We start from the raw sequence: 57671 nt of genomic DNA on the forward strand, positions 1-57671 counted from the left end.
TTCCAACCAATATACAGGTTGTTTATTAGTGCTAATTCGCAGAGATTCCAACCAAACGATGATTAGTTTCAGCTATGTAATAATTGTTATCTAGGGTTGAATTCCAACCCTAGAATGCAAATAGCCCAAGTTAATTATCCAATGATTACGTCATTACTGCCCTCAAACACTCAGCTAGTCATAATTATTTATTTAAGGCGGCAAGACTTACTGAAGCAATCTGTTTATAGTCAGATGGTTAAGCAAGGTACCTTCAGTGGTACTATAAACGAAGATAGTCACTACAATTTTGACCTTTACAAGCAGTGTACAAAGTGGAAAGCACTGACAAATGATATTAGGGTCAGAGTGGTTGAGCGTTCGCAGTTAATTGAAGGCGATTTACTTAAGGATTTTGTTCACACTATTGGATTAAAGTGGAATGAAAAGTTTGAACCGCTAGTAAATCAAATTAATGAATCGTATTGCTCTGATACAATGGAATTTAAACGATTGTTGAATGCAAAAAAGTTACCACCAACAATTAATAAAAAAATAGCTGCAACTTTATCTCAGTATGACAAAGAAAGAAGTGATAATGAGCGCGAAAAAGCGGTCTTTTTTGATTTTAGTGAGGCGAGTAGTTTTTTAGATGGGTTTAACGAGGGGAACAGTGGTATAGCTCGAGAGTTTTTGGGGAGAGAGGATGGGCTGCTTTTTACTGAGATGCCATCTGAAGAGCAACTAAAAAATATTCCTAAATTGTCAGAAAAACAAATATTAAACTTTTCAGCGTATTTGATAAAAAATCTAGTGAGTTAATTTTAAACCTTCTAAGTTAAGTTTCGTTCTTTCAATTCCAACAGCCGATATTATTTTGTCTTATATTATCGGCTACAAGTGGCCAGAACGCTCCACTACTTTAAATTCTATTTCTCAAATGGTGATTTTAGCGGTTAACTCATTTGTTAGGTTTTTAAATTGTTTAAGTCGCTTTTTAACGGGAGTACGTTCCTCTTACTTATTGGTTGCAGGCATCTAATTTTGGAGATCTACTTGCACCATGACTATTTAGCACGCTTAAGGGTAAAGAAACATAACTGGTAAGAGTTGCGCCTGATCCAGATAAGGAACTTCTTAAAAAGCCAACTTATATTGCGGTAGGCTCAATTATATTCCGTGTCCAGAATAATTGAATTGTATGAGGGGCTGGCTCATTTGGAACGGAGCAGGCACTACAAATAAGTAAAAAGGCTAAATATCACGCAGTCATGGGACCTTTGACGAGAAGCTTAGTCATGAACCAAGGTGGGGAATGTCCAGCAATTTATAGAGATCCAGCTATGCTTTCCCCTTAAGCGTATAACCCATCGGTAAAAGTTAAGTGTGAAATTGGCTTAATTCCAGCATTCCTAAAGGATAAGAGTTTAAATTTTTTCATTACTTTTTATTGGTTGATAAAGTTCGACATGCACAACCATACAATTTTCGGGTATTTACACACAATTTAAATACTAAGTTGCATATAAATGTTGCATATTTATGGCAGTTATATGACATTTCGGTATACTAGCCCGTTTTTAAAATAAGTGTAAATTTCATCCCCAATGATAAGCAGATTGAAAAAAGGACTTTCCAGGCGTATTCGATTAGGTCGAGATAAGTTCAAAGCTCAAAAAAATTCAAAATTAATGTCTTTTTCGGATCTCTATTCCGTTAAACAGAGCAAAGATGCCTTATTGCTAAAAAGTGGCCTTCCAGGCTTTGTTTATGGTCCATTTAGAAATGTTGCGGCCCATAGGTTTCATGTAGAGATGCCAGTTAAAGCTGTTCGACTATCATTAATTGCGGAGTATAACGAAGTTCTAAACTTTAACCATATAGCTATTTGGGCCAGGGATGACAACAATAAGCTGTATAAAGTTACTAGCGATTATGAATGCCAAATGAGTAGTGTCTCTAAGGTGCTCCCCGATCCAACTCAGGCAATGTTAGGGGATGGTGCTAATTCGGTTTCTGTTCATTCAAAACGAGAGATTAAACCGTGGTGGATAGTTAAATTCGATAAAGTTCATCATGTGGCTTTCATTGAGTTTTACAATCGTAAAGACAAGTGGGGTGTTCGGTCTAAAAGTATGCTGCTCTCTTGTCTAAATGAAAAAGATAAAATAGTTTTTCAGGCAGGTAATGTCATTAAGAAAGGCGCTAAGCAGGCGTTTTACGATTGGGGATTGCCATTACTGGAAAAATGTACGGATTTTCTTAATTCGAAAGGTTTAAAAAATCAAGCAACTGAAATCGAGCAAAAGTTTGTTGAATATTTAACGGATAACACTATTGACGCCGAGAAGCGCGCGTCATTGTTAACTTGTTTACAAAAGTGTCAAACCTTAATCGAAAGTGACACGCCTGATTTACCTAACGAACTTGATAAAGCGTTAGTTGTCACTGTACCTGCAGATGCGAAGTACCTTAGGGTAATAGGATACCGACGCAAGCTAATGCGTCCTGTAACCCTAAAAGTTAGACTTGACGGTAGCACTTCCACTTTATTAGAAGAACATGATCCTGATTTTATGGAAGCGCATTTTCAAAATAATAAGTGTATTTGGACGCTTCAGCATCCACACATATTTAATATTCCTGTTGAATCGAAAGGGGATATTAAAAAAGTAGAACTATGGTGTGATGATTTTTATAGTGGAGACGCATTTGTTCAGCGTCAAATTCAAGTATCTGCGGATAATAAAACCTGGCAAACCATTGAATCTACGTTTGAACGTTTTGCAGCAAGACTTGCATTACTAACGGCTCAAGAGTGGCTGTTAGGTGAAACTTGGGACCATGTGTTTGTTGAACAATTAGGGCATTTTTTGGCAACTTATCGTATGAGTCAGGCTCGTACAGTGAAGCCTCTTTTAAGAGCCAATAGAGATTTGTTGCCGTCGTTTTACGAGGGCGTTGAGCGGGGGGGAAACAGCGCTAGTTTTTTGCCACCGGTAATTTACACTCGTCATGGATTAACTATACCTTTTGAACACATCGATTCTGCGTTTTTGGCGGATAGGATGAAACGCTTCACGAACTTCTTAGATGAAAATCTCAACCTACAAGCTTTTCCGTGCTACGGAACTTTGCTAGGTATTCATCGAGATGGAGACTTTCTTCCCCATGATGATGATATTGATTTGGCAGTTATAGTTGATTTACCCGCCGATACTGATTATCTAGATGCTACTAAGCAATGGGCAGAAACCTTGCGACAGTTGGGAGTGCCATGTCGCCCACCCACACCGACTAGTTTAAACTTGCATTGTTATTTCGAAGACTTCGATATGGATTTGTTTATGATTTATCGAATCCCTGACAAGCCAAATCTTGTATGGACACACATGGAAGGTTACCAAACTCGGGAAGTGAAACGCAGTTTATTGGAGCCCATTTCTACATTGGAGTTTTGTGGTCATGAATTTTACGCACCAGCTAAGATAGAAGCGTTTCTTGAGGATCGCTATGGCAAAGGGTGGGTAACTCCGGATCCTACATTTGAGTTGTAGATCCGTAATTTAAAGCAGGAAACATATGTTTTTTAGAAAAAAAGCAACGTCATCTGATACGCCAGTTGAGGATGAACAAAAGATTCTCAACGAGGTGAGTAGTTATTTAGCTAACAATCCGCTTAGAGAATTTAAAGGGGTTAAGAGCAACGATCCACTTGTTATTGAGACCAGCAACAAAGCGCGTTTCATTCGCTTAAGCTTGCAGGTTGAGTCTTCATTTCACCTAGATGCAATAGAAATCTTTAATCAAGCTGGCCGCAACGTAGCACCAAATAAAAATACAATTATTAGTTCTACTTACAATGATGAAGAAAAATATAATGGCCAAGGTGCTATAAATGGCAAAAAGAATGGTGGCGCTGGATTTCATACCAAACGTGAACACAATCCTTGGTTAGTAATAGACTTAGGTTCAATCCGCAATTTAGCTAAAATCGTTGTCTATAACAGGGAAGGAGAATTTTTTACTCGAGCTTTGAGCTTGAAAGTGGAAACGTCAAGAGATCTAAGACATTGGCACTTAGTTCATGATAACTGGGGTTTTATAAAAACCTATAAAGACGGTAGTTTGTCAGAATTTGAGCAAGCACTACTCCATGCCGGAATATTGAACCCAGGCCCTCCGGCAGCGTATTTGAAAAAACTAAAAAACCTAGAACAAGATGAAAAAGCCTTATCTTTTCATAGACTAATTAATCAGTTAGTAAAAAGTAAAGGGGTTGCTTTTGGACCTCATGGTTTTATGAAGACCTTTGATTTAAAAACGGATGCGGAAAAAAACAAAGTTTTTCGCGAGCTTTCAATACTACTAAAGTGGTTAAATGAAGAGTTTGGCGTACCGGCTTTTGTGTCTTCTGGGACGCTTTTAGGTTTAGTGCGTGATGGCAAATTAATTGGTCACGATGATGATGTCGATATTTGTTATATTAGTAAAGAACAGGGCGAGCAGGCTATACTTGAAGAAAGAAAAAGGCTTGTTGCATTTTTAACGGAAAAAGGTTGCAGACTTTCCCCTTCTGGTATTGCACATTATTGGTGTACCACGCCAGGCGGATTAAACTTAGATATCTTTACAGGGTTCACCGAAGAAGGTAAGTGCAGCATGAATCCAATAGGAAGAAAAGAAGTTCCTATTGACGCCGTATTGCCTTTGAGTAAACAAGGTATTAACGGCAATATTTTGTATTTTCCACAGAACCCTGAACCCTTATTAGTGTTAAACTACGGTGATAACTGGCGTAACCCAGATCCACTTTGGACGTTTAATTGGGGCAAAGCGAAACAAGATTTTGCGTTTCTTTATTTTTAATTGATTAGAGAATTAATGAGAACAGTAATAACTTTTGGTACTTTTGATGTGTTTCATGTTGGGCACATTAATCTTCTTCAACGCGCTTCTATGCATGGAGATTGTTTAATCGTTGGTGTGTCTACAGATAAACTTAACTTTTCGAAGAAAGGAAGAAATCCTGTATATAACCAAAACGATAGAATGAAGATTATAAACAGTCTTCGCTATGTAAACCTGTGTTTTCCCGAAGAGTCTCTTGAGAAGAAAGCGGAATATATTCAGTATTATAAAGCCGATGTTTTGGTGATGGGGGATGACTGGGAAGGAAAGTTCGATCATTTGAAAGACATTTGTGAAGTGGTCTATTTACCTAGGACGCCTTCCATATCCACCACCGAAATCATTGAAGTTATTAGTTCAAGCGCTGAATAGCCATTGGTTTTTTGAGTCAGTTATCATTAATGAATAAGACAATACTTATCCATATTGGCCCGCCCAAAAGCGGCACTTCGGCTGTGCAAAAAGCTCTCAGTAATAATCGCGATCTATTATTACAACATGGGGTAGATTATCCAGAGCATGAAATTGGCCCTAATGGCATAAGTTCTGGAAACCTAACGTCTATTCTTGATTTGGACCAAGATGGTAAATGGACCGTTAGTCAAAGTAAGGTTTCTGACCTTTTAGAGCGATTTAAATTGTCGGAAGCTCACACCCTTTTACTTAGTTCCGAGTATTTTTTTTATTTAACTAATGAAATTGCAGAGCTTATTCCAAATGCGAAATTAATTGCTTATATTCGCTGCCCTTTGGAAACCTTTGAATCGTCGTATAATCAGTCTGTCAAAAGGCATATGCGCACAACACCAGTAGAATTTGGCAAAAACCTTCATCTGACTACCTTAAACTTGTTGACAGAAGCCGTTGAAAAACTTGGAAGAAAGCGATTTATATTACGTGCTTATTTGTCTAGCCATGACTACGATTTGATTGAGGATTTTTGCTCAGCTGTTAATCTGCCCTCTCTAAAATCGTCGAAAAGCAATACCAATAGTTCATATACATTTGATGCGTTGGAGTTCAAGAGGTGGCTTAATCAATTCAACTTAGAAGAAATTGATGGGGCAATCGACCAAGCTTTACAAGCCTACGATGGAGGGGATAAGCAATTTTCTCTTTTACCTGAATCGCTATTTAACCGTTATCAAAAACAATCTCTGGATAATACAAGAGACTTTGTTCATCAATACAAGGTCGTAAATGGTAAAGCGCTTATTTCTTTTTTAAAAAATCGCCAATCTAAGCCATATCATGAACAAAATATAAGTCGGTGCAATGTTAAAGAAATATGTCAGTATTTTATTGAGCATCACCCCCAGGTGTTTGATGACATTTGTGAACGACTAAAGCACCATTCAAGTTCAGATATTCAACATGTTGAAATTATTACACTTTTACTTGAACAGCAGAAATTAAAATCGTCGTTTTTAAGACGGTTAGTTTCATTATTTGGCTAAATAGTCAGGCTGTCTGATGTCTGTTAGTAATTTAAATGTCATATTTTTGTAATTTAAAGTTCATCTAATCTACTTACTCTCTCAACTATTCTCAAAATAACAGTTGTCTGAGTATGAAACATAAAAAAGTGGCCTTTATTGGACGTCCCGGCTTTATTGAAAATAGTTTTAATAAACCAGTAGAAAGTCTATTTAAAGAAGTGGGGTTAAATACCGGCAATCTGGCATTTTGGTATGCAATGAGTCAACATATCGCTGATCCTAAAGATTATTTCGGATGGTCTTTCGACCCCAAAAAAGTTAAGAATGACTATGATGTGCTGGTTTTTCCTGCTGCAAATCAACTCAATCCTGATTGGGATATGGGGGGGTTAGCTGATTTAATTGATAAAGCCGATACGCCTCTATTAATTTGTGGTTTAGGGGCTCAAGCTTCTGATATGAGCAAAAAGTTAAGTTTTAATGCTGGAACCAAGCGCTTTTTAAAAGTGATATCTGAACGCGCGGTTAAAATAGGCGTAAGAGGCGATTACACCGCTCAGGTGTTAAACGAAAACAATGTTACTAATGTTGAAGTATTAGGCTGTCCGTCAAATTTCACTAACCCTTCGAAAACACTGGGGCAGGATATAACACAAAAGTTTTCAACAATGACTGATGTTGAAAAATTAGTGCTTAATATAGATATTACCCAAAAACTTGCTGAAAAAGTTCGTGTCATGTTTAATTGGACAATGGGGCGCAATACTGAAATTGTTAACCAAGCGCCCCTCGATCTTTTGAAACTTTCCCACAGAGACACTAAACATATCGATACGCAATTGACGAGACGAGTACATAACCTTTTAGCACCCTCAGTTTCGCTTTCCTACTTCAAAAAAATAGTGAGTAATCAGTTTGTATCCTACTTTGATGTAAATGAATGGATGTATCAGCTGCATCAATTTGATCTATCGATTGGAACTAGGCTTCACGGAAATATGCTTGCGTTACAAGCCGGCACGCCTAGTGTATTTATGCCTCACGATTCTAGGACGCAAGAATTAGCAGATATCATGGCTTTGCCTACCTATTCACTTGACAAAGTCACGCGTGCGACTACTTTAGAAACGGTTATTGAGAATGTAAATTTTGATGGTGCTTTGTATGACAAATCTAGACATAAGCTAAGTTTAAAATATAAAAAACTGATCAATGATACTGGTCTAAATGCAAGTGAAGGACTTAAAGCCTTAAGTAAAGGAAAAGAAAAATCATGGCTCGGCTAATTCACGTGAATTTAAATTAACCTATAATCGTTCTCTACTTTTTTTCCCTCCCATTACAAGCTAAAATGCCGCATCTCGCGGTTTCGCCTCTGTATCAAGTATTTTGCTATAGATTAAAAGCTCTGAGCATAACTCTCTTTTCCAAATGTTTTATGCTTGAATGAGTCATTATCAGGATGTTGAATTGATAAAAAACGTTTACATACATGTTGGTCCCCCTAAAACGGGTACTTCAGCAGTTCAAAAGTGGCTGAATAGTAATCAAGATTTTTTAAAAGAAAACGGAATTTTTTACCCTTCTCACAATGTTGATTCCAATGGCGTTAGCTCCGGAAACGTCAGGTCTATCTATGACGTTAACGCAAATAAACAATTAAGTTTAAACACCGATAACCTTTCTAAATTGTTGGATGGATTCTACAAAAGTGATTTTACAACTTTGCTTTTATCATCAGAATTCTTTTTCAGAAGAATGGAGGAGCTTAAACGGGCGATTCCAGATGCGAACTTTATTGCATACATAAGAAACCCCATGGAAATTAAGGAGTCGACGTATAACCAATCTGTTAAACGACACTTTCAAATTCAAACAATAAATGTCGATAGAAGCAAACGCCTGCCTTACATGGATAGGTTTGTTGAATTTATTACACAGTTTAAAGCTGATGATTTATATTTGCGGGTATATGGTGATAAATATTTCAAAAATGGCAACATTGTTTCAGATTTGCTTTCAGTGTTAGGGGTAGATGTGAGAGCTACATTACCCATGGTGAATAGTTCTTATCAGTTTGAAGCATTGGAATTTAAAAGATGGTTTAACCAGTTTGAACTGCACGATTATCAAGTGTTAGTAGACCGAGCACTGCAGGGCTATACAGGGGGAACAAGCCATTACTCCCTTATTCCATCCACAAAATATGTTGAAGATAGTATTTATTACTCCTCCATTATTGAAGGTTTCGCGCGAGATTTAAATGCAAGCTGTCTTCAAGTATTAGTTGCAGACATGAAATCACCCGACCCCAAACCGTTTTTTGAGCAAGGATTAAATGAAACTGATTTCTTATCGGTTTGCGACTATTTACAAAATATATTGAAGGTCGATTATTATTTACTGACAAAAAAAATAGAAAGTTCGAAAGTGTCAGAAGATAAAAATTATCGCTTATTGTTTGTGAACTCATGTGCATCAAAATACAAATATATGCATAGATTTTATCAATTTCGCTTTCGAATTAAAAAAGCAATAAATTCGTTAAAAAGTAAGATCAAATAAAGTCTATCACTCATTGAAGACTTTAAATTAGAAGAAGAATGTAATTGAATATTAAGCATCGAAAACAGCTAATGCGCGTAATTAAGTTTTTTGTAGGTTTATTTCCTGCTGAAATTAGAAAGACTATGCGAAAAAATATCTGGTTGTTTAATCTTTACAGTAATAACCTGCAAAAATCAGGCTTATTTTATGGTTTTCCTTCTCCTCAAAAGTTACAAAAACTATATGTTAAAACCATTAAAAAGCAAAACACTGAAATTGCCAAAAGGCTGAAAAAATATAGTGATTATGCACAAGTAAATTGTCTGCTTTTATTAACCGGGCAGTTTAACTATGACAAAGCGTCTATTGAGGCGTTGATGATTAGCCCAAGTATTCGTAAGGTATATGTGTCAGGGAGTTCCAAGGCGGTTGAACAGTGTCTAAATGGGGTGAATTTGCCTTCGGATAAAGATATTTGCGACCTTAGACAAAAAGTTGACGAAGAGGCAGCAGTACCTCTTTTTATCATATCGGGCGGAGATTTTCTGCACTCTCAAGCTATCCCACTCATGCAAAGCTACCTTGCTGACTTATCTGAGAATAAGATTCTCTATTGTGATGTAGATCATTTTGATAGTTCAAAAGATAGACACTCCGCAGAACTTTATCCTGACTGGAATCCTGATTTGCAGTTAGCCACAGGGTACGTGAATACGGGGGTAATGCTGGTAGGTGAAAATATCATCGATAACTTCTGCCAATTCGTTAACGAAAACACTTCTTCTTCATTATTGGCGATTTGGTTAGTTGATGTTTATCTGAAAAGCTCCTCAGTACCTATCCTTCACATTCCATTTAGTTTAGTGCATAAGAGTTTAAAAAATTCCTCTAATTGGGAACGGGAGTTATTAAGTTTAAATTACTCCAAATTTACATCTAACAATCGGGAAAATAGCGGGGTTGCTCAGGTTAAATGGGACACTCCAGGTGAGCCATTGGTTTCTCTTATCGTGCCGACTAAAAATGCCAAGGAATTGGTAAAAAACTGTATTGAATCAATTATTTCAAAAACAAATTATTGTAACTACGAGATATTATTAGTAGATAATAATTCTGACGATGCGGATGCATTGGCTTATTTTGAACACTTAGATCAAAATGAGGCAAAAGTACGAGTGCTAAAATATCCTTTTGATTTTAACTATTCGGCGATTAATAATTTTGCAGTAGAACACGCCAATGGCAGTGTGGTTGGGTTAGTCAATAATGATATAGAGGTTATTACTTCCGACTGGCTTGATTTTATGGTTGGTCATGTTTTACGAGAAGATATCGGTTGCGTGGGGGCTAAATTGCTCTATCCAGATAATCGTATTCAGCACGCTGGTGTTGTGATGGGATACGGGGGCGGTGCAGGTCATGCTCACAAATATTTTCCTCGTTATCATCCAGGTTATTTAAATCGCTTAATTGCTTCCCACAATTTCAGCGCAGTGACAGCAGCTTGTTTATTAGTTAAAAAGTCAGACTACTTGGCTGTAAATGGACTAAATGAAACAGATCTAACTGTCGCCTTCAATGATGTTGATTTTTGTTTGCGAATTTTATCCTTAGGCCGGCGAAACCTCTATTGTGCAGAAGCCGAGCTTTATCATCACGAATCAATATCTCGAGGACTTGATGATACTGCTCAAAAAAGAGCTAGATTTGAAAGTGAACTAGTTTATCTACAAGATACTTGGAAAGCATACATTGAGCATGATCCTGCCTACAACCCAAACTTAACGCTCAAACGTGAAAATTTTTCACTTAAAGAATAGGTGAAAAAGGTAAATTGAAAAAAACGATAAAGTCAGCAATTGAAATCGCTCCTTCTGCAAGGATATGTGTGTTAGAAAATGCGCAGGTAGTTCCCATGGCGCCCGGCAGTAATCCTGGTAGGGTGATTGGCGGTGTTCTGCATCCAAATAAACCAGATTTTACAGGACAATATAGAGGAAAGACTGTTTTTCAAAATAGCCAAGAGCTTGATCATGTTACAAATGATACTTTGCTTGAATCTATTGATATTGGAAACCGCAAAAATGCTGGGCAATATCTCTATTTAGGTCCAGTGTTCAATAATTTTGGGCACTTTTTGGCGGAGTGCATTCATCGAGCGTGGGGCTATGAATATGTGACACAAGGGCTTGGTGAGTCGGTTAAAAAACTCATTTTGCTTCCCCAAACACCCAATAAGTTTCCATGGGTGCGGCAATTCAAATATAAATTGCCTTCTATTTTTTTACAAACCCTAAGCTATTTGGGGATCCCAGAGAAAAAAATAAAATACCTATTCACCCCGTCGACGTTTAGTCAATTAATCGTACCTGAGCAGGCCAGCTTTTTTCGTTCTAAAACTTCGGTTGGCTGTGCTTATCTGGCGTTTCTTAAACGTTGTGAGCGTCGAAACAATATACAAGGGACAAGAGAAGGGGTTAAAAAAATTTATGTCAGTAGAATCCACTTTAAGTTTCGTGGTTCTTATGCGGGGGAAAGTTACTTAGAAAACTATTTTGAAAAACAAGGTTATCAAATATTTTATCCCCAAGAGCATCCATTACTTGAGCAGCTTGAAATATATAAAAGCGCAACAGAGATTGTATTTGCTGAAGGTGGAGGATTGCATATTTTGGAGTTATTAAGTGAGCTTAAAGCAAAGATCTATGTTCTTGGCCGTCGCCCTATGTGTGCAGGAGTATATACTTCTATCTTGCAGCCTCGTGTAAAATCATTCTCATTTTTTACCCAAGTAACCACATTACCCTCATTGTTTTTTCCGAAAAAAAGCAGTCGTGCAGCCCACGGTTCAGCAATTAGTATGTTAGACCCTGAACCCTTGGTTGAGTTTTTCTCATCGGAGCTGGCCCTTGATACGTCATTATTTAACGTAGAAGAGTTTATCGATATTGCTATCAAAGATATTGAACTGTATCGGGATCATTATCAGAGTTTGCAGTCAGAAAATGAACAAACAAAGCAGGATGCAATGCGGTCGTTTAATAAACAATTAAAAAAACTATTTGCGGAATAGCGTATTTTTATTGCCTGATTGTTTATTTGTACATCGCTTGGCACAAACACTGATGAAATGACTATTTTTTTTGGTATACTGCGCGGTCACGATATATCCGTAAATTTATGCCACATTAAACAGGTTGTAACCTCATTTGAATAATCAATTTACCCCAGTAACCCGAATCAATTTGGTTGACCCGGTTGATTCTATAGTCGGCATGGGTGTTTACATTGAAGATCAGCTGGATTGGGTGGTGCAATCGGTGGAGTCCGTTCTTTCTCAAAGTTACCAGCACTTTCAGCTAGTCTTGGTGTTAGACGGTGAGGTTAAAGAAGATGTGTTCAACTACCTTTCAAAATTGAGTGTCGAACGCAATAATGTGCAACTGATGAAGTCTGCAGCTAACGTGGGCTTGAGTGCCTGCATGAATTACGTTATTGACTGGACCATTGAAAACCTGCCTTCGGTAAAGTTCTTTTTTAGAATGGATGCCGATGACATATCCCTTTCTCGTCGCTTTGAGAAACAAATTAATTTTCTAAAAACACATAAAAATACACAGGTGTTAGGAACCTCTCTGGTTGAGATAAACGAGCATGGTAAAAAGGTAGGAAAGCGTAAACTGCCTAAAAACCATGGTGATATATTTCGTATTTTACCCAAGCGTTGCGCCATTAATCATCCTACTGTGGTGGTTAGAATGGATGTGTTTAAAGCTGGCCACCGATACAGTGAAGATCTGCAAAACACCCAAGATTACTTTCTGTGGATAGAGTTATGTGCTGCAGGATACAAATTTGCTAATCTTGTGGAGCCTTTGCTGGAATTTCGGCGAGTAAATGATTTTTATAAGCGCCGTGGTTTGAGTAAGTCGATTAATGAGTTTAAAGCCCGTTTTTATGCCATGAAAGTATTAAAGCGCTACAGTTTAGGCAATATAGTTTACGCTTGTGCGGTACTCTTTTTACGGCTCATGCCTTCCAAAATTGTAAAATTAGCGTATAAAATAGACCGTTATCTTTTGAATAAGCGGGTTAGACACGAGTGATAGGCGCGACAGTCATTTTATATAAACCGGATATGGGGATCACCCAAGATCTTCTTGAAACGGTTTTAAAACAAGTTGATGTGGTTTCCATTGTGGATAATTCCCCGGTTGCCACCGAGTTACTTTTCGATAAAACCAATCTGCATTATCATCACTTTCCTAATAATATTGGTATTGCTGCAGCCCATAATGTGGGCCTGCGAGATCTGCGTGCCGCTGGCTGTGAGTATGGCATGTTGCTGGACCAAGACAGCACTATAGATGAAGACTTCGCTTTTAGACTGTCTTCGTTGCTGGTGGCATCTAAGGTGGAAAAGCGACCTGTTGTTGCCATTGGCCCACGTATTATTTGTTCATTTTCTGAAAAAACCGTTAAACCCAGGGTGCAGCGGGAAGTTTTGGTGTATGACGAGATTGTCTGTGTGACCCAAATTATATCCTCGGGCATGATGATTGATTTGTCTCAATTGGAAGCCATTGGTTATAAAGATGAAAGCTTGTTTATTGATGGGGTCGATCACGAGTGGTGCTGGCGGGCGAAACAACAGAACTTAATGGTGGCGATTGCCGACAAAGTTGAGATGATCCACCGCCTGGGCGACTCCCGCAGCAAATTTGCTGGGATTACTTATAAAGTAGGCAGCCCCGTAAGATTATATTATCAGTTTCGCAATATTTTGCTGTTATCACGCAGAGGCTATGTGCCTAAATATTGGAAAACTCGCAATTTATGTGTGTTACCCATTCGTTTTTTTGCCAATAGTTTATTACAAGATCGTAAATTAGAACGCCTGAAATTTATGTTGTGCGGTTTATGGGACGGAATTTGTAAAAAAGATGGCGCATTTTCCGACAACTGGTAATACCTTCTGAGTAAAGTTCTTTACTCGCTATTTTCTACCTATATTTTTTAATTTTGAAGTTATACACTAACTGCCGTTTGTAATATGAATCACAACATTCGTAGTTTAAAATATTTGCACGATAATTGCTGACAGAAATACAGCTAATTGATTAAAGGAACTAAAGATAATGAAGGTAACCGTATTTGGTATTGGTTATGTGGGGTTAGTACAAGCAGCTGTATTAGCTGAAGTTGGGCATCAAGTTGTTTGTGTTGATGTTGACCAAAGCAAAGTCGACAACCTTGAGAAAGGAATTATTCCTATTTATGAACCCGGTTTAACACCTTTAGTTAAATCTAATTTTGATGCCGGTAGGGTGAAATTCACCACCGATGCAGAGGCGGGAGTGAAGCACGGCGATGTGATTTTTATTGCTGTAGGTACGCCGCCTGATGAAGATGGTTCTGCCGATCTTAAATACGTGCTAGCTGTGGCTAAAACCATATCTGAAGCGATGGATCAGCATAAAATTGTGATCAACAAATCTACGGTTCCGGTGGGAACTGCGGATAAAGTCAGGGCTAAAATCGCTGAGGTACAAGAGTCACTTGGTAAATCAATTACCTTCGATGTGGTTTCTAACCCTGAGTTTTTAAAAGAAGGCGCTGCCGTTAATGATTGCATGCGACCTGACCGTATTATTATCGGTACTGACAGTGTTGGTGCAGAGAAAAAGCTAAGAGAGCTTTATGCACCATTTAACCGCAACCATGACAAAATTATTGTTATGGATATCCGCAGTGCTGAATTAACTAAATATGCAGCGAACTGTATGTTGGCAACTAAAATCAGTTTTATGAATGAAATGGCGAATTTAGCCGAAGTTTTCGGTGCTGACATTGAAAATGTAAGACTAGGTATTGGTTCTGACCCACGAATTGGTTACCAGTTTATTTATCCTGGTTGTGGTTATGGCGGCTCTTGTTTCCCCAAAGATGTGCAAGCGCTCGCTCGTAGTGCAACTGAGGCGGGTTACACAGCTAAAATTCTTGAGTCTGTGGAAGCCGTAAACTACAAACAGAAAGAAAAGCTGTTCGAGTATATCTCTGGGCATTTCAATAATGACTTGAAAGGCAAGACTGCGGCTATTTGGGGATTGTCATTTAAACCTAATACAGATGACATGCGCGAAGCATCCAGCCGCGTTTTAATGGAGCATTTATGGGAAGCTGGCGCTAGGGTACAGGCCTACGACCCTGAGGCCATGGAAGAGACTCAGCGTATTTACGGTGTACGAGACGATCTGAGCCTAACTGGCACCAAAGAAGCGGCCCTTAAAGGTGCTGACTTCTTAGTTATCTGCACCGAGTGGCAGGCATTTAGAGCACCTGATTTTGAATTATTAAAACAGTCGCTAACTGAGCCATTATTATTCGATGGACGAAATTTATTTGAACCTAAGCTAATGCAGGAATACGGATTGCATTACTATGCTATAGGTCGTGGATTATCAATAAAGGAACGTTAATATGAGTCAGGTTAAAAAAGCAGTCATTCCAGTTGCAGGACTGGGGACAAGAATGTTACCCGCAACAAAAGCTATTCCAAAGGAAATGCTGCCAGTTGTAGACAAACCACTGATTCAGTATGTGGTAGCGGAGTGTGTCGCCGCGGGTTTGAAAGAAATTATATTGGTGACCCATGCAAGTAAGAACAGCATTGAGAACCATTTTGATACTAGTTTTGAGTTAGAAGCAACACTCGAGAAACGGGTTAAGCGCCAATTGTTAGAAGCGGTACAAGCTATCTGTCCTAAAGACGTGACTATTATGCACGTACGCCAAGGTGTAGCTAAAGGTTTGGGCCACGCTATCTTGTGTGCTCGTCCAATGATCGGTGATAACCCTTTTGCAGTGGTTCTGCCAGATGTCATCATTGATGATGCTGCTTGTAACCCTAAAAAGGACAACTTAGCCGACATGGTCGCTACCTTCAATACCAGCCAGGTCAGTCAAATTATGGTTGAAGCTGTACCTGAAGAGTTGGTACATAAATACGGCGTGGTTGATTTAGAAGGTAAAGACTTAGGTGAAGGTGAGTCAGCTAAGATCCACAGAATGGTAGAAAAGCCACCACTGGAAGAAGCGCCATCTAACTTAGCCGTAGTGGGTCGTTACGTTTTATCTGAAAGTATTTGGGATGAGTTAGAAAAAACTCAGCCTGGTGCGGGTGATGAAATTCAATTAACCGATGCCATAGACACAATGATGGAAAAAGAGCAGGTTGATGCGTATTACATGACGGGTAAGAGCCATGATTGCGGCAGTAAACTTGGTTATATGAAAGCCAACATTGAGTACGGTTTACGCCATGAAGAAATCAAAGATGAGTTTCTTGAGTTCTTAAAAGAAACCATTAAGTAGGTGTTAAAACAGCATGAAAGTGGCGCCAATCGGCGCCATTTTTTTATTTTACAGAAACCGAAGTTTTCAGTTTTTCTAACATGCGATCACCAATCCCTTTCACATTGGTAATATCTTCCACACGCTTAAAACTGCCATTGGCTTTTCGATAGGCCACAATATCTTGCGCTTTTTTTGCACCAATACCAGGTAAGGCTTCTAAATCGTTGGCGGTAGCCGTATTCAGATTGATAGGTGTTGCTTGCGCCTGCAATTGGGTTTTCGCAGTGTCCATTTTTTGATTTAAACTTTTAGCATGAAGGGTGAGTGGGCTGCCTGCCAGAAAAACTGCGCAAGCAATAACTAAAGTGGGTAAGAACTTTTTCATATTGAATCTCCGTGTTCATTTTTAATCCGTTAGTGCGTCATTTGCACGATTTAAAATTAGTCCGGCTTTGTTTATATGTAAAGTCTAGTTTTTGGGTGTGCCACATAGTTAGAGGGGGAAAGCGTATCGAGGAGAGTATTTAAATAATCACTTTTCTAAGCAATTAAAAAAGGCCCTTGAAAAGGACCTTAGTTAAACTCTACTGTTTAGTAGAATATTCAGGGTAGCTTTACGCAGGGTTATTTTTTACGGCGAAGCGCTAATAAACCCATACCTAGTAATAGAATGCCTGCTGGCTCAGGTACGCTAGCCGCTTCTACTGAAGCAAGTGATAAAGCTTGAACGTCGCCAGAGCTGACTTCGGTTAGCCTAATTGAGTTGTTACCACTACAACAGTTTTCAGCCCAAAACAATTCGATTGTGTGGCTACCAATTGCGATGTCGTTCAAATCAACAGAAAATACATCTGAGTTACCCCAATTATATTTCCACCAAAGGTTGTCAGTGCGTTCAGATACTAACGTTCCATCTAAGTAAAGCTCGGCTCCATAACCGGCGTCTAGGCCTGCTTCAAGTGTCCAACTTCCTTCATAGCCCATATTAAATTCAACAGTTAATAAGTTCACGCTATCTTGAGCTGTATTGAAGTTATCAGTAGAGCTAATGCTATTCACTGAAGATGAAGGCAATAAATCGAATGCGGCTTGCAGATCACTGCTATCAAAACTACCAGCAATGTCGCGAGATTCTAGGGTGATGACAGTTGCGTTAACTGATGCGGAAATTACAAAGCTTGCCAATAAGGCAGATTTTAAAAGATTTATCATGACTGCTTCCTATGATACTAAAAATTATTTAAAAACATGATTAAGCACAACTTGTGCCAATATTTAAATTGTTGATTTTAATTGATTTATTTGTGTTTTTGCGAGTGGTCGGATTAGTTGTGTAAAATATTTTGACAGTTCAAAATGAAAAAAGCCGTTACATTATTCAATGCAACGGCTTGTGTAGAGAGCTTCTAAATCTTTTGTTTAAAGTCTATCTAAAACCGCTTGAGTGAAGTCAGTTGTGCCGTGCTCACCACCTAAATCACGTGTGGTGCGATCACCTGATTCGATAACGTCTTTAAGGGCATTACGAATTTTTTCGGCTTTATCACCCATTTGTAAATATTCAAGCATTTGTACTGACGCTAAAATAACTGACGTTGGGTTGGCTAGGTTTTTACCTGCGATATCTGGTGCAGATCCATGAACCGCTTCAAAAATAGCGCAGTCTGAGCCAATGTTAGCCCCAGGAGCCATGCCTAAACCACCGACTAATCCAGCACAAAGATCGGAAAGAATATCGCCAAACAAGTTGGTTGTTACCATTACATCAAATTGATGAGGATTCATCACCAATTGCATGCAGGCGTTATCCACGATCATTTCTGTTGATTCGATGTCGGGATATTTGTCGGCTATTTCTCTGGCCACTTTCAAAAATAAACCTGAAGTCGATTTTAAGATATTGGCTTTGTGAACGGCGGTTACTTTTTTACGACCTTCGCGACGGGCTAATTCGTATGCGAAAGTAATAATGCGCTCAGCGCCTTCACGGGTAATAATACTTTTCGCTTCTGCTTCTGTACCATCATCAGAAACCACTTGTCCTAGGCCCGAGTACATGCCTTCAGTGTTTTCTCTGACGGTAATGATGTCGATGTCTTCATAACGTGCTTTCGTTCCTTTAAAGGACAATACTGGGCGCACGTTTGCGTACATTTGGAACTTTTTACGCAAGCTAACGTTAATGGAGGTAAAGCCCTCACCTACTGGGGTAGTTAGTGGGCCTTTTAACGCGACTTTATTTTTTTCAATAAGATCTAGAGTCTCTTGAGGTAATAACTCACCGTGGTTTTCCAACGCCATCAAACCTGCATCGGCGAAGTCATACTCAAAGTCGCAGCCAACTTTTTCTAATATTTGGAGGGCCGAATCGACGATATCAGGTCCGATACCATCTCCTTTGATAACGGTAATGCGTTGTTGTGTCATGATCTATTCCTATTTTACACTTTCGAGGGCTGGGGAGTTAGCCGGCGTACAGACTGAATTTAAGGGGCAGATTTATACCATTTTTAGCGCTGATTTTCCATGTATTACGACGATTTCCGCAGTTTTGTTGCTGAATTTACGGATATTAGGGGAGTGCACAGTAACTATGGCTGAGTTGCAGTGAATTGGCTAACAATTCACTAACGTTTTGTTCATTTAATTTAAAAAAGCTTAGGCACTGAGAATAATAATTTTGAGAGGGGTTATTGGCTATCTGTTCACTGAAATAAATTCTTCTGGCTAATAATAAACTCAAGCCAAGGGTCATGATCATGGTTTTAAGTATGGGTTTTTTGGGTAGTTCATCCGATAGCAAACCATTTGCAACAATCGCTTCGGCATACAAAGCAGGTTGTTGCCACGCTTGGCATAACTTTAAACAATGACTGCGCAGTGTCTCTGCATTGCGAAAATCGAACAGACACCGAATATCCTGCTGACGTTCAACACTGAGGCTCCATTTTGTGCGGGTTTTAAGGGCAGGCTGGGTAAATAAACCACTACATGCAAAGCACAATAACGTGGAGGCTTCCTCAGGAGATAGGTGTTTATTCTGAGAACTGAGGTTAGCCGCAATTTGACTGGCTAAGCGTATGAACTGGGTGAAATTTTGCTGCAATGGAAAGTGACTTTGATTCAACCTTAGCAATAGTGCCTGTTGTATCAGCATGGAGTTTGCTTTCACATACCCATGCATCATTAAGCCATGTTTAACTTGTTGAATGGGCAGTTTATTTCTATTTGAAATTGTCGCGGTTTGTTTTAAATAATCGGCAAAAGCCGGTTCTGAATTGATTTGCAGTGCCAACCTGTCGATATCTACAGCACCGCTATTTAAGTGCTTTTGTACTTCGAGTAGCAGGGCTGGTGGCTTGTCTAATGGGAAATTTGTTTCTATTGGATCAAAACAATCGCTCTTTTCCAGTTGCCAGTTGATATCCCACCATCGTTGAATTTGATTAAAACCTGATAGAGTTTGTGTAGCGGACACCCGTTGGATGTTGTCAGTAAAAACGCGTTTTAGTTGCTGCACGTCATTGCTATTGGGATTAATTATCGCTACCAGCACCTTGTCTTCGCAAATACTGAGTATTATGGCCGGATCTTGTTTGTCTAGTTTCACTAGGCTACCGGGGCTAAGTAACGATGAGTATTCTAATAAGCCATCTAGATTGAATGCATAATTTTCCGGCACGGTTTGTATCAGTTGTCGCAGCGCCGCGGAAAAATGCACAGGCTTTTTCGATTGGCAAGGCGTTACGCGGGAAGCAAGTTGATGGGCTAATAAGATGATTTGCTGGTTTTTGGTTAAGGTTAGTGGCCAGGAACGGCTAGTCTCAAATTTAGAGAATAACCATTTATATGCATGATAGCCGTCCATCCACGTTTGTAAGTGTGCTTTATTCAGAATTTGTAACAGCCGAACGCTTTTACGGTGGTGTGAAGGGCGTTTATTTTCCTCGAAGAACTTTTCCAGATCTTCTTGGCGTTCGCAATACAGAGCTAATAAGCAGCTTAATAACTGTTGGCAGCATAAGTCATTGATGCGTGCTCGATTGCAAATGAGGGCGCAATAGACCAAGCCATTGAATACAAAGTTGTTTAAAAAGCCACTTCTGGATTTATACAATAAGGGTTGGGATACAAAAATGTCAGGGGCGAGTTTAAATGCCCCTAGAAAATGTTCAGATACTTTAACGATCCGTTTGATTTGTTCAGGGCCAACAGGGTTCTGCCGCACTTCATCCAGTACGGTGGAAACCTGCCCAAAGCTTTTTATTAAGCCTTGAGTTGGCATGCTACAGGTAACTCTGGCGAATGTGGGTGCAACACTAGCGCTTTAAATAACTTTGATATGTGCCTTCACCCCAAGCAATTAACTTATCATTTTGAAATAGCAGTGGGGTGCACTCATCTTGTGTGGTGATACCGTCTGATTGATTCCAGGTCGTGCGGTAAAACATCACTTGCAACTGCGCATCGCCTACCTGTTTGGCTTCGCTTATATCTGGTGGACCTAACAATTCAACAATACTTGAACGAAGATCGCCAATCTTGATTTTAGTTAACTGAACTTTATTATACTCCTGACGATCTTCCCATCCCATGCTGGTGGTATCGTCAGGGTTAAATATTATCAGCACTACAACTAGAGATACGTAGATAAATACGCCAATTCCGATACGCTGTATTACTTTAGTATTCATAATTATATCTCATGTTTAATTAACCCCATGGTAATCAAATCACTGGGATGAATAAAGGCCACTAAACGCGAAAAGCGTATCGCTTGCCTTAGGTGATTACCTGATAGCATGGGCTATAGTCGCTACCCGGCAGTTTCATACGTTGTTGTTTAACAAAGGATTCCAATAACGTATCAAGCATACTCATTAATTTCGGATCGCCATTGATTTTAAAAGGTCCGTGCTTTCGTATTTGGGTAATGCCTTCGGATTTTACGTTGCCAGCAACAATCCCAGAAAAAGCTTTGCGCAATGCTGCGGCTAATTCTGCCTTGGGCTGGGAAAAATGCAAATTCAGCTCTTGCATGCTTTGATGAGTAGGCTCAAAAGGCTGCTGAAATTCAGGTTCAATTTTTAACAGCCAATTGAACAGGTAGGAGTCGCCGGTATTTCGCCTATGGGTGCGCACATCAAGTTGTTTACTCTTTATTTTTTGCGCAACTTTAACTGCATCATCCACTACAATTTCATACAAAGCTTGGGCTTCTGGCCCTAGGGTTTCGCCTACAAATTTGTCGATGGATTCAAAATAGTCTTTGCTGTGGGCAGGGCCCGTTAAAATAATAGGCACTATTTGCTCGCGATTATCTTCATTTAGCATCACGCCCAGTAAATATAAAAGCTCTTCAGCTGTTCCTACGCCGCCTGGGAAAATAACAATAGCATGGGCAATTCGCACAAAGGCTTCTAAGCGTTTTTCAATATCGGGCATAATCACCAGCTCATTGACTATGGCGTTAGGTGGCTCTGCGGCAATGATCGAAGGCTCGGTCATGCCTAAATAGCGGCCGTTTTTATAGCGCTGTTTAGCATGTCCAATTGCGGCTCCTTTCATGGGGCCCTTCATCGCCCCAGGGCCACAGCCGGTACAAATGTTCATTTCCCGAAGGCCAAGTTGGTAGCCCACTTCTTTGGTGTATTTATATTCCACTTCTCCGATGGAGTGACCGCCCCAGCAAACAACCATATTTGGATCGCTGCCCACTTTAATCACTTCAGCATGACGCAACATATCAAACACGATATCAGTTAAATCTTTTGAATCAATGAGATGAGCTTCACTAAATCGATATTTTACACCCATATGTAAGATATCTCGGAGAACGGCAAACAAATGCTCGTGGACACCTTTGATAAGTTGACCATCAACAAATGCCACTGCGGGGGGATTGACCAACTCTATTTTAACGCCGCGCTCACGTCTAATTAGATTCACTTCAAAGTCTTCATAGGGAGTGAAGAGTTGTTCGAAATCATCCTCTTCCACTCCTGAATTCAATACGGCTAAGCAGCAGTTCCTGAATAATTTATACAGGTCACTATTCACTGATTGTTTTAGCCTATCTACTTCGAACTGTGACAATTGACTCAGGGGGCCAACTGGATTTAATTGAATTGAAAGCATAGATTATCCTATTTCCGACCTTACTGGCGAGCCTGTCTTGGCATGTTATATGGCGTTTCGAAATCGCTTCTGAAGGGGTTGATATCAAGACCTCCTCGACGAGTGTATCGCGCATAAACGGTTAGCTCAGATGGTTTGCAGAAGTGCTTTATATCGCGAAAAATTCGCTCTACACATTGTTCATGAAATTCATTGTGCATGCGAAAAGAAATGAGGTAGCGCAGCAGTGATTCTCGGTCTATTTGAGTACCAGAATAACGGATCATAATACTTCCCCAATCAGGCTGATTTGTGATCAGGCAATTGGATTTAAGTAAGTTACTGCTAAGTGTTTCACTAACTTGGTTAGCGTGGGTTTTTAATGCTGAGGCATCGAGTTGATAGTCACTAAATTCGATATCTTGATCATCGATATTTTGCCCCAGCATGTCTTCAATTTTTTGACTGGCAAAATCCTTGGGTAATATCACTTTTACTGCCACAGGTTTGCCGGCGCAGTGTGATAAATCTGTTTCTAGGGTCGTCGTTAAGGATTCAACAGATTCGATTTTAGATTGATTGAAGCTGTTTAAATAGAGTTTGAAGCTTTTTGATTCAATTAAATTGGGGGAGTCAAACGGAACTACACATTGCATTATGGCAACCTGGGGCTTTCCCCGTGAGTTGAGCCATGACAGTTCATAAGCGTTCCAGATATCTTCGCCGGTAAACGGCAATTTATCGGTTAGCCCTATGGCTTCTCGACTTAAGCTGCGTGGAACCGCCTGCAAGAGTTCTGGAGAATAGGTTTGTACATATTCAACTGCTTTACCGAGTGTCAGTTTTTCTAGAGCCGAAGATGAAGTACTTATCTCATCGGTTTTATTTGTCATTTAATCTTCTCGTTATACAATGCTTAAGCAGTGTATATACCTTGTGTGTTGATTTATCTTTTTATCTTAGGCGTTTTTGCCATTTTCACATTCATTTCGCATATTAATGCAATTAATTGGTATTCACTTAGGTTGTTTCAAGTCATCTTAATTAAAATTAAAGGAAGTGTAGTCTGTGAGCATTGATTCGGCACTACAAAATTTTGTTTCTGAATATGTCGATTGTCATCAACGCAATCAACACCCATTGGTTATTCAATTCGATGAAAATTGGCCATCAAAATGTTATCAGCAACGTGGTGAACAAGATGAATGGGTGCCTTGGTTACCGGTTAAACAAACAAGTGACCAGCATTTCGAACACTTTGAAAACGCCCTTGAAATTAAAATGGATGAACAACTTAAGCAGTACTATACCTGCTTTTGGAGTGATAATCTAAATGCGAAAACCCCAAGGGGAAACCTGCAATTATTGATGCCTTGGAACGATGACGATTTTGAGCGGTTACAACAAAATTTAGTTGCCCATGTGTTGATGAAAAGGCGCTTAGGACAAGACGACACCTTGTTCTTCGGCATTACCGACGAAGATGATTTTATTGTTAGCGTACACAATCAGACAGGACGGGTAATGTTGGAACAGATAGGCCTAGAGCCCCAAGAAACCTTGGCCGATTCATTAACCGAATTTATCCAGCAACTCACCCCCCGCCTGTAGCATGGCCTTTAGGCCATGGGGGGCCATGGGGCCGGGTTTTCTCGGGGCGGCTCGGGGCTAAAGCACCCGACTACAGGTGTTTTGTAGCATGGCCTTTAGGCCATGGGGGGCCATGGGGCCGAGGGGCTGGTTTTTCTTGTGTGCCTCGGGGCTAAAGCCACCGACTACAGGTGTTCTGTAGCATGGTCTTTAGGCCATGGAAGCCCATGGGGCTGGTTTTTCTCGTGTGCCTCGGGGCTAAAGCCACCGACTACAGGTGTTCTGTAGCATGGCCTTTAGGCCATGGGGCCATGGGGCCGAGGGGCCGGGTTTTCTCGTGTGCCTCGGGGCTAAAGCCACCGATTACAGGTGTTCTGTAGCATGGTCTTTAGGCCATGGAAGCCCATGGGGCTGGTTTTTCTTGTGTGCCTCGGGGCTAAAGCCACCGACTACAGGTGTTTTTGTAGCATGGTCTTCAGGCCATGGGGCCGAGGGGCCGGGTTTTCTCGGTTTCTTCTCGGGCTCTTCTCGGGGCTAAAGCCACCGACTACAGGTGAGGGGAATTATTTTTTCAGCGTGCGGGTTAAATGTAACACTTGCTGTTCCAATGACTCGATGCGTTTTTCTAATTGTTTTACGTGCTGTGTTAAATCAGTGGGTTGTTGCACTGGTGCTTCGTCCTCAACTATCTCTGAGAACTGTTCTGGTTCGTTTTGCCAGCGTCTTAATACCTCAATCACCTCCCGCAGGGGTAATGGCCGATTAGATGCTTTTTTAATTAATGCGACACTTGGTACTTTCCCGTTAGATTGTATATTTTTACATAGGGAAGCAATGTACTGGAACTGATTTGACATGATGAAAAACGCTAATAATTAGTTAATGTGACTATTTTAGCGGTATTGAGAATCACATGCATTTATATATCTACTTATAAAACAACAAGTTATATTTTGGCCTTAATTTTGTATTGTGGAATGCAATTCAATAATACAAATGGAACTACAGGGAAACTAAAATGAAAAAAATACTTGTTGCTGCAGCATTAGCCTTACCTCTAACCTTATCCGGATGTGTGATATCTGTTGGTGGAGAAGGAGACTACTCGTATCAATCTGATTGGGAACAAAAAGAACGTAAAAACAGGAAGGCAATTGCTAGGTTAGAGTCAAATACCGCCATCGAAGATATTAGAAGCCGTCTAGGTACGCCTGATTTCAGTGAGTTGTATCAAGAAAATAACGATGAAATCAATGTGTTGTTTTACCGCACGCAGCGTCGCGAAGGAGATGGGGTTACCACCAAAGACGAATGTACCCCTCTAGTTTTTAAAAATGGCAATTTGATTGGGTGGGGAGATTCTGCGTACAGCAATATATAAGTTGTACCATTCTAAACGTCATGTAAGCGAATTTACGCTAGCCAGGCTGCTTGCTTGGCTAGCGAGGTATATTAGCGCAGTCGATTATCAAGTTGGTCTATTAATTCTGTCCATTCCGCATCTTCAAAAAAGGACTGACGTATAAAGGTCGATTGCGTTTGGGTCCAGAAGCTGGCTTCTTCAAGTTTAACCGATTTATCTAACCCTTTATGTTCACTAATAAAACGCTCAATTGCCTCATCATCATTGGCTAAACCTAATTGCATAAACAAATCTTTCATCTCTAGATTTTCAGTTAACATCTAATGTCTCCTTTATGAAACTCTATTCTTTAACATCTTGGCATTTCAGTTCAATTGATACTCAATACAACAATTGCTGTTATCTTTGCTCGCCTAGCTACTTTTCTTGTGCTGCGAATACTTTTAGATTGCACTCTTTAAGTCTTGGGGGGAATAGGCTATAAATCAACCTGTTCAGCACAAAATAGTACAAATTGTTTGACCTTGTGTTTAATGAGTTGTTAACAAATGGTTAATAATTATGTAAAGTGAAAATTCCTAACTGAAGAGAGTCGAACTATGTCAAATACTGCACAAGACATAACCCCGTTAAATAATATCAAAGCTGTTTACCTTGCTGCTGAAGATCTCAAGATCGCTGCTTCGATTTTATACCAAGCTTATCATGATGATCCGCTGTTTTTAGATATTTTCGACTCTGAGAAAGAGGGGTATGAATCCCGGTTGCGCGGTGCTATCCGAGAAGAACTAAATGCGTTTTGGAGCGCTAAGCAACCTATGATTGGGCTGTTTGAAGATGACCGTTTATTGGCGGTGGCCTGCTTAATCAAACCTGATAGTGCTTTCAACCCAGACCGCTTCTGGCACTGGCGCTTGAAGATGTTACTTACCGCTGGGTACATAGGTACTAAGCAAATGATTGAAAAGGAACAGCGTGTTAGGGAGCGTATTCCCCACGAAAAATATCATATGCTGTCGTTTATTGGCGTGCATCCAGATCATCAACATCGAGGTCTTGGTCATTTACTCATGAGCGCTATAGATAGTATTGTCCTTGAAGAGCAAAAAAGTGAAGGTGTGGGTGTATACGTGACCTTGCCTAAATGTTTATCGTTTTTCACCGATGGCAAATATGAACACATAGAGGAACTCAAAGTGTCTCGTATCAATGGTCAAATAATGTTTAAACCCCGCTCAGAGCAATAGGGGCTCATCTCACAGGAGAAGAAAAGCTAAATTAATACTTTTCTTCTCTGCTTCTATTCTTCGTTCCTATCCTCTTACGCTCATTCTATTTTACTTTAATGCTAGGCTTCTAATTTCACTTTTTAAGCAAAGAACATCATTGAAATCGACAAAATATTGAAATTGACCTGAATAGTTTAAATAGACTCAAACTAGCGCGTAAGAAAAGGGCTGTTTAATTTGTACGATATTTCTTACATGGCTGTAGGTTTTAAGCGGAATAAACCCCTAGAGTAAGGCTTACTGTTTTATTAAGTTACTGAATTTATTAAATTAAAATTTTTAATTTAGACTTTAGTCTGATGGCTTACAAAAAAAATGTTTTTTGGGTACTAGTAGAAACTTTTAATTCCTCTATCTTATACCTCGTCACAGGGAAATACGACGGGTCAGGAAGACTTAGGGAAAGCCAAAAGGACACTTTCATTGGATGAAAGTAAATGTTCAAGGTGAACATTAAGTAACGGAAGACAAACACAGGGATAGTTAGGGAAGCTTGAGGACAATCTTAAGGATGAGAAATACTGTCAATATGGATGTACAGTTATTTTAGGATCAATGGAAAGGGACTCACTCAGGGAGAGTGACTCACTTAGGGATGAGCGAGAATAGAAGGAAAGGGGCGTATATGGATGTTGACCGGGATGGTTTAATAGCGAAGGATAGCTGAGAGGGATTCTCAAAATTCTCTGGGGTGTGTCTAATTTATTTTAGACACACCCTTTTTCTTTTCCGCTCTAATAAGTCGTTTTAATCAGTGCCGCTTGTTATTCCATTTAAGTAAGCCTTGTTTCAAATCCTCAATAATAATAGGTTTACTAAGATAACCATCCATTCCAGCGTTAAAACACTTCTCTTTATCCCCTTTCATGGCGTTTGCGGTTAATGCAATAATTGGGATGTTAGGATTAAACTTATCACCTTTGTGTGCGCGAATGATTCTAGTGGCTTCATACCCATCCATAACAGGCATTTGGCAGTCCATCAGTACAATATCAAAAGGAGTCGACGCGCGGCTTAACTGTTCAATGGCTTCTAAACCGTTATTTGCTACTTCAGTAAGACAATTTAATTTATTAAGCATTTCATTTGCAACCACTTGGTTAATTTGATTATCTTCAACTAGCAATATACGTGGCCGCCCAACTATCCTATTACTTGCATTGTGACGGGTGATAAGCTCGTGCTGTGAGCGCTCTAATGGTTGGTTTTTTTGGTTCGCTATTTGGCAGATTGCGGAAAATAGGTCGTCATTCTTAACGGGCTTATGGAAAAACGCATCAAAGCCGATACTTTTAAATTTCTGAGCATCCCCTCGTTTTGCAGCGGATGTCATTAAAATCATATTTAACTGAGCAAATCTTTCGTCACTTTTAATCGCTTTTCCTAATTCAGTACCACTTATCCCAGGCATATCAGCATCAATAATGGCAATATCGATATTCTGCTTAATATCACAATGCTTGCGCAGTAATTTTAATGCTTCTGGTGAATTCTTTGCCTGGATCACAGTGATATTTTCAGAAGACAGTATAGAAGATAATACTTCTCGATTAGTTTGGTTATCATCAACAACTAATACCCTCAGATCCGCCAAATTGGTGTTAGATAAATCGTAAATCTGCTGATCGTGGTTATTTTTTGCTGGCTCAAATTCAAGAGTAAACCAAAATTCGGAACCTTTTTGCCACTCGCTATTAACCCCTATTTCTCCAGATAACAACTCAACAAGTTCTTTCGCGATAGACAACCCCAAACCTGTACCACCGAATTTACGAGTGGTTGACGCATCAATTTGACTGAATTTAAGAAATAACTGTTTCTGTTTTTCTTGTGAAATACCAATTCCTGAGTCGACTACACAAAAAATAAGGCTATTTTCACTAGCCAAATTTACTTTAATGACGATTTCGCCTTTTTGGGTAAATTTGATGGCATTACTGGTAAGGTTTGCCAGTATTTGCCTTGTTCTGCCGGGATCTCCTTTGATCCACCGCGGAACCTTAGGGTGCATAGAAAAAATGAGTTCTAGTTTCTTTTCTTGGGCTCGCAGTGAGAAGCTTTCAACAAATTTGTTTAGCATTTCGTGCAAATCATACTCTATATTTTCGATTTCTAATTTGCCCGCTTCAATCTTGGAAAAATCTAGAATATCGTTAATCAAGGTAAGTAAAATGTGACCACTGTTTTGTGCAAGCTCTGCATATTTGTGCTGTTGCTCAGTCAAAGGGGTATTTAGCAAAAGGTCGTTCATTCCAATAATGCCGTTTATGGGGGTGCGAATTTCGTGACTCATATTTGCTAAGAAATCACTTTTCGCCTGACTGGCGACTTTGGCATTTTCTTCGGCCTCTTTTAACTCTGTTATGTCTTGGAATGCACCACGTAGAATCATTTCCCCATGTTGGTTAAGTTCTCTAAAGCCAAATGATTTCACCCATATTTTATTGTTTTTGGCAGTGATAAAGGGCAGTTGAAAATCGAATGGGACATTATTATTAATCGCTTCGTCTAACGCATCTTTTACTTTTTGTCGATGTTCAGGAAGGTAGAAATTAATCGCATTTTCAAGTTCGATTTCACTGCCAATGGGGAGCTCATGAATACGGTAAACTTCTTCAGACCAATATACATCATTGGTGTTTATATTAACTTCCCAGGCACCCAACTTCGCGACTCTTCCTGTGGCTTTTAATAAGGATGCACTACGTTCTTTTTCACCTTCAATATACTTGAGCTTCGAAATGTCTCGACCAATTAACAAAAAGCCTTCTACTTCCTTTTGAGAATCCATTACGGCGGTTACCGCCAGTTGAATTGGGATTTTTTTCCCACTGCGGCTAACAAATTGAGTTTCATATTCGTCTGCTATGCCTTGTCTGGCAGAGTAAGTAATTGATTCTATACCTGAAGGAATTGTCTTGCCGACTTTGTTGCTCAGCTGTTTTGCGTGTTCAATCAAAGATTCTGGGGCAAAAAATAGTTCCGGCCTTACTTGGCCAACTACCTCATTACGATCATATTCCAGCGTTCTTTGTGCAAAACTATTATAGGTAATGATGTGACCCGATAGATTAGTAGACATAACGATTAGGTTAGCGCTATTTAGAATAGCTTCTTGCAGATTACTATAATTTAAAAGTTCCAGCTCTTGTTGTTTAGGTTTCGAAATATCAGTGGCAACAATAACAATTCGTTCAATTTTATCATTTTCTTTTAGGGGTTTTATATTTGCACGTAGCCAAACAGGTTGCCCTTGCTTATTATAATTTATCAACTCATAGCTATAGCTTTTACCTTCTGCAATGGCCTGCTTAATTTTCTGTACTGTCGCAGCGTCGGTCTTAGGGCCAAATACAAAATCCCGTAGTGATTGCCCAAAAACTTCAGCAGACGTGTAGCCACTTAGTTTTATAAATGCTGGGTTGACCCATTCAATTGCCATGTCGGGTGAGCAAACGACTATTGCATTTTCGGCTTCCTGCACAATTGACGCTAAAAATTCGTTTTCCGCTTTACTGTCTAACAATTTTTGTTGGGTTTCATACTGTTCGGTTAAATCTATATTAATGCCAGTATGTTTAAGTACATGATTGCCCGATGTATCAATTACTTGCCCAAAAGCTTGAATGTATTTTTCTTTCCCCGACGAGGTTTTGATTCTAAATTCCGCTTGGTATTTGCTATTTAGGGAATCAGCTTGTTGAAATTCATTAAACGCCATTTCCCGGTCTTCGGGATGGATAAATGAGAACCAGTCTTGAAGATCTGTTGCATAGTGATCAGCATCAATGTCGTACAAGCGGCACATCTGTTCGTCCCAGATGACTTTCTTTGACGAAAAGTCATATTGCCACACACCAATACCTGACTGTTTAGCGACTTCATACCTTGCCAATAAATTATATACTACGGTTTGTGCCGATACGAGTTTTTTAGCTGGGCTAAGTGTTATCACCAATCCTTCAAATTGGTCCTTAGGTAATAGGTCAATGACTGCTGTAACATAGTGGATGGCGAAAGTAGGCGTTGAAATAGCAATTGGCTCTTCGTTATTCAACTTAGTGTGTTTTTCAGGTGTTTGAGAGCTTAGCAGTTGTTCAAAAAAGGCGACAAAGATGGACTTACTAAAGCTTAAAGTGAAAAGATCACAAACCTGTTTTCCATTTATGGAAGATGCATCTACATCAAATAATTGCCCAGCAGCCAAGTTTGCGTTTGCGATTTTACCTTTTAAATCACACACTATCATTGCTATGGAACTTTGCTCAAATAAACAGTGAGCAATAGCTTGGTTCCAATTATTTTGCTTTGCCACTTTCTAAGATCCTAATAATAAAGTTCTCCATCAATTTAATTATAGATTAATTACTCATTTTTACGGTCAATTTTTTAACTTTCGTCAAGCCTTTAAAACTATAATGAAACACAATTTCAGCTCAAACTATATCGTTATTTAGTGCTGCTAATTGATTGAAAAAGCAAAACTAGGATAAATCGAAAGACAGTAAGCATATTGGCGTAAACGGTGTCCTAAAAAAACATAAAGTTTACAGTCAGTCCTAATTTATTTAAAAAATACGCTGCTCGCAGTAATTAAGTGCAGTTGAATACCGCTGAATATATAAAAGATCTAAAGGCTAGCTCAAATCGATGGGCATTCTCTTCGTTCTAATCTTATTTTTAACCTTTATTTTGAGATTGAAATCTAGAGGCTGAAATCGTGACACTTTGTCATCTGCATGCGTTAGTTATTAGACTTGGTTGTGTTAGCCACTTACTTTTCACAGTGACAGTATTGGTAACTGCGCCATTTGTTAATTACAATAGCGAAAATTTCAAACGAGAGGTTATCGCTTGTCAAACGCTCGGGTTAAAGCCCCACCATTTAAAATGTCTTTTCTATTACCTCAATATTGGCCGGTTTGGTTGAGTATTGGACTACTTTATAGCATTTCATGGTTACCCTACCGGTTGCAGGTAATTATCGGCAAAGGAATTAGTTTTTTATTAAAAGTCTTAGGTAAAAAGCGTGTTGCAGTGGCAAAACGTAATCTTGAGTTGTGTTTCCCAGAAAAAACGGAAGCACAGCGAGAAGCCATGTTAGCCAAAAATATCGAGTATGCCGGAATGGCGGTTCTTGAATCTAGTATGGGCTGGTGGTGGCCGGACTGGCGAGTAAGACGTCATTCAGAAATAGAAGGTTATGAGCATGTCCAGGCCATTTTAGATAAAGGCAAAGGGGTGTTTGGTTTGGCGATTCATAATATGAATTTGGAACTTGGTTGTCGAATCGCAGGTCTAAAAAATCCATCAGTGGCGTTTTATCGCAAACATAATAATGCGTTAATGGAATACATGCAGTATCACGGCAGGGCACGTTCTAACAAATACATGATCCATAAACGTAATGCTAAAGGGTTAATTAAAGCATTAAATCAAAAAGAAGTGTGCTTCTATTTACCCGATCAGGATTATGGCCGTCAGTTTAGTGAGTTCGTTCCTTTTTTTGCCGTAAAGGAAGTGGCATCAACCAAAGGAACCATGTTATTTGCGAAAAATTCCAATAGTGAAATGGTCTTTATTGTTTCCATACGCACAAAAGATGGTTATAAGGTTAAGTTTGTCCCAGGCCTTAATCATTTCCCGTCTGGGGACGATAAACAAGATATAGCGAGAATAAATCAGAGAGTGGAAGAGTTAGTCAATTTAGCACCAGAGCAATACCTTTGGATGCATAAACGTTTTAAAACGCGTCCTAATGAGGATGATCCTTCACTCTATGATTAGCGATTTAATTGAGAAATGAGGCTCTTAAAATGAGCAAAAAAACATCTAACTTTTTGTTTTGGGCTAGACACATTGGCTTAGCGATAGCGTTAATTATTATCGCTGCCATCGTGCTTAACTTACAACGTTTCAATATGTCTAGTCCCAAACCTGAAGGAAAGTCTGAACAAAAAAGTGTGTCCCAAGGCATGACGGATTTTTATGCGGCCTATAGAATGTCTTCCTCAAAACCGTTTGAAGATGACATCGGTGACTTTGTTTTGCCGGTTAATCCTCCTAAAGAGCCCTTAGAGCAACGTTTGCGAAAGATGGTAAGTATTCAGAGTAATATTAATTCTAGGTGGGTAGGGGAGCATAAATATCGGAGTTTCCGCGCGGGCAGTACTCTGCGAGAAGCCATCACTAATTATGCGCAATCTGAGGGGATGCAAGTATTATGGGAGCTGGATAAAGATTTTATTATCAAAAGTCAGTTTCAATTAGACGATACCATTACCGGCTCGATGGCCGAAATTGCCAGCGCCGTGAATGGCAGTTTTGAAAAGGAGGTTAAAGCCTATATTTGCCCTAAACAGCGCTCAATGATTGTTACTCAAGAAACCAATGATTATGTTCTAAAGAATTGTTATTTGCTTGAATAACAATGTTATCAACAAGCATTTAAGCTAAATCTGCAGATTTAACTGGGTTGCTCAAATGTGGTTTCCCAAATTGCTTTTACATTCTTTTGATGCTCTGAATATTGGCTTTTATCGACCAGGTTATCTTTTTCTAATAGGGTTAATCGATGTGAGCGGTTACGATAATCAAGGTAAGCTTCTGTTAATTGCGTTTTATCATCAGCACTAATGTAATTGGCTGAGCATAACTGTTGCAGTAATCTAACGTTATCTGACCAATCTACCATTTTAGGACAATGTTGGGCATTCTTGAGTACCCAAAACTGCACTAAAAACTCTATGTCAGCCATTGCTCCGGCATCTTGTTTTACGTCCAGCCAGTTTTCGTTGCCCTTGTTTAAATGCTCTCGCATTTTGTGTCGCATGCTAGTCACATCTTGTTGCAGAGTTTCGATATCTCGAGGTTTGCATAATACGTCCCGTCTGATTGCTTCAATATGCTGGGTGAGCTCTGGACTGCCAATCACGACTCTTGCGCGAACTAATGCTTGATGTTCCCAGGTCCACGCTTCTTGCAATTGATACTGTTCAAACCCATTTACGTGGCATACTAACAAACCTGCATTACCGGAAGGACGCAAGCGCATATCTATTTCATACAATTGGCCTGATGGGGTCTTGGTCATAAACAAATGCATAATGCGTTGGGCTAGTTTGGTATAAAACTGGTTAGCTTCGATTGATTTTTTGCCATTAGTGGTAATTTGTGAATCACATTGGTGGACAAATACTAAATCTAAATCTGACCCATAACCTAGCTCTATTCCGCCTAACTTGCCGTATCCGATGACGGCAAACTTTTTATTTTGGTCCGAACTCCCGTCAGGAATGCCGTACTTTTGTTTCATTTGCTCCCACGCCATATTCACCACTTCATTGATAATTGCCTCAGCCAAAAAGGTAAGGTGATCACTGACCTTCATTATTGGCAATACACCAGTGACATCTGCTGCTGCAATTTTTAGCTGCTGAATTTGTTTGAATTGACGAAGGGTTTCCATCTGTAGCTCTAGATCATCGGGTTCCACTCGCAACAATGATTGGCGCAGTTCATCTGGGTAATCTTTTAGCTCTGTGGGATGATAAAGCAGCACAGGGTTAAGTAATTCATCTAATAGAATTGGGTATTTGGCTATTTGCTCCGCTATCCATGGGCTAGCATGACACAATCTCACTAGTTGTTGTTGCGCACCTTGATTCTCTACGAGTAACTGTAGATAGGTTGTTCGTCTTAACACGGTCAACAGAATGTGGGCAATTCTATCTAGTAAAACGGATAGTTCGCTACCATCTAAATTGCTCTCATCTAAACAGATAATACTTGCTAATAATTGCGGCACTAATGTGTTCAGCGCAACGATTGCCTTAGGCGAGGGGTGTTTTTTCTCTACCGAACTTTTCAATTCTAGGATGTGATGAGCAAGTGATTCTGATGTCTCTTTCGACGCCACTTGAGTAAATAAATCGGAAATTTCTTGTGGTGTTAAATCCAACTTCCAAGCATCTACAAACGCACTCGTTTGTGTCATATCTTGTGCTTCATTTTCATTAGAATTGTCGCCAATTAGCATTTGAAATTGTTGATTAATCCAACTGCTATGCTCATTCAACTGTTGCTGCAATTGGCAATAATCGTCACAATTCATTACCGCACTTAAGCGCGCTTGATCTAACAGCGTATCTGGCAGTACTTGGGTTTGTTTATCAGCAAATTGCTGCAAACAATGCTCTACTTTGCGTAAAAACAAGTAGCTTTTCTTCAACTGCAAATACTCTTCTTCGGGCAGCAGATCTAGCTCAGTTAATTGGGCAAGAGTGTATAGGATGCTAGGAAATTGCAATCGTGGTTCCCGGCCGCCTTTTATGAGTTGGAAACTTTGGGCAATAAACTCTACTTCACGGATCCCGCCTGAACCTAGTTTAATATTATTGGTTAAACCTCGACGTCTGACTTCTTGATTGATCAATGATTTCATTTCTCTGAGGGAATCGATGGCGCTGTAGTCTAAGTAACGTCGGTAAATAAATGGTTTGAGTATGTTATGTAGTTCCTCAGCGTATTCAGATTGATCATTTAGAATACGCGCTTTGACCATGGCATAGCGTTCCCATTCTCGGCCCTGCTCTTGATAATAATCTTCAAACGCGGCCATGTGCATAACCAGTGGACCACTTTCACCCAACGGGCGTAATCGCATATCCACACGAAATACTTGTCCTTGCTGGTTGGTATGATGAAGGGCGTGAATAATGCGTTGTGCTAGACGATTAAAAAACTGTTGGTGCTCTAAGGTTTTTTTACCGTTCTCAATTTCCCCTTTGCTTGGATAGCAAAAAATCAGATCGATATCAGACGAAAAGTTGAGTTCTTTGCCACCAAGTTTACCCATCCCCAGTATTAATAGAGGTTGGGGGCCGAACTCACCCATTGGCGTGCCATAACGGGCGCAAAAATGCTCGTACAACCAAAAATACGTGCCCTTTATGAGGACATCCGCTAATTCAGAGGTTACCGTCAAAGAGTGTTCTATAGATTGCAGGTTTAATAAATCCAGCGCTGCGATTGCCACCATGTGCTGTTTGCGAAATATACGTAAACGATCCAGTAACTCGGCCTCAGTTGACACCTTTTCAAGTTGAGCCGTTAATTCTTTCTGGTAATCAATATTTTGCCTTGGATTCGTTAGGGTTTCGATCAACGGGGGAAGTTTTAACGGATCAGATAACAAGGTGTCTCGGATGAAGTCACTTAAACCAAGGAGTCGTTTTATTTGTGTTTGAATGGGTTCCGGCTGTTCCTCGATAGACGATATTTCGCATAATTGCTGCCAATATTTATCGGCGGTGCTAGTGAGTAATGGGAAAGATGTATTCATAATGATTGCAGCCAATTTTGAGTCGTCTTGATAATTCTTAATTGCCAATGCTATATCATGTGTCGGTACAATCAATAGGTTAAGTTAATTCGTTGCTAATTCTGAACTTTTAATTTGTTTTTGACGTTTAACTGTTAATATTGCTTTTCGACACCCTGCAGTTTGGAATAATTGTTTATGCAAGATTTGGTTAATTTGGTGCCATTATTACCTGAAACTTGGTTTTATCTTGGAATTGATATTTGCATTGCCATTTGTCTGTTATATGCCTTGAGGCTGATGTCTGGAAAAATGGCTTCAGTGAGCACAACAGAGGAGCTCGGCTCTCAGGATAATATTGCATTTGGGATCAGTGTTGCTGGACGAATGTTAGCACTGTGTCTTGTATTATCAGCCGCGGCAGCCAGTTCTGATACCAATGGTTTTGAAGAAGCAGCAATGAGTATGTTGTTGTATGGCTTAGTTGGTATTTTATTGATTAAAGTTGGCCGCATTTTAAACGACAAAATTATCCTTAATCGTATTAACAAAGAAGCGATGATTAAAGATCGCAATACCAGTGTTGCTATTGTCGATGCTGCGAGTTCGGTGTCTACCGCTTTGATAGTCAGCAACGTTATGTTGTGGGTAATTGGTACTGATCTAAATGCATTGTTCGCCGTTATATCGGGGTTTATCGTTACCCAAGCCATATTATTGTTGCGCACGCGGATCTATGAACGACGCTTTTTAGCTCTAAGCCAAAGCAATACTTTTCAACAAACCATTGCGAAAGGCCAATTGGCTGTTGCGGTTCAACATTCCGGTAATTTACTCGCCACAGCAATAGTGGTGTCTGCAAGTAGCAGCCTATTAATTTACACCCCACAAGGTTATGTTAGCAATTTGACTGGTTGGCTAATTGTGGGCATGGGCTTAACCCTGATGTTGTTGGTTTTAGTTATTGTGGCCAAAAAAATCATATTAGCCGGATTAAACCTAGCGCAAGAAGTCGAACAGCAACACAATGTGGGTGTAGCCAGTATTGAAATGGTGCTTAGTGTTGGTCTGGCGTTAATCGTTAGCGGATTATTTACTTAAATAATTCGTCTTTAGGTTAGTTTTCTGACGAGGCGCTTTTTGAGATCCTCTCTTCTACTGTTGATTGCAGATTCTGAAGCTGGATTGGTGACACTTTGATTGGATTAGAGGGAAGATTTACCTCGCCGTTGATGATTTTCAATTTAGCCGTCTTGCTTTGTTTTTTGAACCAGTATTCGGTTTTTAAAGCATTAGAATGCCCCTCCATGTGGGCTGCAAATTTGAGTTTTAAAGGGCCTTTTCCCCTTAGCGCTTTCGCACAACGCTTTGAGTTGCTCGCATGTTCATGGAAGCGCCGAGCTAAATCCGTGCAAATTCCACAATAGGTCATTCCTAAACGGTTTTCGACCACGTAAATAAACCATTTTGTATCAGCCATGCAATCCTTATTTATTTTTCAGTGTACAAGTGTACGCTCAATGGGTAGACTTAACTCCCCAAAAGTTTTTGTGCGGAAATTAATGTGAAACCCGTTCCACTAGTCAATACATCCCATCAGGCTTATTCTGTGAAAGAAGAAGTGATGAATGTCGTGAGTCACGGTATTGGCTTAATTTTCGCTATAGTTGGCTTAGTATATCTTGTCTTGAGAAGTGAGACAGCAACATCTGTCACCGCATCTGCGGTTTATGGTGCAAGTTTAACCATTATGTTTTTGTCTTCCACAATTTATCACTGGGTAAGGGGAAGCCAAGCTAAACAATTTTTCAAACTTTTAGACCATAGTGCAATTTATTTATTGATAGCGGGTACTTACACGCCTATTTTGGCTATTAGTATTGGCGGATGGATAGGCTGGATATCCACAGGGGTTATCTGGTCAATTGCAATTTTTGGGGTGGTGTTTAAGTGTTTTGTACGCCACCGTTTTCCTAAAGTGTCGGTGATTACCTATTTGGTGATGGGCTGGTTATCGATTATTTTAATTTACCCTTTATACCAAAACCTAGCCACTTACGGTCTACTGTTACTTTTGTCGGGAGGGCTGTTTTTTAGTATTGGCGTGATTTTTTATGTTAAAAAACATTTAGCATTTACCCATGCGATTTGGCATCTTTTTGTTATTGCTGGCTGCGCATGCCATTATTTCGCGATTTACTATTTTGTTATTTAGAGTAAAGCAATTCCCTGCAACTTCAGTATAATTCAGGTAATTCATTTTAAGTACGGAATAGGTTTATGCTGTTACCTGATTTTTCACAATGTCGCATCTTAGTCGTGGGCGATGTTATGCTTGACCGATATTGGAATGGTCCTACAGGCCGCATTTCTCCAGAAGCACCAGTGCCAGTCGTGGCAATTCGTGATATCGAAGATAGACCTGGAGGGGCGGCAAATGTCGCGATGAATGTGGCCGCCTTGGGCGCTAAAGTGACATTATTGGGCATGACAGGGCAGGATGAGTCTGCACAAATTCTACAGCGCAGCCTAAACTCATTAGGGGTTTTGTGTGATTTCTGTCAAATATCTGAATTTGATACCATCACTAAACTTAGGGTGTTAAGTCGTAATCAACAATTAATTCGCTTAGATTTTGAAAAAAGTTTTGCGCAAGTAGATAAAACATCATTGCAAGAGCGTTTTACACAACACCTTGAGAATGCCGATCTGGTTATATTATCCGATTATGCGAAAGGTGCATTGAGTGAGGTAAAAACCTTAATCGCCCTGGCTAAACAGCATAACGTTCCCGTGGTTGTCGATCCTAAAGGTGAAGATTTCGAAAAGTATTCTGGCGCTACTTTGCTGACACCCAACATGGGGGAGTTCGAAGCTATAGTGGGGCAGTGCGATGATGAAAGTATACTGGTGGAGAAGGCTCAGAAGCTGATTTCCAACTTGAATTTGGATGCATTTTTACTGACACGCTCGGAAAATGGCATGACGCTGCTGCAGTCTGATCAGGATGAAACCCATTTCCCCGCCAAAGCAAAAGAAGTGTATGACGTCACAGGGGCTGGCGACACCGTTATTTCCACTTTGTCTGTGGCCATTGCTGCTGGTTGCAGTTTTTCCGAGGCAAGTTTCCTTGCTAATACCGCCGCTAGCATTGTAGTTGGTAAGCTAGGAACTTCAACCGTAAGCAGTTCAGAGTTGCGACAAGCTGTGGAGAAGGTAGAGCATTATGGCCGCGGTGTTATGACTCAACAACAGCTGTCTATTGCCGTTCAAAGCGCAAAGCGCAGTGGTGACAAAATCGTCATGACCAATGGTTGTTTTGATATTCTCCATGCAGGTCACGTTTCCTATTTAGAAAATGCTGCACAACTCGGTGATAAGCTAATAGTGGCGGTTAATTCCGATAATTCCGTTCGCGAATTGAAAGGCCCTGGTAGACCTGTGAACAATGTTAATCGGCGCATGTCAGTTCTAGCTGGCTTAGCGTCGGTTTATTGGGTAGTGGAATTTAATGAAGATACCCCTGAGCGATTGATCACCGAGTTATTACCCGATGTGCTAGTCAAAGGAGGGGACTATAAAGTTTCTGAAATTGCTGGTGGCAAGCAAGTCATTGCAAATGGTGGGGAAGTGAAAGTGCTTAATTTTGAAGATGGTGTTTCCACAACTAGTATTATAAACACCATTGTACAATCCACGGATACTTAGTTAAGTATCCGTAAATTGGGTGTGTTTAATCTAGGTTTGAAATAACCCTCGTTAATTTATTTGGCTTGGAATAAATGCACATCCCTTTGTGGGAAAGGAATTGTGATATTGTTCTCATCAAACGCGTATTTCACTTTTTCATGCAATCCAAAATGTACAGGCCAATAGTCTTCACTTTTAACCCAACAACGGGTCAATATATTGATAGAGCTATCGGCATGTGCAGATACATAAATTTCCATTTCTGGATCAGTTAAAATACGTTCATCCGCGCTTATTACCTCTTTTAGTATCTGTTTTACTTTGCCAATATCATCATCGTAACTGATCCCAAAAGTGACATCTACACGACGAGTTTCTTCACAAAATAAGTTAGTTACACAACCGTTAGACAGCAATGAATTAGGAATAACTACTCTTCTATTGTCCAACGTCAGCACAATAGTATTAAAAATCTGTATCTCTTTGACGGTCCCCAAAAAACCCTGTGCTTCAATCACATCTCCAGATTTAAACGGTTTAAACAATAAGATCAGCACCCCGCCAGCAAAATTGGCTAAACTGCCTTGTAGTGCTAGACCTATGGCTAATCCAGCTGCACCGAGCATGGCGATTAATGATGCTGTCTCTACCCCTATCATTGATGCAAATACGATTATTAACATTAATTTAAGCGTGACACTTATTATACTATGTAAAAACTTATTTAATGTTTCATCAACTTTAGCGCCAGCTAGCGCTTTATCTATTCCTTTTAAAATGATGCCAATGACCCAAAAACCGACAACTAAAACCACCAAGGCTAATAACAGCTTTGGTCCGTAGGTCATCGATAACTCTATTCCTGTCTCAGTGATCATATCGATCGTATCTGAGCCATTTTGTATAGTTTCGTCCATTTTCTGTACCGTTTCGTGTTTTATTGAAACAAAAGTATTGCAAAGTTTAGACAAAAAAGCATAAATTTTATTCTATGGATTGTAATATTAAAGTCTTCAAAGACTAAACGTTGTCATTTTGTATAAAAAATTTGCGACTTGCAGCGCTCCCCGCTAAGCTACGCAACTCAAAAAATAATCAGTTTCTCAGGTGATTTTGCGCTATGTATGAAAATTATTATGGACTCACGTCGAAGCCTTTCCAACTGACACCTGATCCTAGCTTCTTTTTCGCCAGTAAATGGCACAAAAGAGCTATGTCTTATCTTCAGTATGGTTTGTCTCAGGCAGAAGGATTTATTGTCATTACAGGGGATATTGGTACTGGTAAAACAACCATAGCCAATAGCCTTCTCGATAACATCGAAGATGATATAGTTGCCGCGCAAATTGTTACGCCAAAGCTGTCACCAGATGAATTAGTCAAAATGGTTGCTAGTAAATTTGAAGTTGGCACCCTTAACAAAACCAAAGCCGATATTCTTAAAGACTTGGAAAAATACCTGTTTGATTTACATAAGTCAGGTAAACGGGCGTTATTAATTGTAGATGAGGCGCAGAATTTACCCTTAGAAACCATTGAAGAATTGCGCATGCTGTCCAATTTTCAACAACAGGGAAAACCTCTTCTGCAGAGCTTTTTATTAGGTCAAGAAGAGTTACAGCCAATATTAAGGGCGCCTAATATGGAGCAGTTTCGACAGCGTATTGTGGCGTCGTGTCACCTAGCGCCGTTAAACGAACCTGAGTGCCGAGAGTACATCGAGTACCGATTGAAACATGCAGGGTTAGAAAACAACGAGTTGTTTGCCGATGGTGCATTTGACAAGATATTCAAGTTCACCAATGGTGTTCCTCGCAGAGTTAACACCCTAATGGATAGAATTCTACTGTATGGATTTTTAGAAGAATTAACCCTGTTAGATGAAACCGCAGTAGACACAGTTACAGCCGAAGTGGCAGATGAAATGTTTCGCCCAGAGGAAGGCACGGGAGCCACACAGCCCCCATTACCCGCAGCAGGGCAACCTCAACCTAAGGTTAACGTTAGTGAAGCCCAGACCGATGGCGGGGCTGAGGTGATGTCAGAATTGACACCTGATGGCAGAGTCAAAGATGTGCAATATTACAAAACCATGCTAAATGAGTTGACTGATGCGTTAGACGACGCCATCAGCCACAAAATAAAGTTGACTCGATATATAGATAATTTATTAAAGAAAAAATACAAAACCTATGTTCGCTTAAAATCTGATGATTAAAAACTAGACCTTGATTTGTTACTAATTTATTGAATTAATTAGTGATTTAGGTAAAAATACTGCAACATTGTAAAAAATATCAGAACAATTGGTTGAAAATTGAACTAATTGTGTGTATAGATATCTAATCGGTGAAGAGTATATATTTTACCTATGTTCAAGGGGGCGTTATGCGACCGTTAAAAAGTTCAGGTAGTAGCGGAGCTAGATTTCACGAACAATTCAGAAATAGAAGAAAGGCTTATTTTCATGGGAAATATAATAAAGAAATATTTACCCTGATCATTGCTATATCTATTTTAAGCTGGATTTTAAATAGTGCGAAGGTTATTTAAAGCCTGTTAATATTGAAAGTGTGAGTTAACTCAACACTATATGGTTGACCGTTTTTTAATAATCAATGTTCACTGTTCACTGTTCAAAGGTTATTCGTTTCAGGCATAAAAGCTACTGCTTAAAATTAGCTCCTACCTTAGGTAACACTCTAACTATAGAGGGTTGACTTACTTCCCGTTTCCTCTTCAAAAACGCACTAATTCAAACGAGTTTGATTACCTTATTAAAATAATGTGTAAACCAGTTCTAAGGATAGGCGATTAGAATCATAATCTCTGTTTTCTACAGGGGAGGCGCGAGTGGTGTGCTGGAAGCCTACCGTTGCGTTAAGGTCACGATTTAACTTTCTTGTATAATTTACTGTGACTGTATACACATCATCATTATCAGCACTTAATCTATCATCATCTACAGTATTATCATAAGTCGTGTATATTATTGAACCACTGAGCGTCGTTTTTCGATTCATTTGTAGACTTGAGTCTAGGGAAATTGTTTGTGTTTTTTGTTCTCTCGAGCCATCAATGTATTCAGTATTTGTACTTCTGTAAGTTAAACTACTCTGAACTTTTCGATAGCTGTATCCAATATTTGTAGATAGACTTTTTCTGATGATGTCTGATTCTGTAATGTCTGGAATAATGAAATTAAAGTTAGAAAATTCTTCACCAGGTTGAAGGACGTAATCTATAGTTGCAGGTTGGAAACATTCAGTAATTTGTGAAGCCCCAATCGGACATACAAAAGAGCCCGTTACGGTATCTCCTGCGATCAAGCGAGTGTAGTTAGTTATATTTTCTTCGTAAGTAACTTGTGTTTGAAATTTTCTTATTTTATGAGTGAGGTTTAAGTTTCCACTTTCACCATAAAAACGTCTCCCGTATTCCCCATCTAACGATGTGCGAGACGTAAAACGCCAATTAAATTTTAAACCCAAAAAATTCTCGGATTCATCTTCGTTTTCAGTAGAACGATTGTAAGTTAGGTCTATAAAACGTTGGGATGATTGATACCACGAAAGTCCAGCACCGTAGCTACTATAGTTAAAATTACTACTAACGTCAGACCCGTCGCTTTCACTACTTAACTCATTTTTTTCGTGTTGCCCAGTAAAAACTAGACTAAATTCATTAATCAAACCAATGCGAAAGTCACCGCTGTATAATTCTGATCTAGAGTCATTGAAGCCAGAGCCTAGGGTTTCATTATAGGTACCAGATAAATTCCAGTTTACGCGTTTAACCTCATCACCAGAATATATTTGCGACGTTATTGATGTATTGCTCGTGTCTAAATCACTATCTAAAAAAACCTGTCGATCACTTTTAACCTTAGAGTAATTACCCTCTAAGCCCATTCGTACCCAGTCTCCTTGCGACAAGCTAAAATTAAAGCCTGCAGAATTGCTTTGTGTCTTTGAAAGTTCCTGACTTCCATACAGCTCATCATTTACTAACGCGTTCCCTGCAATGGTGTTTCGGTAAGACTGGGAACCTCTTGCGGTAAACGACAGCACATTATCTATTGCTGTGAGTCTGCCGTTATAGTTAAAGCTAGTGAAATTGTAGTTTTGATCGAGGTTTAAATCGGTCGATGCACTGCTTGCATTGTTGCTGACCTGTAAATACCGAACCGTTGCCGCCCCTTGTATTTTGTTGGCTTCATACGTTGCCCCCAAAGAAGGTTCAAAGGTGAATATGTCAGAATCCCGCTTGCTAAATGCTTCGGAGTTAGATGAGTGCCTCACGTAAGAAGTTGTGACGTCAGAATTAAATTTTAGTTCGGCATTAGCTAATGACGAAAGTATCAACGTCCCAGAGGCAAAAACATAAACTAGTCTCAAAATTCTTCCCTACTACTTTTTATCGTCACTACCATAGTAATAACCGTAATACCCAGCGCTATCGCTATTATTCTGCTTAGATTTGTTCAGTACAAACCCTTTAGCCATGTCTGGATTAAGGTGCTCAACGGCTTGAGATAATCTATTCAACGAAGTTTTGCCTTCTTGAACTACCACCACAGCTTGACCTGCCAGATTAGCCAAAATAGCGGTCTCATTAATGCCTAACAGAGGAGGGCTATCGATAATAACTACTCTATCTGGATAACGATTCGCAAATTCGCTCACAGACTCTAGCATTTTCTCACTGGCTAATAGTTCGGTGGACAAATGGTGAGATTTACCCGCCGGGATAATCCTCAACGTATCTAGACTGGTGTGGTGGATCACATCGGCCAAATCATCCACTTCCCCTAATAAATATTCCATCAAGCCACTTTCGAACGGTTGATCAATGGTTTTCATAACGCTTGGTCTAAGCACATCTGCATCAACCAATAACACCGTCTTATCTTGCTCTAAGGCGATACTCAAGGCTAAATTAATAGCTGTGAATGTTTTCCCTTCATTAGGGTTAGGGCTAGTGACCATCACAATATTGGCGTTGGTCAATGTTTTAGACAAAGGGCCGAACGCATTGCTAAGCACTTTTCGTTTAATGGCTCGATATTCTTCATTAATAGTATTTCTACCCATATTTGAGACAAAACCGTCTTTTTGAATATGAGTTAAAGGAATAAATTTTTCTTTAGAAGTCTCGTACGACAAAGTGCCCGTTTCTTCTGTAGAAATGACAGGTTCTTGCTTTACATTTGATTGACTCTGAGTGGCACTAGATTCCGTTACTGAACTTTGTATTTGAGCATCTACACTGCTACCACTAACTGGACTATTGCTCTGGTCAACCTGTTCTTGTTTTGTACCTGCCGCTATTTCTTGGGCTTTTTCCTGGGCGGCTTCCAAAGTCGATTTCTCTGAGTTTTCAGCCTTCAATTGTTTATTCTTTTGCAATGCCTTTTCTATAGTACTCATATTAAATTCCCCAAAAGATAAATAGGCAATCTTCCGTAGACAATATCGGCATAGACTAAACCAATGAAAATCAAAAATAGTGCGAGGCTAGATGCGCTGAATACCAACATTCTTCGCCTATCCACTTTCGCGATAGCTTTTGCATCAATATGAGATACTTTACCAAAAACAGGTATACCAAAATTGCTGACCAATTGACTTGGACTTAATACAACGGGGTTAATTTGACTCACTAAAAATGCAATACCCAGGCCTGTACCAAAACCTACAAATAAAATCATCGAATAAAACAACACCCGATTAGGGCCAGAAGGCTTAGTTGGCAATGTGGGAGGATCGATTACCCTAAATTGCACATCATCTGAGGTGGCCTCTGCTTTACGAGACAATTCAGCTTGTTCGCGTCTGCTGATTAGCTCTAGGTACTTTTCTTTGGTTATCTGATAATCACGGTTCAACCCTTGGGCTTCCGCTTCAATTTGCGGAACCAAATCAACAATTTTTTCTAACTCAACGATTTTCGCCCGTATGTTGTCCGCTCGTACATTCAGTTGTGATAACTGTCCTTCATATTGGGCAACAGACAGTTTTAATTCTTGATAAACCGGGTTTTGATTAATATTACCAAATTGGCTATAAGAACCCGTTTCTTCAGCTACATCGCTCAAACTTTTAATGTGAGCTTCTCGCTCATCATATAAGTTCTCGAGTAGGTTTTTGGTTTTGATAACTTCAGGGTGAATCTCTGTATATTGGATCAGTAAGTCATCGATATTACTTTCGAGTGCGGCAATACGGTCGTCATACTTTGTAGCAATTGAAGGCGCGACGCGTGAATCGGGAGCGGCCAAACCGAATACAGGTGCCTCGCCAACCATTTGCGCTTTTGCCGCTTCTAGTTGGGAGTTTAATTCGAGAATTCGCAACTCTGTGGATTGCAATTCACTTATTTGACGCTGCAACTGACTGTAATAATCACGACTTGAGCCCGGAGCTCGGTCAATACGACTCACCTTGAAAGCCGCCAATCGTTGTTCGGCTTCTTCCAAGCGTTGTTCATATTCTTCAATTTGTCGATTGATAAATTCTTCAGCGGAATCGCTACTTTGGCGGTTATTACCCAAAGAGTTTTCAACAAATTCATTGAGGGTGATTTGCACGATTTTCTGAGCTAATTCAGGAGATTGGGAATTATACCTAATATTATAAATATTCTGTTCAGCAGTACTATTAAGCTTAATATCCCTGCGCATATTATTTATCAAGTCATCCATTTCAGCTTGCGTGGTCACGGTGATATCTAAATCCGCTTCCCTCGCAATTTTTTCTAAATTAGGACGACTTAACAAGGTTCGAGCCACAAGATTAACTTGCTCACTAGGGTTATTATAGACCGCTAAGCCTCTCAAAAGAGGACGTAACAGGCTACTAGTATCAACAAATAAACGTGCAGATGATGCATATTGATCGGGTAAATTAGCTACATATGCCCAACCGAGAGGGCAAATTAACCAAGTAGATATAATAATATAGCGTTTCTTTATCCATACACCTTTTACATAGGTTTGGATTTGATCTATCGCTTCCTGAATTCCTAACATAGATATGTCTTCTTAACCTTTAAATTATTAATTATTGCTAAGTGTAAAAGCCTAAAACCAAGCTTCTGGAATAATTAATATGTCACCGGGAAGTATGTCTACATTATCTGAAATATTCCCTTCTTTGACCAGTGAATCCAATTTCACTGAAAATTCCTTTTGCTCACCATTAACGACTCTAATTAATTTTGCACCGTCGCCATCAGCAAACTCAGTTAAACCACCAACTTGAATCATTAAATCTAATAATGTCATGTCTTCTGAATAACTAATCGCTCTAGGTGATGAAGCTTCACCTACCACTCGAACTTGTTCGCTAAAGGGGCCATTAAACCCGCTGACGCTAACTGTGACAATAGGATCGCGAATATATTTACCCAACTCTTGTTCCAAGTCTCGAGCCAGGGCGGTAGGGGTTTTACCAGAAACTGGGATATCTTCTACCAACGAGGTGGTAATCATACCATCTGGACGCACTAAAAATGATCCGGATACATCGGGGTTGCGCCATACAAAAATCGAAAGGTTATCACCTGGACCAATCAAATAGCTATAGTCATCGATATTAGTGGTTAAAGATGCTCTTGTTGTTGCCTGAGGCAACGAACTGCCTGAGCTAGTACATGCATTTATTGCCGTAAATGCAGCTGCTGCAATCAGTAACTGAGCTATTCTACTTGCTTTCATATTATGTCTTTCCTATCCAAACAGAAACAAATGTAGCAAATCAGCCATTTACCCGAGCGTTTTAATCTCTATAATAGCTGACCAGAAAAGTTAGTCTATCTCAAATAATTCGTTTAGCATATGATAAATTTATCAAATAAATCCATAGGTAAGAGCTAATGGCAGCGACCAACAAACAAAATAAAAGGTCCAATGCTCTTGTTATAGCAGAAGCAGTGATCGTTTCGTACTCAGCTTACTTAGCAAACTTTCTAGTAGTGAGTATTCTAGATGTGGAGTCACCAAGCTTTTTAAAGCTTGCCGCAAATATATCTTTGATGACATTTTTAGTCTTAGTTTCCTCACTTTCTGTGGGATTATACGAAGCTAAACTAAGAGAAACATTCCGCGGAATTATAAGACGCATTTTTGTCAGCCTAGCGTTAACCTATTTTGTCGTCGAGGTCATTACCAGTACCTTCATGGAAGAACTGAGGATGCATCCTTATTTTTTGCCGGTTGCTTCAGGCGTGGTGATTCTGTCTCTGGTGACATTCCGCTATTTTACCAATCGTTTAGGACTACTGGGACTCGGGCGTACTCGAATTGTCGTCATTGGGGCGGGGGAAAGAGCCTCTATTATTGAAAAGCGCATGCGCCGAGATGTGGATAGGTTAGGTTTTGAATTATTGGGCTTCATCCCTATCCCGGGAGACAATCGAGAAGACGGTATTCGTAATGAGCGCCTTGTACATGTGAAAATTGACGACAATTTCCGTAATTACGTTATTGATAATGAAATTGACGAAATTATTATTGCCTGCGACCAGCGAAGAGGTACCTTACCCATCGAAGTTTTATTTGATTGCAGGTTACGCGGTGTTGAGATTACCGATTTGCTTGATTTCATGGAACGGGAAACGGGCCAAATTGTGGTGAACTTGATGTATCCGAGTTGGGTGGTATATTCGAATGGATTTAATTCGCAAAACTATTTAAGAGATATTCTTGAATATGGTATCAATGCCTTTGTGGCGATTTTTGTGATGCTGTTTACCTGGCCTTTCATGTTGCTAACCGCCGTCATTATTTATCTGGATGATGGTCGACGTACAGGAACTTCAGTTTTTTATAAGCAAGAACGGGTAGGGCTAAACGGTAAGCTATTTAAAATTATCAAGTTTCGTAGTATGCGCCCAGATGCCGAAAAAGATGGTGCGAAGTGGGCTTCGGCAAATGATAACCGCGTTACCCGCATAGGGGCTTTTATACGTAAGTATCGTATTGATGAATTACCTCAGTTAATTAATGTGCTAAAAGGTGAAATGGCTTTTATTGGTCCGCGTCCGGAAAGGCCTCAATTTGTTGAGCAATTAATTAGAGAAATTCCATATTACAATCAGCGCCATAACGTCAAACCCGGATTAGCTGGTTGGGCTCAACTCAATTACCCTTATGGCGCGAGTGTGGAAGATTCAATGGAAAAGTTGAAATTTGATCTTTATTACGTAAAACATCAAAGTTTATTGTTAGATATGCTTATTTTTATTCGAACAGTCGAAGTGGTGCTGTTTGGAAAGGGACGATGAAGTGGCGAAAAATACGGCTCTAAATGCAATGACAGTTGATGTTGAAGATTTTTTTCACGTCTCTGCATTCGACTCAATTATCAAGCCTGAAGATTGGGATCAGTACAAACCCCGTGTTGACGCTAACACCCGAAGGTTGCTCGATGTTTTTGCCAAAGCGAATGTGAAATCGACATTTTTTGTACTCGGTTGGGTGGCTGAACTTTATCCTCAATTGATTAAAGATATTCATGCCCAAGGTCATGAAATTGCCAGTCATGGATATGCTCATAGGCGGGCTTACCAGCAAACACGTGAAGAACTGACCGCAGATATTATTCGCTCAAAAAATCATTTAGAAGATCTTATTGGTGAAGATGTCATTGGTTATCGAGCACCGAGCTTTTCAATCGGTTATGACAATGAGTGGGCGTTTGAAGTCTTGGCGGAGCTTAAATTTAAGTATAGTTCGAGTACCTATCCGGTCAAACACGATTTATACGGCACGCCAGACTGGCCAAGGTTTGCCTACCAACGTCCTGAAAATATCATTGAAATTCCTATTCCGACATTGAAATTAATGGGAAAACAAGTTCCTATTGGTGGCGGTGGTTACTTTCGTTTATATCCTTATAAGATGACTCGAATGCTAGTCAATCGTTATTTGAATCAGGAAAAGCAACCTTATTCTTTCTATTTTCACCCGTGGGAGATTGACGGTGAGCAACCTAGGTTAACCAATGCACCATTAAAGTCTCGATTTAGACATTATATAAATTTGGATAAAACTGAGGCAAAATTAGAGAGATTACTGGCAGACTTTAATTGGTCGACGATGAAAGATGTATATGGAGTAGCATAAGTGACGGAAAACTACCAACTCTGTAGGTTAGGTGATGACGCGCAAGAGTCGCAAAAATGGGATGATTTTGTAGATAGTATTGAAACCGGCACCTTTTTCCACTTGACCGGCTGGAAGCGGGTTATCGAATCAGTCTACGGGCATGCCTGTCATTATCTCTACGCCACAACCGATAACAAAATTGTCGGTGTGCTTCCCTTAGTTGAACAAAAAAGTTTACTCTTTGGCCATGCTCTTATTTCCACACCATTTTGTGTTTATGGTGGCGTTGCTTCTAACTCTGAAGACGCTACCTTATTTCTCGAAAACCAGGCTATTGCACTTGCGCACAAATTGGGCGTCGATTATTTAGAAATGCGTTACCCTTTTACTCGTAATAACCCTGAATTGACTGAAAAATGCGCTCATTCTTCCTTTGGATGGGAGCTTGCGGAAACACCAGAGGCCATTCTTGCGGGAATTAAAAAGAAACAGAGAGCGGTAGTCAGGCACTCGTTGAAAAACGACTTGAATTTTCGTATCGAAGAAGATACTAAAACCGCCTACGATGTTTATTCAGAAAGTGTACGAAACCTAGGTACACCGGTTTTTCCGAAGAAGTATTTTGCATCACTGAAACAAGAGTTTGGTGATAATTGCGATGTGTTAACCGTGGAAAAAGATCAAAAAGCGGTCTCGTCGGTACTAAGTTTTTATTATAAGAATCAAGTGTTACCTTTTTACGGTGGTGGTTTGTTTGATGCTAGAGCATTAAAAAGTAATGACTTTATGTATTATCAATTAATGTGCCATGCACGAGAAAACAAGGAGTGCTCGTATTTCGATTTTGGTCGAAGTAAGGATGATTCCGGTGCATTTAAATACAAACGCACCTGGGGAATGGAACCCGTTGCATTGCATTACCAATTTCATTTGGTAAAAAGCCAGGCCTTACCTAATTTAAGTCCTAATAATCCAAAATATCAGTTTTTTATTAAAATGTGGCAAAAGTTACCTGTTTGGTTGAGCCGTCGTATCGGCCCCTTTCTATCCAAATTTTTGGGATAGAAGTGAATGACTAAGCCACCACTGCTGTTTTTGTGTCACCGTATACCATTTCCGCCTAACAAGGGCGACAAGATTCGCTCGTTCAATATGCTCAAAGTCTTGAGCGAGCAATTCGATATTTATTTAGGTAGTTTTGTTGATGATCCTTATGATTGGCAGTATGCGTCTAAATTAGATAAATATTGCAAGCAAGTTTTTCTACTTGGGCAGAATAAAACCTGGGCTAAAGTAAAAGGGTTAACCGCTTTTATCACCGGCAAATCCATATCTGAACCCTATTATGCCAATTCTAAAATGCAGCGATGGGTTAACCAAACACTGGATCAACAAAATATTACGCAAGTGTTTATTTATTCCTCAGTGATGGCAATGTATACCTCTGCCCATAGCAAAAGTATTCATCAAGTTGTTGATTACGTGGACGTAGATTCTGACAAGTGGCGCCAATACGCAGAAAATAAATCAGGTATCGCCAAGTGGGTTTATCATCGTGAACATCATAAACTGCAAGCATTTGAAACCCGAGTTTGCGAGCGCTCACAACATGCTTTATTTGTTTCCGATCCCGAAGCCGATTTATTCAAACAACAACTAGCCGATACGCAATTTCACAAAGTGCAAGGGTTGTTAAATGGGGTTGATGTCGAATATTTTTCACCGGATTCAGAGATGGAACCCATCTCGTCGAATGTTGATGTTGTGTTTACCGGAGCGATGGATTATTGGGCCAATGTAGATGCTGTGATTTGGTTTGTTAACCATGTTTGGCCTAGCGTTCGAAGGCGATATCCCAAAGCCAGTTTTTATGTGGTAGGGGGCAATCCAACGGCTCAAATATTGTCGTTAAATAACACCGATGGAATTGTGGTGACTGGAAGAGTGAAAGATGTTCGACCTTTCATTCGTCTCGCTAAAGTGTCTGTAGCGCCATTGCAGATTGCCAGAGGCATTCAGAATAAAGTATTAGAAGCGTTAGCAATGGCAAAACCTGTTGTTGCAACAAATATGGCAATTGAAGGCATTGATGCAAAGAATGCGCATATCAAAGTGACTGATGATGCTGAACTGTTTTGTTCGGCCGTGTGTGATTATTTGGATTCGAAAACTGAAGTACCTGAGAGTCGTCAGTGGATTATGGAAAATTTACAGTGGACTGCCACTATGGGCAAGTTACCTGCACTATTTAAGGTTTAGTTATGACATTTTGGAAAAGTAGCATCTTTAAATATTTAATCACGATATTTGTATTATGGGGCGCGGTTTTCCATGACAGTATCGCGTCAACTGTGGCCATCTGGATTCGATCTGAAACCTTCACCCATTGTTTTATTATTCTTCCCATTTGTATTTATCTGATTAAACTCAAATGGACTAAATTAAACAACGCTAGCCTTAAACCATCCTATATATCGTTGATTTTTGTTTTAGGTACAGTTTTTGTCTGGTTGTTTGGCAGTATGGCACAAGTACTGGTGATAGAGCAGCTCGCAAGTTTTGCGATGTTACCTATGATGATTTGGTGCGTCATGGGTAATCAAGTCGCGCGAATTATGCTATTTACCTCCTTCTTTTGGTTGTTTAGTGTTCCTGCAGGCGAGTTTTTGATCCCTCAGCTTCAGGAATTAACCGCAGATATTACCGTCTTTGCTATTCAATTAACCGGTATCCCTGTTTTTCGCGAAGGACTTTATATCGCTATTCCTGGTGGGTTATTTGAGGTGGCAGTCGCCTGCTCAGGTATTCGTTATTTAATCGCTTCATTTACCCTAGGTACCTTGTTTGCCTATTTAAACTATAACAATGCTAAAAAACGCATAATTTTTATCCTGTTTTCCATCTTTCTACCACTAATTGCTAATGGCATTAGAGCTTACGGTATCGTTATGATAGCCCATCTGTCAGATATGCAGTACGCCACTGGTGTTGATCATTTAATATATGGTTGGCTATTTTTTGGTTTGGTTATTCTGATTATGTTTACGGTAGGGGGGCGCTGGGCCGATCCACTGCCAAAAGCTGAAAAGTTAGAAAATGAATTTGGGCCTAAATATCCAATTTCATCAATTATCAAACCAATTGGTGCTTTAGTGGTTATTTTGTCCCTAAGCATTACTTATAAGTCGGCTTTTGAAAACCCAGTTAGCCCTGTCAATCCTGATTTTGCCAAGGCCTTTAACTTAAAGGGAATTAACAATGACGCGACATGGTTGCCTGTTTTTCATAATCCAACCAATGTTTATCGTGGCACTAAAGGTGGGGTTGAATTTTATATCGCATATTACAATGCCAATATTCAAGGGCAAGAACTGATTAACGGTCGTAATAAATTGTATAACATCGAAAGATGGTCAATCGTGTCAGAAGATAGAAATCCAACTTATCGAACTATGCAGATAATTGATAATTATGGGAATAAACGTTTATTAACCTATACCTATGTTTCTCCTTGGCGGGTGACACATAAACCCTTAGAGATTAAATTAGTTCAGGCAGTTCAAGCTTTGTTAGGTCAAGCGCAAAATGGCTATTTAATCATGTTATCAGTGCCTGATAATAAGAATGAGAAAGGCAAGCAAGCCTTAGAAGAGATGTCAGAAGAGCTTTTTAACAGTGAATTACAATCAATACTGAGTGAGCGTAATGGTGGATGATACATATTACCGTTATAAATAAGGTTGGCAGGCAGTAAGCATTATCACGAGGGGAATGACACCGATATGGATTTCAAAAAAACGCATATCATGCATATTATTTATCGGTTTGATACCGGTGGATTAGAAAATGGCGTGGTCAATCTGATAAACCGTTTAGATTCACAACAGTATCAACATACTATTGTTACTCTGAAAGGGTACTCAGAGGTTTTTTGTCAGCGTATTGAAACTCAAAATGTACAGTTTTTTGATTTAGCCAAAAAAGATGGTAATGACATCAGTATCTTTTTTAAGCTACGCAAATTATTAAAACAGCTCAAACCCGATATTCTGCATACACGCAATACCGCGACGCTAGAAAACCAACTAGTAGGGTGGTGGTGTCGTGTGCCTTACCGTATTCATGGTGAACATGGTTGGGATGTCAACGATATGCATGGCCAAAACAAAAAATATCAGATGCTAAGACGCTTTATGAAAACCTATATTCATAAGTATGTAGCCCTATCAACCGAAGCGTTTGATTACCTAAGAGATACCATAGGGGTTTGCGTTGATGATATCAATCATATATGTAATGGCGTAGACGTGGACAAGTTTACGCCTAAGCAATCTGATTCTAGTATTCTTCCTTCCACTTTCGTAACCGACAATATGCTGATTTTCGGCACTGTTGGTCGTTTAGCCGAAGTTAAAAATCAGACTTTCTTACTCGAAGCATTCATTGCCCTTACTATTCAGTTTCCGGAACATAAAGAGCGTCTTCGTTTGATTATCGTAGGTGCTGGTGTCTTGCTGGAAAAGATGCAAGCTAGAGTCATTGAAGCTGATTTGATATCCCAAGTTTGGTTTGCTGGAAACCGCTCAGATGTAGCGGAATTAATGAACTGCATGGATATTTTTGTGTTGCCTTCTTTAGCCGAAGGCATTTCTAACACCATACTTGAAGCTTCGGCAAGTGGCTTACCTGTCATCGCCACCGATGTTGGCGGTAACCCTGAGTTGATTGCAAACGCGTTGCAAAAATCCCATTTAGTTGAAGTAAACAATGTCACTGAACTGACTGATGCAATGAGCCAGTATGTTGTGTCGCCTGAGCTTATACAAAAAAATAGTCAGTTAGTAAGAAAGCACTGCGTGGAAAATTTTAGTATAAATACAATGGTAGAGAAATATAATGAGCTTTATCAAACCTTTAGCAATTAAGGATTAACAAATGTGCGGAATAGCCGGTATTTTTCACCTATCAGATCAATCCCGAATTGATGCGGATTTGCTTGCAAAGATGAATGATCGACAAATTCATCGAGGCCCAGACGCAGGAGATTACTTTTTTGATCCCGGTGTGGCCTTAGCGCACAGACGATTGTCGATAATTGATCTAGAAGGTAGCCCGCAACCCATGTTAAGCGCTGATAAGCGTGCATGTGTTGTCTTCAATGGTGAGATATATAACTTCAAAGAGTTACACAAAGAACTCTCAGCTAAAGGTTATACATTCAACACCCACGGTGATACTGAAACCATCCTCAATGCTTGGTTGGAGTGGGGTGAAGATTGTGTACATAAGTTAAGGGGAATGTTTGCTTTTGCTATTTGGGATAGGCAAAAAGAGTGTTTATTTATTGCCCGTGACCGTTTAGGGATCAAACCTTTTTTCTATAGTTTATTGCCCAGTGGCGAATTTATCTTTGGCTCTGAATTAAAAGTCATCACAGCTCATCCGGCATTTAATCGTGATCTTAGGAATACCACAATCGAAGATTATTTCAGCTTAGGTTATGTACCTGAGCCGAACACCATCTATCAAAACGCATTTAAGTTATCCCCTGGTCATACTTTAATGTTACATAAAGGTGATAAAGGGATAGCCGAACCGAAAGAGTATTGGGATGTGCCACTCAACTATGAGCAGCCTATTGATCCAAAAGAAATCGATGAACAACTTATCGAACGTCTTAAGGAAGCTGTAGATATTCGCATGGTGGCTGATGTGCCTCTAGGTTCATTTTTATCCGGTGGTGTAGATTCAAGTGCGGTTGTCGCCATGATGTCACAGTTACAATCCGATCCCGTGAATACCTGCGCCATAGGATTTGATGTCAAAGAGTTCAATGAAACCGAATATGCTCAATCAGTGGCAGATCGCTATAAAACTAATCATCGAGTTGAAGTCGTTGGGCAGGATGATTTTGACCTGGTGGATCAGTTGGCACATTTATACGATGAGCCTTACGCGGATAGTTCGGCAATCCCCACTTTTAGGGTGTGCGAATTAGCCAGGAAGCATGTGACCGTTGCCTTATCTGGTGATGGTGGTGATGAGCTATTTGCTGGTTATAGTCGCTACAGAATGCACCAGGGGGAAGAAAAAATTCGTAATTTATTGCCGCTGGGAATACGCAAACCTATCTTTGGTCCACTGGGCAAGTTATATCCTAAAGCCGATTGGGCACCGAAGTTTCTGCGTGCAAAAACAACCTTTCAATCTATGGCTATGGATACCGTCGAAGGGTATCACAATACCATGAGTATTCTGCGCACAGGTGATCGAGCTAAATTATTTTCTGAAGACTATAAACAAAGCCTTAATGGCTATACGTCACTAGAGATTTTTAGAAAATACGGTGACAAAGTTAAGCATTTGGATGAAACCAAAATTGCACAATATATCGATATGAAGACCTATTTAGTTGGCGATATTTTAACTAAAGTGGATAGGGCATCTATGGCCCATTCATTGGAAGTCCGAGTGCCTATTATCGATCACAAATTTGTAGAGTGGGCGTTTAATGTTCCCACAAGTAAAAACCTTGCAAATGGCGTGGGTAAGCTCTCATTTAAAAAGGCGTTAGAACCACATCTTCCCCACGATGTTCTTTATCGCAAAAAAATGGGTTTTGCGGTGCCGTTAGCAAATTGGTTTAGAGGGCCCTTGAAAGAGCGTCTCTACGAAGGCGTGCTGTCGAAGAAAATGACAGAATCAGGTTATTTTAACAAATCTCAGTTACAACGATTGATTAATGATCATGTCTCGGGGCGACGAGATAATAGTGCGTCATTATGGACATTAATGATGTTTGAGTCGTTTTTACGTCAACAGAAGGCCCAGTAAGTTGTGAAAATAATGCATATTTTGGATCATTCTATTCCTTTGCATAGCGGTTATACGTTTCGTACCCGCTCTATCCTGAATCAGCAGCGTGCAAGGGGCTGGGAAACCTGTCATGTTACTAGTGCTAAACAAGGAATATGTGAGGCCAACATTGAAGAGGTTGATGGCCTAAAATTTTATCGCACTACGCCGCCCGATGGCATTGCCAGTAAATTACCGGTTTTGAATCAATTGTCTTTAGTTAATCCGTTAAGAGACAGGATTTTAGAAGCCATTGAAATTGAAAAACCTGATATTTTACATGCCCACTCTCCAGCACTAAACGGCTTAGCTGCTATCAAAGCGGCAAAAAAAACAGGATTGCCCCTAGTCTATGAGATCCGCGCGTTTTGGGAAGATGCGGCGGTTGACCACGGTACTTGTAAAGAAGGGGATTTACGCTATCGTTTGACCCAAAAAATGGAAACTCATGTGGTCAACAAGGCGAATGCAGTGACCACCATATGTGAAGGACTGCGACAAGATTTACTTTCAAGGGGGATTGCAGACAATAAAATCACGGTCATATCCAATGCCGTCAATATTGAACAATTTAATATTATCACTGAGCGCAATGAGTCGTTAGAAAATCAATACCAATTAAAAGACAAGGTGGTATTAGGTTTTCTGGGATCTTTCTATGGTTATGAAGGTTTAGACTTGATCGTTGCTGCTATGCCCAAAATACTTCAATCTATTCCTAATGCTGTCTTTTTATTAGTCGGTGGTGGGCCTCAAGAACAAAATTTGAAAAATAAGATTAACCAACTTGGCTTGCAAAAACATGTGATTATGCCTGGTCGTGTTCCTCATTCTGAAGTTGACAAGTATTATAGTTTGGTCGATTTACTGGTTTATCCTCGAAAGCCAATGCGCTTAACCGAATTAGTGACGCCACTTAAACCGCTAGAAGCGATGGCGCAAGGTAAATTGGTTCTGGCATCCGATGTGGGAGGGCATAAAGAGCTCATTGAAGATGGTAAAACAGGGTGGTTATTCGACAGTGGCAATATTGACCAACTTGCGAGTACCGCGGTAAACGTTTTATCGAACCGTGATTCTTGGCCAGACATGATTGAAAATGGCC

At 39.8% G+C, this 57671-nt stretch carries 48 protein-coding genes (1 of these 48 running past the window's edge); 31 read left to right on the forward strand and 17 right to left on the reverse strand.

Annotated features, from left to right (window positions below; translation table 11 throughout):
• Positions 1–114: 114 nt before the first annotated feature.
• From ACYVIL_RS10305 to galU, 13 genes are all read left to right on the forward strand, one after another.
• The gene (locus tag ACYVIL_RS10305) at positions 115–801 is read left to right on the forward strand and encodes a hypothetical protein (protein WP_460312403.1); all 687 of its coding nucleotides are present in this window, start codon (positions 115–117) and stop codon (positions 799–801) included.
• 797 nt (positions 802–1598) lie between these two features.
• Entirely contained in the window at positions 1599–3536 is a 1938-nt protein-coding gene (locus tag ACYVIL_RS10310) for a LicD family protein (protein WP_460312404.1), read from the forward strand.
• A gap of 25 nt (positions 3537–3561) precedes the next feature.
• Positions 3562–4848, forward strand: coding sequence for a discoidin domain-containing protein (locus ACYVIL_RS10315; protein ID WP_460312405.1), 1287 nt, complete (start codon positions 3562–3564; stop codon positions 4846–4848).
• Between the two features lie 15 nt (positions 4849–4863).
• Complete coding sequence (locus tag ACYVIL_RS10320) at positions 4864–5262, forward strand: adenylyltransferase/cytidyltransferase family protein (protein ID WP_216048062.1); 399 nt, start codon at positions 4864–4866, stop codon at positions 5260–5262.
• 29 nt (positions 5263–5291) lie between these two features.
• Positions 5292–6347, forward strand: coding sequence for a hypothetical protein (locus ACYVIL_RS10325; protein WP_460312406.1), 1056 nt, complete (start codon positions 5292–5294; stop codon positions 6345–6347).
• Positions 6348–6460: 113 nt separating this feature from the next.
• The gene (locus tag ACYVIL_RS10330; RefSeq protein ID WP_460312407.1) at positions 6461–7615 is read left to right on the forward strand and encodes a polysaccharide pyruvyl transferase family protein; all 1155 of its coding nucleotides are present in this window, start codon (positions 6461–6463) and stop codon (positions 7613–7615) included.
• Between the two features lie 184 nt (positions 7616–7799).
• Complete coding sequence (locus ACYVIL_RS10335) at positions 7800–8894, forward strand: hypothetical protein (RefSeq protein ID WP_460312408.1); 1095 nt, start codon at positions 7800–7802, stop codon at positions 8892–8894.
• A 125-nt stretch (positions 8895–9019) separates the two neighbouring features.
• Complete coding sequence (locus ACYVIL_RS10340; protein ID WP_460312409.1) at positions 9020–10696, forward strand: glycosyltransferase family 2 protein; 1677 nt, start codon at positions 9020–9022, stop codon at positions 10694–10696.
• A gap of 14 nt (positions 10697–10710) precedes the next feature.
• A complete protein-coding gene (locus ACYVIL_RS10345) occupies positions 10711–11949 on the forward strand; it encodes a glycosyltransferase 61 family protein (RefSeq protein ID WP_460312410.1) in 1239 nt (412 codons plus the stop codon).
• Between the two features lie 136 nt (positions 11950–12085).
• Positions 12086–12982, forward strand: coding sequence for a glycosyltransferase (locus ACYVIL_RS10350; RefSeq protein WP_460312411.1), 897 nt, complete (start codon positions 12086–12088; stop codon positions 12980–12982).
• Positions 12979–13845, forward strand: coding sequence for a glycosyltransferase family 2 protein (locus tag ACYVIL_RS10355; protein ID WP_460312412.1), 867 nt, complete (start codon positions 12979–12981; stop codon positions 13843–13845). The genes ACYVIL_RS10350 and ACYVIL_RS10355 overlap by 4 nt, the downstream gene beginning before the upstream one ends.
• A 169-nt stretch (positions 13846–14014) precedes the next feature.
• Positions 14015–15355, forward strand: a complete 1341-nt coding sequence (locus tag ACYVIL_RS10360) for a UDP-glucose dehydrogenase family protein (protein WP_460312413.1) — start codon at positions 14015–14017, stop codon at positions 15353–15355.
• Between the two features lies 1 nt (position 15356).
• Complete coding sequence (gene galU, locus ACYVIL_RS10365) at positions 15357–16250, forward strand: UTP--glucose-1-phosphate uridylyltransferase GalU (RefSeq protein WP_303470622.1); 894 nt, start codon at positions 15357–15359, stop codon at positions 16248–16250.
• A gap of 43 nt (positions 16251–16293) precedes the next feature.
• On the opposite strand, the gene ACYVIL_RS10370 is transcribed toward galU, so the two are convergent.
• The 7 genes from ACYVIL_RS10370 to queF form a co-directional block, all read right to left on the reverse strand.
• Complete coding sequence (locus tag ACYVIL_RS10370) at positions 16294–16617, reverse strand: ComEA family DNA-binding protein (protein ID WP_303470621.1); 324 nt, start codon at positions 16615–16617, stop codon at positions 16294–16296.
• A gap of 239 nt (positions 16618–16856) precedes the next feature.
• Entirely contained in the window at positions 16857–17444 is a 588-nt protein-coding gene (locus tag ACYVIL_RS10375) for a CCXG family PEP-CTERM protein (protein WP_303470619.1), read from the reverse strand.
• Positions 17445–17651: 207 nt separating this feature from the next.
• Positions 17652–18659: an isocitrate dehydrogenase gene (locus tag ACYVIL_RS10380; RefSeq protein ID WP_303470616.1), complete on the reverse strand. Its 1008-nt coding sequence runs from the start codon at positions 18657–18659 to the stop codon at positions 17652–17654.
• 145 nt (positions 18660–18804) lie between these two features.
• Positions 18805–20517 (reverse strand): hypothetical protein, encoded by a 1713-nt coding sequence (locus ACYVIL_RS10385; protein ID WP_460312414.1) that lies wholly within the window; start codon positions 20515–20517, stop codon positions 18805–18807.
• A 34-nt stretch (positions 20518–20551) separates the two neighbouring features.
• Entirely contained in the window at positions 20552–20926 is a 375-nt protein-coding gene (locus tag ACYVIL_RS10390; protein ID WP_460312415.1) for a DUF3192 domain-containing protein, read from the reverse strand.
• Positions 20927–21014: 88 nt separating this feature from the next.
• Positions 21015–22370, reverse strand: a complete 1356-nt coding sequence (gene ppnN, locus ACYVIL_RS10395; RefSeq protein ID WP_303470607.1) for a nucleotide 5'-monophosphate nucleosidase PpnN — start codon at positions 22368–22370, stop codon at positions 21015–21017.
• Positions 22371–22390: 20 nt separating this feature from the next.
• Positions 22391–23242: an NADPH-dependent 7-cyano-7-deazaguanine reductase QueF gene (gene queF / locus ACYVIL_RS10400; RefSeq protein ID WP_460312416.1), complete on the reverse strand. Its 852-nt coding sequence runs from the start codon at positions 23240–23242 to the stop codon at positions 22391–22393.
• Between the two features lie 175 nt (positions 23243–23417).
• Between queF and syd the strand changes: the two genes are divergently transcribed.
• On the forward strand, positions 23418–23960 hold the full coding sequence (gene syd, locus ACYVIL_RS10405) for a SecY-interacting protein (RefSeq protein ID WP_460312417.1): 543 nt from the start codon (positions 23418–23420) through the stop codon (positions 23958–23960).
• Positions 23961–24502: 542 nt separating this feature from the next.
• Here the strand turns inward: syd and ACYVIL_RS10410 are convergent.
• Positions 24503–24796, reverse strand: a complete 294-nt coding sequence (locus ACYVIL_RS10410; protein ID WP_303470601.1) for a hypothetical protein — start codon at positions 24794–24796, stop codon at positions 24503–24505.
• A gap of 161 nt (positions 24797–24957) precedes the next feature.
• Here ACYVIL_RS10410 and ACYVIL_RS10415 point away from each other — a divergent pair, with 161 nt between their 5' ends.
• Entirely contained in the window at positions 24958–25320 is a 363-nt protein-coding gene (locus ACYVIL_RS10415) for a DUF3192 domain-containing protein (RefSeq protein ID WP_303470600.1), read from the forward strand.
• A 71-nt stretch (positions 25321–25391) separates the two neighbouring features.
• Here ACYVIL_RS10415 and ACYVIL_RS10420 read toward each other — a convergent pair whose 3' ends face one another.
• A complete protein-coding gene (locus ACYVIL_RS10420; RefSeq protein ID WP_303470597.1) occupies positions 25392–25622 on the reverse strand; it encodes a DUF2789 family protein in 231 nt (76 codons plus the stop codon).
• 279 nt (positions 25623–25901) lie between these two features.
• Here ACYVIL_RS10420 and ACYVIL_RS10425 point away from each other — a divergent pair, with 279 nt between their 5' ends.
• On the forward strand, positions 25902–26549 hold the full coding sequence (locus ACYVIL_RS10425) for a GNAT family N-acetyltransferase (protein WP_460312418.1): 648 nt from the start codon (positions 25902–25904) through the stop codon (positions 26547–26549).
• 793 nt (positions 26550–27342) lie between these two features.
• On the opposite strand, the gene ACYVIL_RS10430 is transcribed toward ACYVIL_RS10425, so the two are convergent.
• Positions 27343–30906 carry a PAS domain-containing hybrid sensor histidine kinase/response regulator gene (locus tag ACYVIL_RS10430; RefSeq protein ID WP_460312419.1) on the reverse strand — a complete coding sequence of 1188 codons (3564 nt, stop codon included), beginning with the start codon at positions 30904–30906 and terminating at the stop codon, positions 27343–27345.
• A 539-nt stretch (positions 30907–31445) separates the two neighbouring features.
• Between ACYVIL_RS10430 and lpxL the strand changes: the two genes are divergently transcribed.
• Both lpxL and ACYVIL_RS10440 read left to right on the forward strand, forming a co-directional pair.
• On the forward strand, positions 31446–32378 hold the full coding sequence (lpxL, locus tag ACYVIL_RS10435; protein WP_460312420.1) for an LpxL/LpxP family Kdo(2)-lipid IV(A) lauroyl/palmitoleoyl acyltransferase: 933 nt from the start codon (positions 31446–31448) through the stop codon (positions 32376–32378).
• Between the two features lie 29 nt (positions 32379–32407).
• Positions 32408–33019 carry a TcpQ domain-containing protein gene (locus tag ACYVIL_RS10440; protein ID WP_303470588.1) on the forward strand — a complete coding sequence of 204 codons (612 nt, stop codon included), beginning with the start codon at positions 32408–32410 and terminating at the stop codon, positions 33017–33019.
• 38 nt (positions 33020–33057) lie between these two features.
• Here the strand turns inward: ACYVIL_RS10440 and glnE are convergent, their stop codons facing one another.
• Positions 33058–35982 carry a bifunctional [glutamate--ammonia ligase]-adenylyl-L-tyrosine phosphorylase/[glutamate--ammonia-ligase] adenylyltransferase gene (glnE, locus tag ACYVIL_RS10445; protein ID WP_460312421.1) on the reverse strand — a complete coding sequence of 975 codons (2925 nt, stop codon included), beginning with the start codon at positions 35980–35982 and terminating at the stop codon, positions 33058–33060.
• A gap of 129 nt (positions 35983–36111) precedes the next feature.
• Here glnE and ACYVIL_RS10450 point away from each other — a divergent pair, with 129 nt between their 5' ends.
• Positions 36112–37014 (forward strand): DUF350 domain-containing protein, encoded by a 903-nt coding sequence (locus ACYVIL_RS10450; protein WP_460312422.1) that lies wholly within the window; start codon positions 36112–36114, stop codon positions 37012–37014.
• A gap of 16 nt (positions 37015–37030) precedes the next feature.
• On the opposite strand, the gene ACYVIL_RS10455 is transcribed toward ACYVIL_RS10450, so the two are convergent.
• Entirely contained in the window at positions 37031–37393 is a 363-nt protein-coding gene (locus ACYVIL_RS10455; RefSeq protein WP_460312423.1) for a GIY-YIG nuclease family protein, read from the reverse strand.
• A gap of 84 nt (positions 37394–37477) precedes the next feature.
• On the opposite strand from ACYVIL_RS10455, the gene trhA reads away from it, so the two are divergent.
• Together trhA and hldE are read left to right on the forward strand one after the other, a co-directional pair.
• Positions 37478–38128 (forward strand): PAQR family membrane homeostasis protein TrhA, encoded by a 651-nt coding sequence (gene trhA, locus ACYVIL_RS10460; RefSeq protein WP_460312424.1) that lies wholly within the window; start codon positions 37478–37480, stop codon positions 38126–38128.
• Positions 38129–38193: 65 nt separating this feature from the next.
• Positions 38194–39621 (forward strand): bifunctional D-glycero-beta-D-manno-heptose-7-phosphate kinase/D-glycero-beta-D-manno-heptose 1-phosphate adenylyltransferase HldE, encoded by a 1428-nt coding sequence (gene hldE, locus ACYVIL_RS10465; protein WP_460312425.1) that lies wholly within the window; start codon positions 38194–38196, stop codon positions 39619–39621.
• A gap of 56 nt (positions 39622–39677) precedes the next feature.
• Here hldE and ACYVIL_RS10470 read toward each other — a convergent pair whose 3' ends face one another.
• Positions 39678–40520 carry a mechanosensitive ion channel family protein gene (locus tag ACYVIL_RS10470; protein ID WP_460312426.1) on the reverse strand — a complete coding sequence of 281 codons (843 nt, stop codon included), beginning with the start codon at positions 40518–40520 and terminating at the stop codon, positions 39678–39680.
• 203 nt (positions 40521–40723) lie between these two features.
• Here ACYVIL_RS10470 and ACYVIL_RS10475 point away from each other — a divergent pair, with 203 nt between their 5' ends.
• Together ACYVIL_RS10475 and ACYVIL_RS10480 are read left to right on the forward strand one after the other, a co-directional pair.
• Positions 40724–41821: an XrtA/PEP-CTERM system-associated ATPase gene (locus ACYVIL_RS10475; RefSeq protein ID WP_460312427.1), complete on the forward strand. Its 1098-nt coding sequence runs from the start codon at positions 40724–40726 to the stop codon at positions 41819–41821.
• Between the two features lie 170 nt (positions 41822–41991).
• Positions 41992–42156 (forward strand): hypothetical protein, encoded by a 165-nt coding sequence (locus tag ACYVIL_RS10480; protein WP_303470567.1) that lies wholly within the window; start codon positions 41992–41994, stop codon positions 42154–42156.
• Between the two features lie 224 nt (positions 42157–42380).
• On the opposite strand, the gene ACYVIL_RS10485 is transcribed toward ACYVIL_RS10480, so the two are convergent.
• From ACYVIL_RS10485 to ACYVIL_RS10500, 4 genes are read right to left on the reverse strand one after another with little or no spacing between them, the layout of a single operon-like run.
• A complete protein-coding gene (locus tag ACYVIL_RS10485) occupies positions 42381–44000 on the reverse strand; it encodes a porin family protein (RefSeq protein ID WP_303470565.1) in 1620 nt (539 codons plus the stop codon).
• A gap of 12 nt (positions 44001–44012) precedes the next feature.
• Positions 44013–45032, reverse strand: coding sequence for an XrtA-associated tyrosine autokinase (locus tag ACYVIL_RS10490; protein WP_303470563.1), 1020 nt, complete (start codon positions 45030–45032; stop codon positions 44013–44015).
• The gene (locus ACYVIL_RS10495) at positions 45029–46633 is read right to left on the reverse strand and encodes an XrtA system polysaccharide chain length determinant (RefSeq protein WP_303470561.1); all 1605 of its coding nucleotides are present in this window, start codon (positions 46631–46633) and stop codon (positions 45029–45031) included. Before ACYVIL_RS10495 ends, ACYVIL_RS10490 begins: the two co-directional genes overlap by 4 nt.
• Positions 46634–46684: 51 nt before the next feature.
• Entirely contained in the window at positions 46685–47320 is a 636-nt protein-coding gene (locus ACYVIL_RS10500; protein WP_303470559.1) for an XrtA/PEP-CTERM system exopolysaccharide export protein, read from the reverse strand.
• A gap of 158 nt (positions 47321–47478) precedes the next feature.
• On the opposite strand from ACYVIL_RS10500, the gene ACYVIL_RS10505 reads away from it, so the two are divergent.
• From ACYVIL_RS10505 to ACYVIL_RS10540, 8 genes are all read left to right on the forward strand, one after another.
• Positions 47479–48888: a TIGR03013 family XrtA/PEP-CTERM system glycosyltransferase gene (locus ACYVIL_RS10505; RefSeq protein WP_303470557.1), complete on the forward strand. Its 1410-nt coding sequence runs from the start codon at positions 47479–47481 to the stop codon at positions 48886–48888.
• A 28-nt stretch (positions 48889–48916) separates the two neighbouring features.
• Positions 48917–49729: an XrtA system polysaccharide deacetylase gene (locus ACYVIL_RS10510; protein WP_303470834.1), complete on the forward strand. Its 813-nt coding sequence runs from the start codon at positions 48917–48919 to the stop codon at positions 49727–49729.
• Positions 49730–50776 carry a FemAB family XrtA/PEP-CTERM system-associated protein gene (locus tag ACYVIL_RS10515; RefSeq protein ID WP_303498904.1) on the forward strand — a complete coding sequence of 349 codons (1047 nt, stop codon included), beginning with the start codon at positions 49730–49732 and terminating at the stop codon, positions 50774–50776.
• A gap of 6 nt (positions 50777–50782) precedes the next feature.
• A complete protein-coding gene (locus tag ACYVIL_RS10520) occupies positions 50783–51970 on the forward strand; it encodes a TIGR03087 family PEP-CTERM/XrtA system glycosyltransferase (RefSeq protein WP_460312428.1) in 1188 nt (395 codons plus the stop codon).
• Between the two features lie 2 nt (positions 51971–51972).
• The gene (gene xrtA / locus ACYVIL_RS10525) at positions 51973–53427 is read left to right on the forward strand and encodes an exosortase A (RefSeq protein ID WP_460312429.1); all 1455 of its coding nucleotides are present in this window, start codon (positions 51973–51975) and stop codon (positions 53425–53427) included.
• A gap of 66 nt (positions 53428–53493) precedes the next feature.
• Entirely contained in the window at positions 53494–54636 is a 1143-nt protein-coding gene (locus ACYVIL_RS10530) for a TIGR03088 family PEP-CTERM/XrtA system glycosyltransferase (protein WP_460312430.1), read from the forward strand.
• A gap of 10 nt (positions 54637–54646) precedes the next feature.
• Entirely contained in the window at positions 54647–56545 is a 1899-nt protein-coding gene (locus ACYVIL_RS10535; RefSeq protein ID WP_460312431.1) for an XrtA/PEP-CTERM system amidotransferase, read from the forward strand.
• 12 nt (positions 56546–56557) lie between these two features.
• Positions 56558–57671, forward strand: partial view of a TIGR04063 family PEP-CTERM/XrtA system glycosyltransferase gene (locus tag ACYVIL_RS10540; RefSeq protein WP_460312540.1) — the 5' portion only. Its footprint extends 83 nt past the window's final position; 1114 of the gene's 1197 nt are visible here — the first part of the coding sequence; the start codon lies at positions 56558–56560; its stop codon lies beyond the right edge, outside the window.

It is taken from the genome of Aliiglaciecola aliphaticivorans (assembly GCF_054782055.1).

Bases quoted from the DNA above. Each gene is read 5' to 3' on its own strand.
- ACYVIL_RS10305 (WP_460312403.1), top strand. From the start codon at position 115: ATGCAAATAGCCCAAGTTAATTATCCAATGATTACGTCATTACTGCCC.
- ACYVIL_RS10315 (WP_460312405.1), top strand. From the start codon at position 3,562: ATGTTTTTTAGAAAAAAAGCAACGTCATCTGATACGCCAGTTGAGGAT.
- ACYVIL_RS10320 (WP_216048062.1), top strand. From the start codon at position 4,864: ATGAGAACAGTAATAACTTTTGGTACTTTTGATGTGTTTCATGTTGGG.
- ACYVIL_RS10325 (WP_460312406.1), top strand. From the start codon at position 5,292: ATGAATAAGACAATACTTATCCATATTGGCCCGCCCAAAAGCGGCACT.
- ACYVIL_RS10330 (WP_460312407.1), top strand. From the start codon at position 6,461: ATGAAACATAAAAAAGTGGCCTTTATTGGACGTCCCGGCTTTATTGAA.
- ACYVIL_RS10340 (WP_460312409.1), top strand. From the start codon at position 9,020: ATGCGAAAAAATATCTGGTTGTTTAATCTTTACAGTAATAACCTGCAA.
- ACYVIL_RS10360 (WP_460312413.1), top strand. From the start codon at position 14,015: ATGAAGGTAACCGTATTTGGTATTGGTTATGTGGGGTTAGTACAAGCA.
- galU (WP_303470622.1), top strand. From the start codon at position 15,357: ATGAGTCAGGTTAAAAAAGCAGTCATTCCAGTTGCAGGACTGGGGACA.
- ACYVIL_RS10370 (WP_303470621.1), bottom strand. From the start codon at position 16,617: ATGAAAAAGTTCTTACCCACTTTAGTTATTGCTTGCGCAGTTTTTCTG.
- ACYVIL_RS10375 (WP_303470619.1), bottom strand. From the start codon at position 17,444: ATGATAAATCTTTTAAAATCTGCCTTATTGGCAAGCTTTGTAATTTCC.
- ACYVIL_RS10380 (WP_303470616.1), bottom strand. From the start codon at position 18,659: ATGACACAACAACGCATTACCGTTATCAAAGGAGATGGTATCGGACCT.
- ACYVIL_RS10385 (WP_460312414.1), bottom strand. From the start codon at position 20,517: ATGCCAACTCAAGGCTTAATAAAAAGCTTTGGGCAGGTTTCCACCGTA.
- ACYVIL_RS10390 (WP_460312415.1), bottom strand. From the start codon at position 20,926: ATGAATACTAAAGTAATACAGCGTATCGGAATTGGCGTATTTATCTAC.
- ppnN (WP_303470607.1), bottom strand. From the start codon at position 22,370: ATGCTTTCAATTCAATTAAATCCAGTTGGCCCCCTGAGTCAATTGTCA.
- queF (WP_460312416.1), bottom strand. From the start codon at position 23,242: ATGACAAATAAAACCGATGAGATAAGTACTTCATCTTCGGCTCTAGAA.
- ACYVIL_RS10410 (WP_303470601.1), bottom strand. From the start codon at position 24,796: ATGTCAAATCAGTTCCAGTACATTGCTTCCCTATGTAAAAATATACAA.
- ACYVIL_RS10415 (WP_303470600.1), top strand. From the start codon at position 24,958: ATGAAAAAAATACTTGTTGCTGCAGCATTAGCCTTACCTCTAACCTTA.
- ACYVIL_RS10420 (WP_303470597.1), bottom strand. From the start codon at position 25,622: ATGTTAACTGAAAATCTAGAGATGAAAGATTTGTTTATGCAATTAGGT.
- ACYVIL_RS10425 (WP_460312418.1), top strand. From the start codon at position 25,902: ATGTCAAATACTGCACAAGACATAACCCCGTTAAATAATATCAAAGCT.
- ACYVIL_RS10440 (WP_303470588.1), top strand. From the start codon at position 32,408: ATGAGCAAAAAAACATCTAACTTTTTGTTTTGGGCTAGACACATTGGC.
- ACYVIL_RS10450 (WP_460312422.1), top strand. From the start codon at position 36,112: ATGCAAGATTTGGTTAATTTGGTGCCATTATTACCTGAAACTTGGTTT.
- ACYVIL_RS10455 (WP_460312423.1), bottom strand. From the start codon at position 37,393: ATGGCTGATACAAAATGGTTTATTTACGTGGTCGAAAACCGTTTAGGA.
- hldE (WP_460312425.1), top strand. From the start codon at position 38,194: ATGCTGTTACCTGATTTTTCACAATGTCGCATCTTAGTCGTGGGCGAT.
- ACYVIL_RS10470 (WP_460312426.1), bottom strand. From the start codon at position 40,520: ATGGACGAAACTATACAAAATGGCTCAGATACGATCGATATGATCACT.
- ACYVIL_RS10475 (WP_460312427.1), top strand. From the start codon at position 40,724: ATGTATGAAAATTATTATGGACTCACGTCGAAGCCTTTCCAACTGACA.
- ACYVIL_RS10480 (WP_303470567.1), top strand. From the start codon at position 41,992: ATGCGACCGTTAAAAAGTTCAGGTAGTAGCGGAGCTAGATTTCACGAA.
- ACYVIL_RS10490 (WP_303470563.1), bottom strand. From the start codon at position 45,032: ATGAGTACTATAGAAAAGGCATTGCAAAAGAATAAACAATTGAAGGCT.
- ACYVIL_RS10495 (WP_303470561.1), bottom strand. From the start codon at position 46,633: ATGTTAGGAATTCAGGAAGCGATAGATCAAATCCAAACCTATGTAAAA.
- ACYVIL_RS10500 (WP_303470559.1), bottom strand. From the start codon at position 47,320: ATGAAAGCAAGTAGAATAGCTCAGTTACTGATTGCAGCAGCTGCATTT.
- ACYVIL_RS10505 (WP_303470557.1), top strand. From the start codon at position 47,479: ATGGCAGCGACCAACAAACAAAATAAAAGGTCCAATGCTCTTGTTATA.
- ACYVIL_RS10510 (WP_303470834.1), top strand. From the start codon at position 48,917: ATGACAGTTGATGTTGAAGATTTTTTTCACGTCTCTGCATTCGACTCA.
- ACYVIL_RS10520 (WP_460312428.1), top strand. From the start codon at position 50,783: ATGACTAAGCCACCACTGCTGTTTTTGTGTCACCGTATACCATTTCCG.
- xrtA (WP_460312429.1), top strand. From the start codon at position 51,973: ATGACATTTTGGAAAAGTAGCATCTTTAAATATTTAATCACGATATTT.
- ACYVIL_RS10530 (WP_460312430.1), top strand. From the start codon at position 53,494: ATGGATTTCAAAAAAACGCATATCATGCATATTATTTATCGGTTTGAT.
- ACYVIL_RS10535 (WP_460312431.1), top strand. From the start codon at position 54,647: ATGTGCGGAATAGCCGGTATTTTTCACCTATCAGATCAATCCCGAATT.